Source organism: Bellilinea sp., assembly GCF_053501535.1.
In genome coordinates, this window is sequence record NZ_JBRCOK010000109.1 from 1 (window position 1) to 56393 (window position 56393).

General features: G+C 52.4%; 60 protein-coding genes and 1 tRNA gene (1 of these 61 running past the window's edge). 35 read left to right on the forward strand and 26 right to left on the reverse strand.

Annotated elements, in window-relative coordinates:
- Positions 1 to 183: 183 nt before the first annotated feature.
- Both ACWIZX_RS10545 and ACWIZX_RS10550 read left to right on the forward strand, forming a co-directional pair.
- Positions 184 to 277, forward strand: a tRNA-Sec gene (locus tag ACWIZX_RS10545).
- Positions 278 to 318: 41 nt separating this feature from the next.
- The gene (locus ACWIZX_RS10550; protein ID WP_448335737.1) at positions 319 to 1530 is read left to right on the forward strand and encodes a site-2 protease family protein; all 1212 of its coding nucleotides are present in this window, start codon (positions 319 to 321) and stop codon (positions 1528 to 1530) included.
- Here the strand turns inward: ACWIZX_RS10550 and ACWIZX_RS10555 are convergent.
- Entirely contained in the window at positions 1520 to 2635 is a 1116-nt protein-coding gene (locus ACWIZX_RS10555) for an alanine racemase (RefSeq protein WP_448335738.1), read from the reverse strand. The genes ACWIZX_RS10550 and ACWIZX_RS10555 overlap by 11 nt on opposite strands.
- A gap of 23 nt (positions 2636 to 2658) precedes the next feature.
- Here ACWIZX_RS10555 and polX point away from each other — a divergent pair, with 23 nt between their 5' ends.
- The 8 genes from polX to ACWIZX_RS10595 all read left to right on the forward strand — a co-directional run bounded on the left by polX (position 2659) and on the right by ACWIZX_RS10595 (position 7377).
- On the forward strand, positions 2659 to 4392 hold the full coding sequence (polX, locus tag ACWIZX_RS10560; RefSeq protein ID WP_322791444.1) for a DNA polymerase/3'-5' exonuclease PolX: 1734 nt from the start codon (positions 2659 to 2661) through the stop codon (positions 4390 to 4392).
- A 393-nt stretch (positions 4393 to 4785) separates the two neighbouring features.
- The gene (locus ACWIZX_RS10565; protein ID WP_448335739.1) at positions 4786 to 5304 is read left to right on the forward strand and encodes a DUF1684 domain-containing protein; all 519 of its coding nucleotides are present in this window, start codon (positions 4786 to 4788) and stop codon (positions 5302 to 5304) included.
- Between the two features lie 14 nt (positions 5305 to 5318).
- Positions 5319 to 5603, forward strand: a complete 285-nt coding sequence (locus ACWIZX_RS10570) for a DUF427 domain-containing protein (protein WP_322791446.1) — start codon at positions 5319 to 5321, stop codon at positions 5601 to 5603.
- Between the two features lie 5 nt (positions 5604 to 5608).
- On the forward strand, positions 5609 to 5743 hold the full coding sequence (locus ACWIZX_RS10575; RefSeq protein WP_322791447.1) for a hypothetical protein: 135 nt from the start codon (positions 5609 to 5611) through the stop codon (positions 5741 to 5743).
- Positions 5744 to 6154, forward strand: coding sequence for an AhpC/TSA family protein (locus ACWIZX_RS10580; RefSeq protein ID WP_448335778.1), 411 nt, complete (start codon positions 5744 to 5746; stop codon positions 6152 to 6154).
- A gap of 63 nt (positions 6155 to 6217) precedes the next feature.
- Positions 6218 to 6478: a hypothetical protein gene (locus ACWIZX_RS10585; RefSeq protein ID WP_322791448.1), complete on the forward strand. Its 261-nt coding sequence runs from the start codon at positions 6218 to 6220 to the stop codon at positions 6476 to 6478.
- 3 nt (positions 6479 to 6481) lie between these two features.
- Positions 6482 to 6910 carry a spore germination protein GerW family protein gene (locus tag ACWIZX_RS10590; protein ID WP_448335740.1) on the forward strand — a complete coding sequence of 143 codons (429 nt, stop codon included), beginning with the start codon at positions 6482 to 6484 and terminating at the stop codon, positions 6908 to 6910.
- A 23-nt stretch (positions 6911 to 6933) separates the two neighbouring features.
- Complete coding sequence (locus ACWIZX_RS10595; RefSeq protein WP_322791450.1) at positions 6934 to 7377, forward strand: dUTP diphosphatase; 444 nt, start codon at positions 6934 to 6936, stop codon at positions 7375 to 7377.
- Here ACWIZX_RS10595 and ACWIZX_RS10600 read toward each other — a convergent pair.
- Entirely contained in the window at positions 7374 to 8378 is a 1005-nt protein-coding gene (locus ACWIZX_RS10600) for a uroporphyrinogen decarboxylase family protein (RefSeq protein WP_448335741.1), read from the reverse strand. The genes ACWIZX_RS10595 and ACWIZX_RS10600 overlap by 4 nt on opposite strands.
- A gap of 311 nt (positions 8379 to 8689) precedes the next feature.
- On the opposite strand from ACWIZX_RS10600, the gene ACWIZX_RS10605 reads away from it, so the two are divergent.
- Entirely contained in the window at positions 8690 to 9376 is a 687-nt protein-coding gene (locus tag ACWIZX_RS10605; protein ID WP_448335742.1) for a TetR/AcrR family transcriptional regulator, read from the forward strand.
- A 79-nt stretch (positions 9377 to 9455) separates the two neighbouring features.
- On the forward strand, positions 9456 to 10400 hold the full coding sequence (locus ACWIZX_RS10610) for an SDR family oxidoreductase (RefSeq protein ID WP_448335743.1): 945 nt from the start codon (positions 9456 to 9458) through the stop codon (positions 10398 to 10400).
- A 29-nt stretch (positions 10401 to 10429) separates the two neighbouring features.
- Here ACWIZX_RS10610 and gndA read toward each other — a convergent pair whose 3' ends face one another.
- A complete protein-coding gene (gene gndA / locus ACWIZX_RS10615) occupies positions 10430 to 11842 on the reverse strand; it encodes an NADP-dependent phosphogluconate dehydrogenase (protein WP_448335744.1) in 1413 nt (470 codons plus the stop codon).
- Entirely contained in the window at positions 11839 to 13299 is a 1461-nt protein-coding gene (gene purB / locus ACWIZX_RS10620; RefSeq protein WP_448335745.1) for an adenylosuccinate lyase, read from the reverse strand. The genes gndA and purB overlap by 4 nt, the downstream gene beginning before the upstream one ends.
- A gap of 45 nt (positions 13300 to 13344) precedes the next feature.
- Here purB and rfbD point away from each other — a divergent pair, with 45 nt between their 5' ends.
- Complete coding sequence (rfbD, locus tag ACWIZX_RS10625) at positions 13345 to 14235, forward strand: dTDP-4-dehydrorhamnose reductase (RefSeq protein ID WP_448335746.1); 891 nt, start codon at positions 13345 to 13347, stop codon at positions 14233 to 14235.
- A gap of 5 nt (positions 14236 to 14240) precedes the next feature.
- Here the strand turns inward: rfbD and rfbA are convergent, their stop codons facing one another.
- The 3 genes from rfbA to rfbC are packed head-to-tail and all read right to left on the reverse strand — an operon-like array spanning position 14241 to position 16759.
- Entirely contained in the window at positions 14241 to 15113 is an 873-nt protein-coding gene (rfbA, locus tag ACWIZX_RS10630; protein WP_448335747.1) for a glucose-1-phosphate thymidylyltransferase RfbA, read from the reverse strand.
- Complete coding sequence (gene rfbB, locus ACWIZX_RS10635) at positions 15110 to 16195, reverse strand: dTDP-glucose 4,6-dehydratase (RefSeq protein WP_322791523.1); 1086 nt, start codon at positions 16193 to 16195, stop codon at positions 15110 to 15112. Before rfbB ends, rfbA begins: the two co-directional genes overlap by 4 nt.
- A gap of 15 nt (positions 16196 to 16210) precedes the next feature.
- A complete protein-coding gene (gene rfbC / locus ACWIZX_RS10640) occupies positions 16211 to 16759 on the reverse strand; it encodes a dTDP-4-dehydrorhamnose 3,5-epimerase (RefSeq protein ID WP_448335748.1) in 549 nt (182 codons plus the stop codon).
- A 280-nt stretch (positions 16760 to 17039) separates the two neighbouring features.
- Between rfbC and ACWIZX_RS10645 the strand changes: the two genes are divergently transcribed.
- On the forward strand, positions 17040 to 17996 hold the full coding sequence (locus ACWIZX_RS10645; RefSeq protein WP_448335749.1) for a LamG domain-containing protein: 957 nt from the start codon (positions 17040 to 17042) through the stop codon (positions 17994 to 17996).
- 83 nt (positions 17997 to 18079) lie between these two features.
- Positions 18080 to 18721, forward strand: coding sequence for an NBR1-Ig-like domain-containing protein (locus tag ACWIZX_RS10650; protein WP_448335750.1), 642 nt, complete (start codon positions 18080 to 18082; stop codon positions 18719 to 18721).
- A gap of 22 nt (positions 18722 to 18743) precedes the next feature.
- Here ACWIZX_RS10650 and ACWIZX_RS10655 read toward each other — a convergent pair whose 3' ends face one another.
- The 3 genes from ACWIZX_RS10655 to ACWIZX_RS10665 all read right to left on the reverse strand — a co-directional run bounded on the left by ACWIZX_RS10655 (position 18744) and on the right by ACWIZX_RS10665 (position 23527).
- Positions 18744 to 19961, reverse strand: coding sequence for a LamG domain-containing protein (locus tag ACWIZX_RS10655; protein WP_448335751.1), 1218 nt, complete (start codon positions 19959 to 19961; stop codon positions 18744 to 18746).
- Between the two features lie 344 nt (positions 19962 to 20305).
- Complete coding sequence (locus ACWIZX_RS10660; protein ID WP_448335752.1) at positions 20306 to 21577, reverse strand: hypothetical protein; 1272 nt, start codon at positions 21575 to 21577, stop codon at positions 20306 to 20308.
- A 141-nt stretch (positions 21578 to 21718) separates the two neighbouring features.
- On the reverse strand, positions 21719 to 23527 hold the full coding sequence (locus tag ACWIZX_RS10665) for a bifunctional metallophosphatase/5'-nucleotidase (protein ID WP_448335753.1): 1809 nt from the start codon (positions 23525 to 23527) through the stop codon (positions 21719 to 21721).
- A 307-nt stretch (positions 23528 to 23834) separates the two neighbouring features.
- On the opposite strand from ACWIZX_RS10665, the gene ACWIZX_RS10670 reads away from it, so the two are divergent.
- Entirely contained in the window at positions 23835 to 25085 is a 1251-nt protein-coding gene (locus ACWIZX_RS10670) for a SpoIIE family protein phosphatase (protein ID WP_322792080.1), read from the forward strand.
- Positions 25086 to 25102: 17 nt separating this feature from the next.
- Here the strand turns inward: ACWIZX_RS10670 and ACWIZX_RS10675 are convergent, their stop codons facing one another.
- The 7 genes from ACWIZX_RS10675 to ACWIZX_RS10705 all read right to left on the reverse strand — a co-directional run bounded on the left by ACWIZX_RS10675 (position 25103) and on the right by ACWIZX_RS10705 (position 30997).
- Entirely contained in the window at positions 25103 to 25978 is an 876-nt protein-coding gene (locus ACWIZX_RS10675; protein ID WP_448335754.1) for an HpcH/HpaI aldolase/citrate lyase family protein, read from the reverse strand.
- 112 nt (positions 25979 to 26090) lie between these two features.
- Positions 26091 to 26375 carry a ferredoxin family protein gene (locus ACWIZX_RS10680; RefSeq protein WP_448335755.1) on the reverse strand — a complete coding sequence of 95 codons (285 nt, stop codon included), beginning with the start codon at positions 26373 to 26375 and terminating at the stop codon, positions 26091 to 26093.
- Positions 26372 to 27667, reverse strand: coding sequence for an FAD-dependent oxidoreductase (locus ACWIZX_RS10685; RefSeq protein ID WP_448335756.1), 1296 nt, complete (start codon positions 27665 to 27667; stop codon positions 26372 to 26374). The genes ACWIZX_RS10680 and ACWIZX_RS10685 overlap by 4 nt, the downstream gene beginning before the upstream one ends.
- 8 nt (positions 27668 to 27675) lie before the next feature.
- Positions 27676 to 28632 (reverse strand): electron transfer flavoprotein subunit alpha/FixB family protein, encoded by a 957-nt coding sequence (locus ACWIZX_RS10690; protein ID WP_448335757.1) that lies wholly within the window; start codon positions 28630 to 28632, stop codon positions 27676 to 27678.
- Positions 28633 to 28642: 10 nt separating this feature from the next.
- Entirely contained in the window at positions 28643 to 29419 is a 777-nt protein-coding gene (locus ACWIZX_RS10695) for an electron transfer flavoprotein (RefSeq protein WP_448335758.1), read from the reverse strand.
- 173 nt (positions 29420 to 29592) lie between these two features.
- Positions 29593 to 30459, reverse strand: a complete 867-nt coding sequence (locus ACWIZX_RS10700; RefSeq protein WP_448335759.1) for a DegV family protein — start codon at positions 30457 to 30459, stop codon at positions 29593 to 29595.
- Positions 30460 to 30601: 142 nt separating this feature from the next.
- On the reverse strand, positions 30602 to 30997 hold the full coding sequence (locus tag ACWIZX_RS10705) for an SRPBCC domain-containing protein (protein ID WP_322792073.1): 396 nt from the start codon (positions 30995 to 30997) through the stop codon (positions 30602 to 30604).
- A 154-nt stretch (positions 30998 to 31151) separates the two neighbouring features.
- Here ACWIZX_RS10705 and ACWIZX_RS10710 point away from each other — a divergent pair, with 154 nt between their 5' ends.
- Together ACWIZX_RS10710 and ACWIZX_RS10715 are read left to right on the forward strand one after the other, a co-directional pair.
- Entirely contained in the window at positions 31152 to 31619 is a 468-nt protein-coding gene (locus ACWIZX_RS10710; protein ID WP_448335760.1) for a hypothetical protein, read from the forward strand.
- 213 nt (positions 31620 to 31832) lie between these two features.
- Positions 31833 to 32951: a hypothetical protein gene (locus tag ACWIZX_RS10715; RefSeq protein WP_448335761.1), complete on the forward strand. Its 1119-nt coding sequence runs from the start codon at positions 31833 to 31835 to the stop codon at positions 32949 to 32951.
- Here ACWIZX_RS10715 and ACWIZX_RS10720 read toward each other — a convergent pair.
- Complete coding sequence (locus tag ACWIZX_RS10720; RefSeq protein ID WP_322792070.1) at positions 32901 to 33671, reverse strand: type III pantothenate kinase; 771 nt, start codon at positions 33669 to 33671, stop codon at positions 32901 to 32903. The genes ACWIZX_RS10715 and ACWIZX_RS10720 overlap by 51 nt on opposite strands.
- 159 nt (positions 33672 to 33830) lie before the next feature.
- On the opposite strand from ACWIZX_RS10720, the gene glmS reads away from it, so the two are divergent.
- From glmS to ACWIZX_RS10775, 11 genes are all read left to right on the forward strand, one after another.
- A complete protein-coding gene (glmS, locus tag ACWIZX_RS10725) occupies positions 33831 to 35618 on the forward strand; it encodes a glutamine--fructose-6-phosphate transaminase (isomerizing) (RefSeq protein WP_448335762.1) in 1788 nt (595 codons plus the stop codon).
- Positions 35619 to 35716: 98 nt separating this feature from the next.
- Positions 35717 to 36133 carry an ArsR/SmtB family transcription factor gene (locus ACWIZX_RS10730; protein WP_448335763.1) on the forward strand — a complete coding sequence of 139 codons (417 nt, stop codon included), beginning with the start codon at positions 35717 to 35719 and terminating at the stop codon, positions 36131 to 36133.
- 97 nt (positions 36134 to 36230) lie between these two features.
- Positions 36231 to 37562 (forward strand): permease, encoded by a 1332-nt coding sequence (locus ACWIZX_RS10735; RefSeq protein WP_322792067.1) that lies wholly within the window; start codon positions 36231 to 36233, stop codon positions 37560 to 37562.
- A 114-nt stretch (positions 37563 to 37676) separates the two neighbouring features.
- Entirely contained in the window at positions 37677 to 38132 is a 456-nt protein-coding gene (locus ACWIZX_RS10740; protein WP_322792066.1) for a CBS domain-containing protein, read from the forward strand.
- Between the two features lie 11 nt (positions 38133 to 38143).
- Positions 38144 to 39439 (forward strand): ArsB/NhaD family transporter, encoded by a 1296-nt coding sequence (locus tag ACWIZX_RS10745; RefSeq protein WP_448335764.1) that lies wholly within the window; start codon positions 38144 to 38146, stop codon positions 39437 to 39439.
- 267 nt (positions 39440 to 39706) lie between these two features.
- Entirely contained in the window at positions 39707 to 40726 is a 1020-nt protein-coding gene (locus ACWIZX_RS10750; RefSeq protein WP_448335765.1) for an ABC transporter ATP-binding protein, read from the forward strand.
- On the forward strand, positions 40704 to 41549 hold the full coding sequence (locus ACWIZX_RS10755) for an ABC transporter permease (RefSeq protein WP_448335766.1): 846 nt from the start codon (positions 40704 to 40706) through the stop codon (positions 41547 to 41549). The genes ACWIZX_RS10750 and ACWIZX_RS10755 overlap by 23 nt, the downstream gene beginning before the upstream one ends.
- A 13-nt stretch (positions 41550 to 41562) precedes the next feature.
- Positions 41563 to 42417 (forward strand): ABC transporter permease, encoded by an 855-nt coding sequence (locus tag ACWIZX_RS10760; protein WP_322792062.1) that lies wholly within the window; start codon positions 41563 to 41565, stop codon positions 42415 to 42417.
- A gap of 12 nt (positions 42418 to 42429) precedes the next feature.
- A complete protein-coding gene (locus tag ACWIZX_RS10765; protein ID WP_322792061.1) occupies positions 42430 to 43335 on the forward strand; it encodes a DMT family transporter in 906 nt (301 codons plus the stop codon).
- Positions 43328 to 44248 carry a GTPase Era gene (gene era, locus ACWIZX_RS10770; protein WP_448335767.1) on the forward strand — a complete coding sequence of 307 codons (921 nt, stop codon included), beginning with the start codon at positions 43328 to 43330 and terminating at the stop codon, positions 44246 to 44248. The genes ACWIZX_RS10765 and era overlap by 8 nt, the downstream gene beginning before the upstream one ends.
- Positions 44249 to 44250: 2 nt before the next feature.
- The gene (locus ACWIZX_RS10775) at positions 44251 to 44913 is read left to right on the forward strand and encodes a lysoplasmalogenase (protein WP_448335768.1); all 663 of its coding nucleotides are present in this window, start codon (positions 44251 to 44253) and stop codon (positions 44911 to 44913) included.
- Positions 44914 to 44916: 3 nt separating this feature from the next.
- On the opposite strand, the gene ACWIZX_RS10780 is transcribed toward ACWIZX_RS10775, so the two are convergent.
- On the reverse strand, positions 44917 to 45840 hold the full coding sequence (locus ACWIZX_RS10780) for a YitT family protein (RefSeq protein ID WP_322792058.1): 924 nt from the start codon (positions 45838 to 45840) through the stop codon (positions 44917 to 44919).
- A gap of 220 nt (positions 45841 to 46060) precedes the next feature.
- Between ACWIZX_RS10780 and ACWIZX_RS10785 the strand changes: the two genes are divergently transcribed.
- Positions 46061 to 46561 (forward strand): ferritin-like domain-containing protein, encoded by a 501-nt coding sequence (locus ACWIZX_RS10785; protein ID WP_448335769.1) that lies wholly within the window; start codon positions 46061 to 46063, stop codon positions 46559 to 46561.
- Between the two features lie 78 nt (positions 46562 to 46639).
- On the opposite strand, the gene ACWIZX_RS10790 is transcribed toward ACWIZX_RS10785, so the two are convergent.
- The 6 genes from ACWIZX_RS10790 to ACWIZX_RS10815 form a co-directional block, all read right to left on the reverse strand.
- Entirely contained in the window at positions 46640 to 48517 is a 1878-nt protein-coding gene (locus tag ACWIZX_RS10790; RefSeq protein WP_448335779.1) for an ABC transporter ATP-binding protein, read from the reverse strand.
- Between the two features lie 59 nt (positions 48518 to 48576).
- Positions 48577 to 50823: an ABC transporter ATP-binding protein gene (locus ACWIZX_RS10795; RefSeq protein ID WP_448335770.1), complete on the reverse strand. Its 2247-nt coding sequence runs from the start codon at positions 50821 to 50823 to the stop codon at positions 48577 to 48579.
- A gap of 39 nt (positions 50824 to 50862) precedes the next feature.
- On the reverse strand, positions 50863 to 51312 hold the full coding sequence (locus tag ACWIZX_RS10800) for a MarR family winged helix-turn-helix transcriptional regulator (RefSeq protein ID WP_322793819.1): 450 nt from the start codon (positions 51310 to 51312) through the stop codon (positions 50863 to 50865).
- A gap of 136 nt (positions 51313 to 51448) precedes the next feature.
- On the reverse strand, positions 51449 to 52609 hold the full coding sequence (locus ACWIZX_RS10805; protein WP_448335771.1) for an ATP-binding protein: 1161 nt from the start codon (positions 52607 to 52609) through the stop codon (positions 51449 to 51451).
- A 10-nt stretch (positions 52610 to 52619) separates the two neighbouring features.
- Positions 52620 to 53399 (reverse strand): XdhC family protein, encoded by a 780-nt coding sequence (locus ACWIZX_RS10810; protein WP_322793821.1) that lies wholly within the window; start codon positions 53397 to 53399, stop codon positions 52620 to 52622.
- A gap of 10 nt (positions 53400 to 53409) precedes the next feature.
- On the reverse strand, positions 53410 to 53661 hold the full coding sequence (locus ACWIZX_RS10815) for a thioredoxin family protein (protein ID WP_322793822.1): 252 nt from the start codon (positions 53659 to 53661) through the stop codon (positions 53410 to 53412).
- Between the two features lie 202 nt (positions 53662 to 53863).
- Here ACWIZX_RS10815 and rpiB point away from each other — a divergent pair, with 202 nt between their 5' ends.
- The 5 genes from rpiB (at position 53864) to ACWIZX_RS10840 (ending at position 56308) form a co-directional block, all read left to right on the forward strand.
- A complete protein-coding gene (gene rpiB, locus ACWIZX_RS10820) occupies positions 53864 to 54445 on the forward strand; it encodes a ribose 5-phosphate isomerase B (protein WP_448335772.1) in 582 nt (193 codons plus the stop codon).
- Between the two features lie 231 nt (positions 54446 to 54676).
- Positions 54677 to 55381 (forward strand): deoxyribose-phosphate aldolase, encoded by a 705-nt coding sequence (deoC, locus tag ACWIZX_RS10825; protein WP_416181050.1) that lies wholly within the window; start codon positions 54677 to 54679, stop codon positions 55379 to 55381.
- A 14-nt stretch (positions 55382 to 55395) separates the two neighbouring features.
- Positions 55396 to 55689 carry a EutN/CcmL family microcompartment protein gene (locus ACWIZX_RS10830; RefSeq protein ID WP_322793825.1) on the forward strand — a complete coding sequence of 98 codons (294 nt, stop codon included), beginning with the start codon at positions 55396 to 55398 and terminating at the stop codon, positions 55687 to 55689.
- 16 nt (positions 55690 to 55705) lie between these two features.
- Positions 55706 to 56026, forward strand: a complete 321-nt coding sequence (locus ACWIZX_RS10835; protein ID WP_448335773.1) for a EutN/CcmL family microcompartment protein — start codon at positions 55706 to 55708, stop codon at positions 56024 to 56026.
- Between the two features lie 9 nt (positions 56027 to 56035).
- On the forward strand, positions 56036 to 56308 hold the full coding sequence (locus tag ACWIZX_RS10840; protein WP_322793827.1) for a EutN/CcmL family microcompartment protein: 273 nt from the start codon (positions 56036 to 56038) through the stop codon (positions 56306 to 56308).
- Between the two features lie 6 nt (positions 56309 to 56314).
- On the opposite strand, the gene ACWIZX_RS10845 is transcribed toward ACWIZX_RS10840, so the two are convergent.
- Positions 56315 to 56393: the 3' portion of an RNHCP domain-containing protein gene (locus ACWIZX_RS10845; RefSeq protein ID WP_322793828.1), read on the reverse strand. Its footprint extends 404 nt past the window's final position; the window shows 79 of its 483 coding nt (coding positions 405-483); the start codon falls outside the window, past its right edge; it ends in the stop codon at positions 56315 to 56317.

Below are 56393 nucleotides of genomic sequence, written 5' to 3' on the forward strand. Positions count from 1 at the left end.
GCGATATTGGGGGAGGCGCAGGAGGGGGCAAAATCGCTCGATTGGACGCATCAGTGGATTATTCCGAATAGACATCGGTTAGCACCCGCCGGCTGCTGTTTGACCGTTTTCGACTTTGAGAAAGCCATCTCACCCTGATCAGAAGGTTTGACGAATAAGCCGCGCTGGAGTATGCTTAAATGCGGGAGTGGTAGGGTCCCGGTGGGCTCCCCGGTCTTCAAAACCGGTGGCGGGTCGCGTTGCGGGCCGCGGTGGGTTCGACTCCCATCCATTCCCGCCTTGAACATTATCTGTATTTACACGAGGAATATCCTGTCCATGGAAGACCAACCCTTGCTTTTTGAACGAATTGAACTGGCAGTCCGCCGTATCTTCTTCATTGAAGACACAACCTTTGGCGACGAACGCAAAGGGTATGTCATCAAGTACCACGGGCGCATCCTGCTACCGGATACCGCCGAAGCCTATGATCGGCTGGCAGAGGCCGTTGCACCGCTTGGCTTGACCCCCCTCTTTCGTTATGAAAACAACCGTCAGACGGTTATCCTGGTCACCAGCCGTCAGGCGCCGCGCTCGTCCAACCCACGCACAAACCTGATTTTCTTTATATTAACCCTGATCAGTGTCTGGTTTACCGGTGGAATGCTCAGCCTGAAAGAAATGCCCGGCAACGCTGTGGAATTTATCTGGGCCATGATCAGCGGAGGCTGGCCGTTTGCCATCAGTCTACTGGCAATTCTCAGCGCACATGAATTTGGGCATTATCTGGTTGGCAGACGGCACGGAGCAGCCGTCAGTCTGCCTTATTTTTTGCCGCTGCCCTTCCCGCTAAGCCCGTTTGGAACGCTGGGCGCTTTTATCAATATGAAAGAATTGCCCAAAAACCGGCGTGTGCTGATGGATATCGGCATTGCCGGGCCGCTGGCCGGGCTGGTTGTGGCCATTCCGGTTGTGCTGATCGGGTTGTCGCTTTCCGAGCTCTCTCCGTTGCCAGCCGCACCGCTGGGCAGCGGTTTGGGACAGACTCAACTGGAAGGCAATTCCATCCTCTACCTGCTGCTCAAATTTGTGGTATTCGGTCAGTTTTTACCTGCCCCAGCCGATTACAGCGGACTTTCACCCCTCCTTTTCTGGGTGCGTTATTTCTTCACCGGTCAACCGCTGCCCTACGGTGGAATGGATGTTTTGCTGCATCCAGTGGCATGGGCCGGCTGGGGTGGTATTCTGATCACTTCCCTGAATCTGATTCCTGCCGGTCAACTGGATGGCGGACATCTGCTGTATGTGCTCTTCGGGCGCGAACGTGCCCGCCGCATCTACCCGCTGGTGCTTCTGGCGTTGGGATTGCTGGGTTTCGTCTGGGCTGGCTGGTGGCTGTGGGCCGTGTTGATTTTTCTTTTTGGGCGGGTTTATGCCGAACCGCTTGACCAGATCACCGAACTGGATGCGCGTCGAAAACGCCTGGGACTGCTCACTCTGATCGTCTTTGTACTGGTATTCACCCCTGTGCCGCTGGTGCTTATGCCCTGACCAGAGTCTCAATCCATTCGCCCTGCAAGGTGCGATAAACCCCCAGCGCCGAAACGGTCAGGCAGACGTGCGCCGGAATCACCCCGATTAAATCTCCCACCGAGAGGGTTGCCAGCACATCCGCAGGCAGGTGTACAATGCCATGCTCCTGAGAAAGGCGCACCAGAGCGCCTTGCTTTACCCGCGGCGACCAGCTTTCCTCAGTGAGCAGTACCGCCCAGCCGTACAGGGTTTGCCCGTTTTCTTGCAGGCCGTCTTTGGAAAAGTGAATTGCCCCGCCGTAAATTACCGCCTCACCCCGTTCGGGGTGTGTGGCCACCACCGGACAGGCGACCACCGCGGCGATGTCCGTTTCCCGGCAGGCTCCCAGCCGAGCCATCTGAGCATCGTAAAAGACGAAATTCCCCGGGCGGATTTCATCCACCCCCTCAAAATCATTGCTCAGGCTGCAGCCGGGCGTATCACCCACCGATATTTCCAAACCGTCAATGCCGTTCTGCTCCAAAAATTGGCGCACTTCGTTCATGCGCAGGTTGCTGCGCTGAAAGCGCTGCACCACTTCAGCAGGATGCCGGCTGTGATACGTCTCACCGGCATGGGTCAGTAATCCCCGCAGGTGTAAAACCGGGTAGTTGCGGATTTTGCAGGCCAAATCAACAATCTGCTGAGGGTCATCCCATGCCAGCCCGGTGCGGCGGCTTCCGCTGTCAATCTTAATCCATACATCCACAGTATGATCCACTGCGGCGGCTAAGGCTTCCACATGCGCGGCGCATTCCACCAGCACGCCGAGCCGGATCGATTCGCTCAACCGCCGCACCAATTCGATTTGACGCAGATTGAGCGGGAACGCCACCAGAATATCCCTCCAGCCATGATCGGCAAAATAGGCCGCCATATCCAGCGAGGAAACGGTAATCGCCTGTACACCATCAGCGCGAAACCACTCCCCCACCTGAGCTGACTGGTGTGTTTTGAAATGGGGGCGAAGACGCACCCCTGCGCGGCGGGCTTTTTCGATCATGCGCTGGATGTTGGCATGTACCCTATGCGGGTCAATCAGTAAAGTTGGACGGGTAATATCAAGGTATTGGATTGTGTTCATAGCTCTATTGTATAATAACTGGCATGAACAATCAGCAACTGGCGGAAATCTTCGAGCGCATCGCCAACCTGTTGGAAATCAACGGCGAGGTGGTTTATAAAACCCTGGCCTACCGGCGCGCGGCAGAAAGTCTGCGCACATTTCCGCGCGAAGCCAGCGATTTGTACCGCGAGGGCAAGCTGACCGAAATTCCCGGCGTTGGCAAAGCCATTGCCGAAAAAATTGAGGAACTGCTCACCACCGGCAGATTGGGTTTTCTGGAAAGGCTGGAAGAGGAAGTCCCCCCTACCCTGTTGGAATTACTCGAAATACCGGATGTTGGCCCGAAAAAAGTGGCGCTGTTCTGGAAACAGGCCGATATTACTTCGCTGATGGATCTTGAATCAGCTGCGCGTGATGGTCACTTGCGCCGCCTGCCGGGGATAGGCGAAAAGTCCGAGCAGCGCATCCTGGCCGGCATCGAGGCGTTGCGCCGGCGCAGCAAACGCATGCTGCTTGGCACAGTACGCCCAATCGGCTTGCGCTGGCTGAAATGGCTGCGTGCGCTTCCCGGCATACGGCAGGCTGAACTGGCTGGCAGTTTGCGTCGCTGGAAGCCCACCATCGGCGATCTCGACCTCGTGGCAGCCGCCGACAATCCAGCTGCAATCATGGACGCTTTTGTCCATCATCCCGAGGTCGTCCGTGTTCTGGCACACGGTGAAAATAAATCCAGCATTGAATTGAGCAACGGTCTCAATATCCAGTTGTGGCTGCAGCCAGAAGAAAAATTTGGTTCTTTGCTGCAATTTGTGACCGGCTCCAAAGAACACAACGTGCACCTGCGCGAACTGGCGCAGCACAGAGGACTGTCGCTTTCTGAACATGGGATTACCACACCCGACGGACAGGAGCAGCTTTTTTCCAGCGAAACTGAACTGTATCAGGCCCTGGGATTGGAGTGGATTCCCCCTGAACTGCGCGAAGACCGCGGTGAGATTCAGGCGGCGCTGAATCACCGTCTGCCTGAGCTGATCACCCCGGCGGATCTGTGCGCTGACCTGCACAGCCATTCCACCTGGAGCGACGGAGCTTTAAGTATCCGTGAAATGGCCAAAGCCGCTCAGGCACGCGGCCTGAAGGTACTGGCCGTCACCGACCATACCCACTCCTTGGGAATTGCCAACGGATTGGATGCCGACCGCCTGCGCCAGCAGCGGAAAGAAATTGACGCCGTGCAGGCCGAATTGGGCGATGAATTCACCCTCTTGCAGGGTGCGGAAGTGGAAATTAAAGCCGATGGCAGTCTGGATTTGCCGGATGACGTGCTGGCCGAACTGGATATTGTCATTGCGTCCCTGCATGTCAGCCTGCGCCAGCCACGCGAGGAAATTACTGCCCGCTTGCTGCGTGCCATTCGCAACCCGCACGTGGATATCATCGGTCACCCCAGCGGACGGCTGTTGCCCAACCGCGAAGGAGCCGACCTGGATTGGGAAGTCATCCTGACTGCTGCCCGAGAAGAAAACGTTGCCTTCGAAATCAACGCCAATCCTTCTCGTCTGGATCTGGACGAGGTTCACGCACGGCGGGCTATCGAACTGGGTATTTTGTTGAGCATCAACACCGATGCGCACAGTCCAGCGGATCTGGAACTGGCGGAATACGGTGTATCGGTTGCACGGCGGGCATGGGTGAGTGCGTCGCAGGTGCTGAATACATGGCAGCCGGCCGAAATCCGCCGCTGGTTGGCTGAACATCGCCAAAAATCTGGTTAACGTGAGTTCGGGATAAGATCAAAACCTGGCAAGCAGTGATCATTACCCCCACCTGCACCTCCCCCAAAATCGCAAGGGCGATTTTGGGGGAGGCGGGAGGGGGACGAAAATTCGAAAGTTGATGTAAAAATGATTTATCCCAAATTGACGTTGCTTAAGAAAACATCGGTTTTTTACCCATTAATGGAGAGGCTTTTATCTCACGCATCTTCAGGATGAGGTAAGATATTGCCCATCTGCCATGTCTGAAAAGACAGAACAACGTGGACTCTGCTCTGTCTACTTCGAAAAAAGTCGGAAAAAATTTACTGTGCGAAACCAGTGTATAAGGTTTTGAAGCCCGGAATCCTGCAAACAAGACCCGTTTCGGTTAAAAATAAGATGGAGATTGTTATGGATTATCAAGCCACTCGCCGGGAAAAGGATGAATTTTTCGCCGCTCACCCGCAAAGCCCCCTGCGGGAAGATCAAAAGGCTGTCTTTCAGGGGTTAAACTACTTTCCACCCAACCCCGCCCTGCGTTTCACGCTGACCCTGACACCATTCGCAGAGCGGAAAAATGTGGAAATTCTCACCAATACCGGCGATGTGCAGGTGTATGCCCGCCTGGGACGTTTTTCGTTTGAAGTGGAGGGGCAAAAGGTCGAATTAACGCTGTACGGTAATCAATACGGCTACTTTCTGCCGTTTGTGGATAGCCTGGCAGGCGTAGAAACCTACCCCGCCGGACGCTATCTGGAGCCGGAAGGGCTTGGACAAAACCGGTTTATTGTGGACTTCAACCTGGCCTACAACCCCTACTGCGCCTATAACGATGACTGGTCTTGTCCGCTGACACCCCCAGAAAATCGGTTGTCCGTACCCATTCGCGCTGGGGAAAAACTATTCCATTCACCATCCAATCACAAGTAAGAGGTTAAAACAGCATGGCAAAAGCAATCTGGAACAATACCGTTTTGGCGGAAAGCGACCAAACCATCATCATTGAAGGCAACCATTACTTCCCCCCGTCTACCGTCAACTGGGATTATTTTGTAAAGAGCGAAACCCATACCACCTGCCCGTGGAAGGGTGAAGCCAGTTATTACACCATTGTGGTCAACGGACAAAGTAACCCGGATGCTGCCTGGTATTACCCCAACCCCAAAGAGGCTGCCCGCCAGATTAAGGATTACGTGGCTTTCTGGCGTGGCGTTCGCGTGGAAGCCTGAAAAACATGAAGTTGCTGCAGCCGGGGGATCGGATTGTGCCGTTCACTTTGCCGGCAGCAGACGGCAAAATCTACTCGTTTTCCGACTTACTGCACGGAAACACCTATCTGCTGCTGGTCTTTCTGCGCCATCTGGGTTGAATTCCCTGCCGCGAACATGCTTTGCAGTTGCAAAGCGCTCAGCCCGAATTTGAACAAAACGGTATATCTATTGCCCTTGTTACCTTTGAAGAGGGTTACTGGCTGGAACGCTGGAGGGAAACAACCCAGATTCATTTTACAATCCTGCTCGACCCGCAAAAAAACCTGTATCAGGCTTTTGGCCTGCAGCGTTCCATCCGACGCACCTGGAATTTGCCGACCCTGTGGTTTTATGCCCAAAAATTATTGCGCGGTGAAAAATTGATCGCCACCGGCGGTGATCTTCATCAATTGGGGGGTGATTTTATCCTCGATCAGAACGGTCAGATCGTGCTGGCTTATTACAGCCACGACCCCACCGACCGCCCGCAGCCCAATACATTGCTGCAATCCATTCAATTGAAGGGATAGAAATTCGCCAAATTCCCCCCTCTGCCGGTATAATGATGAATATATCCACTAAAGGAGACGAAAATGACTCTCCAAAACACAAACCGTCCACCGGTCAAATGGCGCGGTTACCAGATCAGCCCGGTTGCACAGGCCTTCCGCTTTGTACCTTCCGCCCAATTCGGCATCATCTGGAACCGACCGGTCGGGGTTCAGGTTCAAACCCCGCAGGGGGAAACCCAATTTTTGCCTGTACATGATTTGACCCGCATCATTCAAGTAATCATCATTCTGAGCGGGTTATTCCTGCTCTTCTTGCTGAAATTGATTTATAAAAGGAGTTAACCAATGAGCGCTTCTGAAACTGAAAACACATCCGAAGCCACCCTCCCCGAAAACGAAAACGCGCTGGCATCTGCAGCCCTGGAAACCATTCAGGATACCATGGATCAATTCATGGCAACCGCGGATGTGAACGCCGTTTTTGGTGAAACCATCAAACATCAGGGCAACCTCATCCTGCCGGCAGCCGAAGTAGTCAGCATTATGGGCTTTGGAATTGGCAGCGGTGCTGGCGTTAGCGAGGAAAACAAGGGTAGTGGTTCAGGCGGCGGCGGTGGCGGTAAGACCTTTGCCCGGCCGGTAGCGGTGATTGTCGCCAATGAGCAGGGTGTTCAGGTCAAACCGGTGGTGGATTTCACCAAGATTTACCTGACCGCCTTTACCACGTTGGCATTTATCACCAGCGCGTGGCTGCGCATGCGGCGCGGTAAATAATCCGCCTGCTTCGGTTTAGAAAAATGGAGCGAATCCGGATTGCCCGCCTGCGGGCGGACGCCCATTTGCCCACTCGCAAACATGCCGAAGATGCCGGCATGGACTTGTATGCCGCAGAGAGGGTCGAGATACCCCCGCATCAGTTCGGCATCATACCAACCGGCATCGGCGTACAAATTCCCGCCGGATTTGTCGGTTTACTGAAACCGAAAGGCCGCAGCAATCATCTGCTGGGCGCAGGCGTGGTTGATGCCGGCTACCAGGGTGAAATTCTCGTCAAGGTCGCAAATCCGACCGATGAACCGCTCGTGTTTGAAGCCGGGGATGCAGTCGGGCAACTGTTGATTCTGCCCATCCTGACACCGCAAATTGAGGAAATCAGTACGGCTGAGTTTCTGAAGAACACAACGGACCGCGGTGCCAGCGGGGGAATTGTGGAACAGAAACGCCGTCAGTCCAGCGGCTAAACGCCGCTGTTGTACTCATTCAACGCATCCATCAACGCCTGCAGATTTGCCAGAGGAGTGTGGGGCGGTAAATCATCCTCCGGTGCAAGGATGAAATTGGGGAAGTCTCGCATCGCATTCAACAAATTCAGGGTTTCCTGATGAACCGCCTGCGGCGAGGACTCTGTCATCTGGTTTATGGACAGATTACCGATCAGAAGCGCCTGTTCAGGCAGCCGGTGTGCAGCAGCCGCCAAATCCGCCCGGCTGCCAAACCAGTACCCCGCTGCACCGCTCGTCGTCAACTGGCTGATCTGTTCCAAATCCGCCAGTGAATTATGAAGAATAAAAGCAAAACGCGGATTCTGCACCTCCCCAACCAGCCGCTGAATATGGCGCAGTGAAAAGCGCTCGCGCTGTTCGGCGGTCAGGCTTTCATCCAGCGGCTCACTGAGAATGACCCCATCGGCTTCGTTGAAAGAAAAGGCATGGGCATAATCCGGTAAGAACCGCATGATTTTATCCAACAGCGCATCCAGCACCGGCGGCTGCTCATTCAATATTTCATCCCAGGCGTCCTCCCCAATCAGCTGGCGGGCAACTGCCAGCGGGCCGTTCATGATCCCCAGAACAAACGGCTTTGGTTCAGGTAAGCGTTCTTTGAGCAGGCGGGGCACTGCCAGCGTTACCGTAGTCCGTTTATGACCCGGCCGGGGAATAATCAACGCGTCCACATCCCGCTGAGAAACAACTGTTGCAGCCGCCGCGCCGAGAGGGGTATTGGCATCCATATTAAGCGGCGAACCGAACGCCTCGGCCTCAATCATCCGATCCCAAACCGGCAGAAGAAATGCTCCTCCAAAGCGCTGAGCCGCCTCTTCAAGAACCTGAATTTGCGTATCGGTATCGGTGGCGAATTCGGAGATGGCTTTGTTCATCTCGAAACCGAGGGGATAAGCCGCTGGCAGGATGCACTCCCGCCGTTTTTGTGAAAGTATCCTATCAGCAATATGGGTTTTCAAGGTTGCCTCCGCTGATGAGTATTGAAGGGACGGTCTAATTTCCGTCCCACTCCTGCCACGCCTGAAATCGCTGCGATGTTTTTGGGGATGTGCAAGCAGGGATTTGACATACCGCCGGCCAGTTTTTTCCTGTAAGCCCAATCAGCCACTATTTTACCCCCGTTGTGAACTCTTTAGCCGATGAAATATGTACCTTTAACACATTTTCCAACATTGACCAGCCGGTTTTCCCAATTCCGCCCCAATATCCCTTGACAAATTACGCAATATATAATAACATAAGTTATATATTATAACAAAGATGAAACACTATGACCAGAAGAGAAAAATTCCGCCAAATCACGATGGACGAAATCAAAAGCCTTGCCCGCCTTCAAATGGCGGAAGGCGGAACTGCCAGCCTTTCACTGAACGCAATTGCCAGACAAATGGGCATGAGCGGGCCGGCATTGTACCGCTATTTTGAAAGCCGGGATGCCCTGATCACTGCGCTGATTGTGGATGCCTATCAGGCTTTAGCCGCAGCGCTGGAAGAAACCGCCGCCCGTTTTGGCGATCAGCCGGCGCGGGAAGGTTTGCTGCAGGTTTTGCTCAGTTACCGGCGCTGGGCGCTGGATCACCCGGTGGATTTTCAGTTAATCTTTGGCAATCCCATCCCCGGTTATCAGGCCGAGGAAGCGGTCACCGCCCCAACGGCCGGCAAAGTCTTTGCCCCCATCCTGCGCATTCTCGAGCGCGCCTACCGTCATGAAAACCGCCCATACCCGAACTTTCTGGAAAACCTTCCGCCCCAGGTACAGATTCGCTTTTCACAGTCCATGCAGGATTTTCAACCCTTCCTGCCCGAAAAGGTGGTGTATATCGGCATCGTTGGCTGGTATCACATTCATGGGATGATTATGCTGGAACTTTTCAATCATATTCAACCGCTGGTCAGCGATCCAGCCGCATTTTACCGCTTTGAAATCGAACGCTTGATGGACTTGATGAATCTGTAAAGAACCCCTGCGGTGAACTGCCAGCATTGTTTCGTGAACTTGTTCATATTTTGTAATCATTTTCTTCAGGAGTTAAGTCATGTCAAAAAATTCTAGCCTTCATGTTGTTTTCGGTAGCGGACCGCTGGGGCTTTCGGTTGTGGATGAACTGCTCCAACAAGGTGCTGAGGTACGGGTGGTTAACCGCAGCGGTAAAGCCGAAGTACCTGATCAGGTTGAGGTTGTGCAAGCCGATATTTACGACCGGGCACAGGCAATTCGAGCCTGCAATGCTGCCGGCTATGTTTATCAATGCGCCCAGCCGCCCTATCACCAGTGGGTGGAAAAATTTCCATCTCTACAGCAAAACATTCTGGAAGGCAGCGCCGCGGCTGGCGCACGTCTGATCATCGGGGAAAACCTGTATATGTACGGTGAGGTTGATGGACCTATCCATGAAAATTTGCCCTACGCTGCCACCACCCGCAAAGGTCAACTGCGGGCCAGGATGGCACAGGCCGCGCTGGATGCCCACCAGAAAGGCATACTGCCGGTCGTGATTGGGCGCGCTTCGGACTTTTTCGGCCCCCGTGTGCTGGCTTCCACCCTGGGTGAACGAGTGTTCGTCCCTGCCTTGCGGGGTAAAACCACCAGTTTTGTCGGAAATCTCGATCTGCCCCACAGTTATACTTATATCAAAGACTTTGGCAAAGCGCTGGTCAGGCTGGCACAAGAAGATCGAGCCTACGGACAGGCCTGGCATGTCCCTACCGCCCCGGCTGTAACTCAACGCGAATTGGGTGAGATGATTTTTGAAATTCTGGGTAAGCCTCCAAAAATCAGTGGGATGGGAAGATTCATGATGGCAATTGGCGGTTTGTTAATTCCCGAAGCACGCGAATCAGTGGAAATGATGTATGAATTTGAAAAACCTTTTGTGGTGGACTGCAGCAAATACACCAACGCCTTCGGTCAAACGGCAACCCCTCTGCAAGAGGCATTAACCGCAACAATTGACTGGTACCGCCAGCACGTATTGCAATAAACTGACCGGCCAGCGCCACAAATGGGGATTCAATCTTCCCAGCGGGTGTGAAAAACACCCGCTTTGTCAACCCGACGGTAAGTGTGCGCTCCAAAGAAATCCCGCTGGGCTTGAATCAAATTCGCCGGAAGCCGTTCACTGCGGTAGGCATCAAAGTAGGCCAGCGAAGCGGACATGCCCGGTACGGCAATGCCCTGTTCAATCGCAACCATGACAACCCTGCGCAAGGATTGCTGACGGCGGTTAACTGCCTCGCTGAAGTAGGGCGAAAGCAGCAGGTTTTGCAGGCTGGCATTTTCCTGATAGGCAGCAGTAATGTCATTCAACAGGCTGGCACGGATGATACAGCCCGCCCGCCAGATGCGCGCCAGTTCTGCCAGATTGAAAGCGTAATCGTACTCAGCTGAAGCCAGACGCAGCATCGCCATACCCTGCGCGTAGGAAAGGATTTTGCTGGCATATAACGCCTCGCGCACGGCTTGAATGAGATCCTCGCTGCTGCCCGTATAGGATGGCGCGGCATGGCTGAAAATTGTGCTGGCATGAACGCGCTCCGCCTTCATTGCAGAAAGGATGCGGCTGTAAACGGCTGCGTCAATGGTCGGCACTGCCGCCCCTATATCGAACGCGTTCTGGGCAGTCCATTTTCCGGTGCCTTTCTGCTCAGCCTCATCCAATATCAGGTCCACCAGCGGTTGTCCGGTTTCCTCATCCACCTTTGCCAGCACTTTGGCAGTGATTTCGATCAAAAAAGATTTCAATTCACCTTCATTCCACCGGTTGAAAATCCCACTTAACTGACTTGCGGTCAGACCCAACACCCGCCGCAGCACCTCATAGGCTTCGGCGATCAACTGCATATCGCCGTATTCAATGCCGTTATGAACCATTTTGACATAATGACCGGCCCCGCGCGGGCCAATGTAACTGACACAGGCAGCCCCATCCTCGGCTTTGGCAGCCACTGCCATCAACATGGGCTGTAATACCTGCCAGGCCGCCGGCGAACCACCCGGCATCAGGCTCGGACCCCAAAGCGCACCCTCCTCCCCGCCGGAAACGCCCATCCCAATAAAGTGAATCCCTTTCTCAGCCAGATTCAGACTGCGCCGATCGCTGTCCAGAAAATACGAATTACCGCCGTCAATCAGAATATCGCCCGGTTCCAGATAAGGCAACACATCCTCAATCGCCTGGTCTACCGTCTTGCCGGCCGGCAGCATCAGCAGCAGCCGACGGGGTCTTTCCAGCATAGCGGTTAATTCGGCTAAACTGGCAGCGCCCAACGGGGTCGCACCGGGGGCGGGCTGCTCAACAAATAAACGCACTTTTTCCGGCGAACGGTTGTACACGGCTACGCGAAAACCATTGCGTTGAAAATTGCGCCCCAGATTAAAGCCCATCACCCCTAATCCATATATCCCAATTTCTGCCTGTTTCATGCTTCTTGCTCCTCTGCTTTCTCCTCGATTTCTTCGCGAATTTGCTCTGCCAAACGGCGTGCCTGCTGCCCGGCAATTCCCAGATAAGCCTCTACGTTCATCAGCTGTCTAACTTGGTCGCTGCCGAGAATAGCACCAATCTGCTCATCCTCACATAAAAATGCCAGCAGCGGGTTTTCCTGTCCGTTCTGAACCGCCTGCCACGCGGCGAGTGAAAGACCGCGCAGGCGCTCGTGCATTGCCTGCCGGTCTGCGCCCCGCTTGACCAGCGCCATGAGCACCCTTTCGGTTGCCGCAAAGGGCGCATAGCGGTACAAATTGCGTTGAATGGCTGCCTCGTCAAACCGCAAGCCCTTCAAAATGCGCCGGGTGGTGATCAGCATTTCCTCTGCAATCAGGAAACTCTCCGGCAGCAGCGAGCGGCGGTTGGCAGAATCATCCAGCGTCCGCTCTAGCAACGAAAAGGCGGCATTACCCCATGCCACTTGCGGCATCAACGCCAGCGAACGCGCCAGTGAATTCACTTTTTCCGCCAGAATCGGATTTCGCTTAAAGGGCATCGCCGAAGAACCGACTTGCCGCTCACCAAATGGCTCCTGCCACTCCCCCAACGGCGGTGATTGTAAAAAGCGCAGGTCGAAAGAAAATTTATTCAACACCGCTGCCACTCCGGCCAGCTGGCTGATCAGGCGGTATTCCTGCATGCGCGGCGCAACCTGCGAAGTCACTGCGTAAAAGGGTAAATCCAGTTTATGGCTCAGGATTTCCTCGAATGCCGGCAGATTTTCCAGGCCGATCAAATCCGCATAGGCGGCCGCCGTACCAACCGCGCCTTTGAATCCCTTGCCGCGCAGCTGATTTCTCAACTGGCGCAGAGAACACCACTCCGTGAGCAGGTCCTGTGCGTAAAATGCCAGCCGGTAGCCCAGGGTGGTCGGCTCAGCCGGCTGCAGATGGGTGAAGCCCATCACCGGCAGTTCAGCCGTCTGGGCAATCCGTTCGGCAAACAGGGAAAGAACCCCTTTCAAATGTTTCAAAAGCAAATCCAGGGCCACGCGCAAACGCAAAACCTCGGCATTATCCTCGATATCCATCGAAGTAGCACCCAGGTGCAATATTGCGCCACCCAGTGGTGATTGCTCGGCAAAGGTTTTCAATTCCGCCATCAAATCGTGTTGAATTTGGGCTTCGATTTCCTGCGCACGCGCCAGATCAATCCTCTCCACGTTACGGCGCAAGTCGTTTACCTGCTCCTCACCAACCAGCCCAAAGTGGGCCTGCGTTTCTGCCAGCGCCAGCCAGATACGCCGCCAGAGACGGCGTTTTTCTTCCTCCCCCCAAATTTGCCGCATTTCCGGGGAGCCGTACCGCCAGCTGAACGGAGATTGATACCCATCACCTTTGCTCATTGTCATGATTTTACTACGAACCACATCAAAACGTTCTGACAGGCGCAATGTTATAATTTCCTCAATTAATCTCGCTGCAAAAAGGTGATTTTCATGGCCGCACAATCAAACATCGTTCTGTTGGGTAAAATCGGACAGCTCGGTTGGGAATTAAACCGCGATTTACAACCGCTCGGTAAAGTAACCGCGCTCGATTATCCACAAATTGACTTTACCCGTCCGGCCGAACTGATTTCACTGCTCGAGTCCCTGCAACCCGAACTGATTGTCAACGCTGTCGCCTACACCAATGTGGACAAAGCCGAAAGCGAACCCGAATTGTGCGATCAAATCAATTTTCATGCGGTGGAACAACTGGCACGGCTGGCTTCACACCTCGGCTGCGGGCTGATTCATGTATCCACAGACTACGTATTTGACGGCAGCCAGAGCCGCCCATACACCGAAGAAGACCCCACCAATCCGGTCAATCACTATGGCCGCTCCAAACTGGCCGGAGAGCAGGAGGTGCTCACCAAGGCCCCTGCCTGCTGGGTGCTGCGAACCGCATGGTTATACAGCCGGCGGGCAAATGATTTTGTTCACCGCGTGCTGACCTGGAGTCGTCAACAGGAAACCCTGAAAATTGTGGAGGATCAGGTCGGATCGCCCACCTGGGCGCGGTTGCTTTCTCAAATGATCAGCCTGGCGCTGGCAAAGTCCAACGGCCGTTTCTTCGATTATCTGGAAAAGACGCGCGGCGTATATCACCTGGCCGGAGATGGATCTGCCAGTCGGTTGGAATGGGTGCAAAAAATCCTTGAACTGGATCCAGAACGAGAGGAACAAAAAACCCGCCAGGTGCTGCCCGCCAGCACTGCCGATTTTCCCACCCCGGCGCAGCGGCCGCTCTTTACTGCGCTGGATTGCTCCAGGTTTTACCGGACTTTTGGCTTGCGCCTGCCCCGCTGGGATGAAGCCCTGAAACTGGCAATGGAAAGGTAAAGCCGTTATTTCAAAAGCGTTTCCAACCGGGAGCGGTAGGTACTGTTGCCCAATTCATCCAGCAGCCGGCGCAGCTGCTCACGGTCAATGAAGCCCATTCGGTATGCAATTTCCTCCGGGCTGGAAATCATCATCCCCTGCCGCTCCTCAACCGTCTGAATGAATGCCGCCGCTTGCAGCAGGGATTCATGCGTACCGGCATCCAGCCAGGCCACCCCGCGCCCCAGTTCCTGGACATATAACTGCCCCATCTGCATATAAGTCAAATTCACATCCGTGATTTCCAGTTCACCGCGCGGGGATGGTTTCAATTCAGCCGCAATCCGAATCACTTGATTATCATAGAAATACATGCCCGGCACGGCATAGTTCGAACGGGGCTTAGCCGGTTTTTCCTCCAAACTGAGGGCTTTTCCATCCGCATCAAATTCAATCACACCATAACGCCATGGATCCTGCACCGGATAGGCGAAAATTGCCGCACCGCCGCCGTTGCTCACCCGCGCCGCCATGGATCTCAGCACCGCCGGCAAGCCATGACCGAAGAAGATGTTATCCCCCAAAATCAGACAGACCGAATCACTGCCGACAAAATCCCTTCCAACCCGGAAAGCATCTGCAAGCCCGCGCGGCTGATCCTGTTCGGCGTAGCTGAACTTCATTCCCCACTGATCGCCATCGCGCAGCAGACGCCGGAAGGAAGGTAAATCTTCGGGTGTGCTGATCACCAGCACCTCACGGATTCCGGCCAGCATCAACATTGAAAGAGGATAGTACACCATCGGCTTGTCATAGACCGGCAGCAATTGTTTGCTGGTTACAATGGTCAGTGGGTGAAGACGGGTTCCTTTTCCCCCAGCAAGAATAATTCCCTTCATTTTGCTTCTCCTCGTTCAGCGTAATTTTTCATCAGCCAGGCCTGATATTCCTGCTGTTGACGAATAGCAGCAACCCACTGGCTGTTATCCAAATACCACTCAACCGTTTGACGCAAGCCGCTGGCCAGCTCAAAGCGGGGCTTCCAGCCCAACTCACCTTCGATTTTTCGGATGTCCATTGCATAGCGCCGGTCGTGACCGGGGCGGTCGGTAACATGCTGTTTTAATTGAAAGTGCGGGCGGTAGGGTGATTCAGGGCGCAGTTCATCCAGAATGGCGCAGATCTGCTGGATGATTTCAAGGTTGGTGGGTTGATTGTTGCCGCCAATATTGTAGGTTTCACCGACCTTACCCTCTTCCAGGATGCGGTAGATCGCTTCACAGTGATCCTGCACATGCAGCCAATCGCGGATTTGTTTGCCATCCCCGTAAACCGGCAGCGGCTTGCCTTCCAGCGCATTGAGAATCATCAGCGGGATCAACTTTTCCGGAAATTGACGGGGGCCGTAATTATTGGAACAGTTGGAGATGGTGACCGGCAATCCGTAGGTGTGAAAATAAGCCCGTACCAGATGATCACTGGCCGCTTTGGAAGCGGAATAGGGTGAATTGGGGGCATAAGGGGTATCCTCGCGGAAGGGTGGATCATCCGGCTTGAGCGAGCCAAATACTTCATCGGTCGAAACGTGGTGGAAACGCACCGTATGCGAATTAGCAAAGCCCTCTTTCAGCCAGTATTGACGGCAGGCTTCCAGCAAGGTGTAGGTGCCGACAATATTGGTCTGAACAAACTGACCGGGACCATGAATGGAGCGGTCCACATGTGATTCGGCCGCAAAATGCACCAGCGTATCAATCTCATGTTCATGCAGCAGTCGCTCCACCAGAGAGCGGTCACAAATATCCCCTTGGACAAACAGGTGACGGCTTTCATCCGCCAATCCTTTCAGGTTTTCCAGACTGCCGGCATAGGTCAATGCATCCAGATTGACAATCCGGACGCTTGAATTAACCTTCAGCAGGTAATGAACGAAATTAGAACCGATGAAGCCCGCACCGCCGGTTACCAGAATATTTTGCATCGCTCCTCCATCAAATCATGGGTAGGTTTCGGCCTGCGCCAGAGGTAAACCAGCGCGGTCTTTTTCAGAAATGAGCAGCTCTGCGCTGCCTTCCAGCGGCCATTCAATTCCCACCGCCGGGTCGTTCCATAAAAGGGTACGCTCCCACTGGGGGGCGTAAAAATCACTGGCTTTATACACCACTTCAGCCCATTCACTCAACACATAAAAACCGTGTGCAAAACCCGGGGGAATCCACAACTGGCGTTTATTCTCGGCTGAGAGGACTTGCCCCACCCACTGACCGAAGGTTGGTGAACTGCGCCGCAAATCAACCGCGACATCGAAAATTTGCCCGGCCACCACCCGCACCAGTTTACCCTGTGCCTGCTGAATCTGGTAGTGCAATCCGCGCAACGTGCCGCGGCGCGAACCGGAATGATTATCCTGCACAAACTGAGCAGTGATACCCTGTTCGGCAAATACTTTTTGCTGGTAGGTTTCCATGAAGAAACCGCGCTGATCCCCAAACAGACGCGGCTCAATCAGAATTACATCCGGAATGCGGCAGGCGGTGAACTTCATCCCGCTAATTTTACTTGAAAGTGGCAGGCTTGAGAACATTCTTTGAAAAGATTAAGGATCAGGGATGGAAAACATCACAATTCTCAAACTTTTCTAAAACTTATTAGTTGACAAACCTGATAAAATTAATTAAAGATTTATCAACTCCTTTTCACGGTAATCATCGGTGTTTGTGGGGGTAAGTTGGGGTAGCGGGAGGAATTTAACGATGTTAATATCCAAAAATCACCACCAAAAAAGAGTTTTGTTTCTCACAATTTTGATCTTGATGGTTCTGGGCATGCTGTTCCAAAAGCCCTCTCCCGGTTATGCTGACCCGGTAAATTATGCTCTGGAATTTGACGGCTGGTCTAATTATGTGGCTACGAAAAAGGAAGTGATAATCTTTGGTGATTCGAGCTGGCAGTCCAAGAAAAGCATCAGCGTTTGGGTAAAACCGCTTGAGCCGTCCCCAGTATGTACCGGGCCAGACCCGGGTAGTTGTCAATTAATTGTGGGTGACCGCCCGCGTTTTTGGGGCATTTATCGCGGAATTTTAAACGGTGAGGATCGCATTTGGGTCTGGAATTTCGATAACAGTCCCACCAGCGGCTTTGACGTAATCCCAATCATTTACGAAAACAACCAATGGATTCACATCACCCTGGTTCATCATAATAATCGCTTAGACGCCTACCGCTTTGGCTTTCTGGCGGGAAGCCGCGAGAGTGGAAATAGTATTGGTTTCGATGGCGGACCCGCCGATCAGACCGTACTGCATATTGGCGGTGGATTTACCCCTCCCGATAGGAAATATCTCTTCAAAGGACTGATTGACGAGGTGCGGGTTTACAACCGGGCATTATCCGGTGAAGAAATCCGAGCCAATATCTACAATGAGTTATCATCTCCTTTCGAGTCTGCCTTGAAGGCCTACTATAAAATGAGCGATGGCAGCGGGCTGACATTAAGTGACGACAGCGGCAACGGTAATCACGGCACTTTTGTTCACATAGCAGGTCAAGACCCGCCGGGAACTTACCCGCTCTGGGTTACGTCCGAGTTGTTTGGGAGCGGCCCTACACCCACCCTGCCACCCACCTTTACGGTCACCGCTACCTTCACAAGTACGCCCTCACCCACCGCAACTCCAACCCGTCTACCGCCGGGTTTTACCCCTCAGCCGAGCATCACCCCAACCCGCACTCTCGACCCCAACATGAACAACTTCCTGTTTCTCCCCATGGTCAGAAAATAAAAACCAGCCCTCACAAGTCTGTCTGCCGCCCGTGCTCGCTTGACGGGCGGCGTTTTTATGGCTATGCTTAAACCAGCAACCCAATGAAAAGTTCAACCCCAAACCTCCACCCTCAAATCATTATAGGGTTAGCAGCTGTCCTGACCTTGATTTTCACGGGCGGCTGTAACTTACCCAAAGCCGGGCAGGCGCTCACCCCTACCGGCAATTTTGCCAGTACCGCCGCGGCCCAAACCGTCGCGGCATTAACCACCCAGTTTGCCCAGATGATACCTTCCTCCCCCCCTTCAGGGGGAGAAACACCTCCATCTGACAGAATGACCACAACCCCTTCACCTGCCGAAAATCCAGCGCCCTGCGAACAGGCTGAATTTGTCAGCGATGTTACGGTACCAGATGGCAGCGAATTTGCCCCCGGGCAGACTTTCATTAAAACCTGGCGTTTGAAAAATACCGGTTCCTGTACCTGGACGACCAGTTATCGAGTGGTTTTTGATTCCGGGAATGTGCTGGGAGCGCCTCCAAGTTTCAACCTGCCGGTGAATGTTCCGCCGGATGGATTGGTGGATATTTCTGTAAACATGAAAGCCCCCGAACAACCGCGCGAATACGAAAGTTACTGGAAATTGCAGAACCCGCAGGGGGTCGTCTTTGGTCTGGGCAGCCGGGGTGATAAGGCCTTTTGGGTAAAGATTAAGGTGGTTACACAAAGCCCAACACCTTGAGATTCGATTCAACAAATCAAAACTACTTTCTCACCAACGGAAGAAATATAAAATTATCCATGTTCGGATCAATCGTACGCGTTGGTGTGATGTCGGATTGAGTCGGTGCTACGCGCGTTGGCCGTGGCGTCCAGGTATTGGTCACCGTTGGAGGAAATGGAGAAGGTGACGGTGTAAATGTTGGACGGGGCGTTCGAGTATTGGCTATGGTAGCCGTTGGGATTTCGGGTGTCCAGGTAAATGTTGGAGTCGCTGTTCGGGTTGTAGTAATGGTCGGCGGAACAGGTGAAGGGGAAGAGGTGAAGGTTGGATTCACACCAGGGGTGAATGTTGCCGTTCTGGTTGGCGTTATTGTTGGCGGTAAAGGTGATGGTGAAGGTGTAAAAGTCCACGTGCTGGTTGGCGACGGCACCACGGTGGGGGGTATATTGTCAAAGGCACCGGAAACCACCCATAATGGCGGTGTCCCATTACCCGCTACAATTGTCGTTCCGTCCATCAATTGACCGTCTTTTCCATTGCCGCTATCATCACTGACCATTAAACCGCTGTCATTAGACATTTTGTAATACGCCACCAGTCCGGCTTCGTTGCCGTTCAGCTCAGTCATCATTGTGTTCTGAATTTCCTGCTGGCTCAGCGCAGTCGAGTAGATGCGCAATTCATCAATTTGTCCTTGAAATCCCCAAAAACTATGATTTTGATTCTGACTGTCGGCTTTGATCATACCGCCAAAAAATAACACCGGTTGAGCGGGCGGCTGGGCAGTTGCGATGCAGTTCACCGAACCAATCAGAGAGCCGTTTTTATAGGCCGAAAGGAAACCATTGCCATGCACCAGAGCAATGTGCATCCATTCATTCAGATTGTATCCGAATTGAATCAGGCGAATTGGCGAAGAAGGAGGATAGGTACTGGGATCAGCCGGATCATAACAGGCCATCCACACCCAAATTTGAGTCGGTCCGCGGCTGATGCCCCACCAGCGTGCAAAATCTCCAAAGATATTATCACACTGTGCCGGTTCAATGCGCAGGATGCCATTGATGACCGAACAATCGGCTGTTCCTTCCGGTTTTACCCATAAACTGACCGTTTTGGTTTCCTTCCACCCCTCGTCTGGAAAAAGATCAACCGTCCTGCCAAGGTTGACCATGTCATCAGTACCATCAAACGATAATGCAAAACCCGCCAGACCATCCGCCCGAACAGCCAGATCAGGAGCAAAACCAACCGTCATTCCCCCCACAACGAATACAAAAATGAGCACTGATACGATAAACCGAACACCTGAGCGATCAAACACGGCAATCACACGCCATCCTTTTCAAAAATTGAGCGCTTTTCGTGCACTTCAAAATTGGGCATATCTCCCCCTGTTTCGACAGCGGTTCAGAAGTTCACCCAGTGAATCGAAAGTGCACGTCAACCTGCCAGAATCCAATTCTTCAAAACCGATGAAGTGAAGATTGGAAATCAATACGCATATCAAATTGTCAATATTTTTTATCTAAATAATTGAATTCATCATACCTGAAAATCAGTAAAAAGTTCTTTATAATTTTTTTATAGTTTTTAGCGGGTTTATTTTCTTTTTCTACCCCGCAACCATCCCAACACCATACTCGCGCCAACCAGCCCCGCCAGAAGGAAAAGTCCCATTTCAAAAGAAAAGGAATCAGCAGGGCGACTTTCTTCGATCTTGCCAGCCTGCTGCGGCGTGGGTGGTGCGGCGGTCGTAGAAGGAGTAATGGCTGGCAGTGTCGAGGATAGTTCTACTTTCCTCTGTTCAGGCGTTTTTGAGGGAGTAGCCCGGATAATGCCAGGTGTATCGGTCAAATCGCCTGTTTTTATGGGCGAAGCAACCATACCCGAGGATAGAAACCAATCCCGGCTGATCGTATCGGTGCTGAAAAATTCCCACAATTGTTGGGCTATCTTCTCCGCCCCCTGAGTGGATGGATGCGTACAGTCCGCTGTCAAATCGCTTGCCAGCCATGTGAACCCATCCTTTCGGGGATTCTCCCCATCCGCCCAAAGATAAGGTCCCCATGAAAGATAAGATGCTTTGACCTCCCCATTTGACGGGTTAAAATTCAACTGTGGATCCCCTTGGATTTGCTTCTCAATCAACCACTTGACCGCAAAACCGGTTTCATAGGCCAGCGGCTCCGGGCTTAACCCCCGCCAGTAAGTATAAGAACGTGTTCGGCTGGAAAGGAACACCAGTTTCAAATTGGGGAATTTCGTCTTCAAATGCTGGACAATCACCTGCAAGTCCGATTGTAAGGCTAACGCCTTCTGCGGAAAATCTCCCCCGCCGGTATTGGTCAGCTTAACCCATGCAACCTGCACCTGTTGGGAGGAAAACCCATAGCCGGTTATTCGCCTATCCAGTTCCTGCCAGGCTATCCCTTCAGGGTTGCTCCAGCGCTCTGCAATCTGGTTGGGCAAAGCCCCATTCAACAACACCACCTTCGGATTGAGTTCCGCTTTTTGCTCAGCCAGCCGACTGAAAGCCCCGAACTCGGTTGCAGTGTTGGACATGCCAATCGAAATGAACAAAATCCGCCCATTTTGATCATCCACCCGCCCGTCGGTGGCCAGCGGTTGAATCTGGCGGGATAAATCCAAACCGGCGGCTTCGTGCTGCGCCGGGCGCTTGTTGCTTCCGTTCGGATACAATCCGCCCCTAAAACCGGTTGCCTGACCTTCCATCCGTACATACGCATCCCCCCCCAGTTCCGTCAGGGGTAACGCCACCGGTTGAAACGGCATGGAACAAATTTCCGCCGGCTGTTGAGACTGTCCCCGCACGGGATGAAACACAAACGCCAGCAGAACAGGCAAGACCATCCATGTCCATGACAAAATACTTGGAGGCTTATTGAGAAATTTCACATCGATCATCCGATTAGCGGCTCACTCCTGTTTCATTTTACCCAACGGGAGTGAGCCGGTTAAGTGGCCTCAAAAAAATTAGGGGGAAATCACGCTTTAAGGCAGACGGGTAATCCGCCCCTGGCCGCCTTCAGGATACTGGGCAGCGGTAATTACGCCGCCCAAACCAGATTGAATGTAATTCCGAAGGGATTGCTGGTAAGTGACACCCACAGTAGTAAAGGCAGCCCCCCGGAAGGGATACTGATCACCACCCCGCGCCAGAAAATCAATCGTCGCTACCGTCAAATCCGGCCCGGGGATGACACTGCCATCTCCAACAACCTGGGTGCCGTCATCCAGGAATACATCCCTGACCCTCGAACCAACCGTGACGATATTTCCATTTGAATCCAGTATTTGAGCGGTACCGGCCGGATCCCAGGTGAAGCGGAAACCGGAAATCTGGGCAAAACGCCCATCCCCAAACTCCACCCGCGAAACGGCATTCTCCAAAATTTGCTTGAACTGATCTCTGGATATTCCTTCCACAATTGAAACAAAGTTGGGGAAGGGCAAAATCGAGAAAGTGGTCAATTCGGTAATGTTGCCTGCCGGAATAACGGAGGCATTCCGAATACCGCCGCCATTTTGGAGAGCCACCTGCGGCACACTCACCCCGTATAAGCCCGCCAGTTGAGCAGCCTGCCACCGCAAGGCATCGGCAGTCAAATTGCCTAAATTCGTTTCCCGGCTGCGAATGTTGGTTCTTGTGCCGTCCAATGGCACTTCGGAGACCCCAATCACATTCATGCTCATTTCATTGAGTGCCTCAATCAGCGGCTCAACCACTCTGCTCTGCACTTCTGGATGGGGCGGAACTGCATCCGGTTGATTGCCGCCGGCAACCCGCACCGGGCCGCTTTGAGACTCATCAATCATGACCAGATTGCCGGCTTTGTCGAAGCCCGCTACCAACCGCCCCACATAGGAATAACTACCAGCGGTTGTCACCACCGGCACCTGAACACCGATGGAATCGGTTGCCCATAAGGGGTAGGAGCCAAAAATACGGGTTTCGTCACCCGGTACCAGCACTTGCCCGGGATTGGCCAGCACCTCATCGCCACCGCCAGCGATGATGATATCAATTCCGGACAGGTAAGGCACCATTGAAAGGTCTTCGGTAATGCTTTGCAGGTGGCTGATCAGGATGATTTTGTTGATTTTCATTGCTTCCAGCCTGCGAACTTCTGCCATGATTGCTTCGGCAACCATATCATTGACACGCACGTTGCGCGGGCTGGAGATGTATGGAAGCATTGGAGTAGTTGCTCCAATAATGCCAACCCGTCCGGCGGGAGTCTTTACAGTTGTGCTGGCTGCAATCCTTTTCTGATTTTTCAATTCCTGCAGGCGCGGCTCAGCCGAGAAGTCCAGATTGACGCTCAGGAAAGGCGGTTTCGATACCGAAAAACCTTGAATGAAGTCTGCCAGAACATCCGGGCCAAAATCAAAATCGTGATTGCCCAGCGCAATCGCATCATATCCGATTAAGTCCATAGCGATGCTGTCATAAAATGGCACGCCTTTTTCAAGGCTGGCATTGAATTCCGGCCCAGCCAAAAAATTATCGCCAGAGGAGACCATCACCACACTGCGCGGGGCAGAAGGAACCGGCGGCTTACCGTGGACGGCATCCCACTTCAATCTATCCACCATTGTTTTGAAACGCGCCGCACCGCCAAAATCTTCTAACCCCCTTCCAAGATTGATTAAGTCCGACTCTCCGTCATTGTTATGTAAAACAGTCAGCCAAAAAGCAACTTTTGGCTGACTGGCTTGAACGGTTGAGTTGGGCAATAGACCAACCCCAAGGGAGAGAATTATCAAAAAAGTCAAAATATAAGAGGCTGTTTTTTTCATTTTTTCTCCAAATCTGATCAAATAACGGGAAAGGAACAGTAATCAATAACCCGACCGGCATAATTAAGCATGATGTTTTTAAGTGATTCACCTCCTCTGGAAATAATTATTGACTAATACAATTTATTATATCAATTTTTGCTTTCCTTTCATTAAAAATTGTTCGTTACGGACAGGATACCCCCCTTTTGGAGAGGACAAAATTGGCAATTGACCGTTATAATGAACCTGTACAGCACGGCATACAAGCCATCCTCTGGGACATTATGTTTCTTCGGTGTTGGCGTTTTTTTGAAGGCAGGAATGAATGAACCCTCTGAAATCTGCTACCCGTGTTGCTCTGGCTTCTGATCAGGCAATTTACCGTAAGGGTCTCTCTTCTTTGATCATGAGCATCAAAGATTTCCAGCTGGTCGGCGAGGCTCAGAGTGTGGTTGAAATTGTCGAATTATGCAAATTAACTCAGCCTACCCTTGTCCTGCTCGACTTCAAAAGCTCAGCCGAACAGGCCCATTTTCTGGTCAACGAAATTCACTCCCTGTGGCCAGCCATGAAGATCGTCCTGCTGCTCGACTGTCCCGAAGAAACCTTGCCCCTTGAAGAATTTGGCTCGGTGCCGCTTTATCTCTTTTCGCGGGATGTCAACGAAGAAGAATTCAAAGCGGCTTTGATGCAGGTCGAACGCGACCCTTCTCCTCCAATCGAAAAAGAAGAAATGCCGCATCCAGTTTTCAGCCACACCAACTTCACTGTTTTTGAAAAAGATTTGGAGGAAGCCTTCACCGCTGCCCGATCCGCTGCAGCCGACAACGAAGAATTCACCAACCGGGAATTAGCCATGGCCGGTAAAATTCAGGCTGATATTCTGCCGGAAGAATCACCCCATCTCGATGGCTGGGAAATTGTAACTGCCTTACAGCCAGCCAGAGAAACTTCCGGCGACTTTTACGACTTCATCCCACTTTCCAATCACAAAATAGGCTTTGTAGTGGCAGATGTTTCTGACAAAGGGATGGGGGCGGCTCTGTTCATGGCTTTGAGCAGTACACTCTTTCGAACATACGCGGTACGTTTTCCCACCCTTCCAGCAATTACGATGAGTGCGGTCAGTGAGCGCATCCTTTCGGATACCCGCGGGAATATGTTTGTTACCGCCTTCTTTGGTATTTTAGAACCCGTGACGGGCAGGTTGACTTACGCGAACGCCGGACATCCACCCGGTTTCCTGATCGGCGTTTCCGGCAAAGGTAAGATCTCACTGAGCGAATTGAAAACTACCGGCATGGCCCTGGGGGTATCCGAACAGGCACGCTGGACCCAAAAAACAATCCGGATTTCTCCCGGTGATTTGCTGATCCTGTATACTGACGGAATCACCGAAGCGCAAAATGAAAAAGGCGACTTTTTCGGTGAAGATCGCCTTTTGGATGTAGCCCTGGCCTACGCCAGCCACTCTGCTGCGGAAGTCCACCGCGCCATTCTGAACGAAGTACAGCATTTTGTCGGTGCTGCCCGCCGCTCAGATGATATTGCCCTCATTGTTGTGCGCAGGCTGTAAACGCACACGATACCGGGTTACACTGCTTTTCCTGCAGCCCTGGCACGTTCAAGGATGCGCTCAGCAGCCTTGATGACCGGGGCATCCACCATTTTTCCGTTCAGGGCAAATGCCCCTTTGCCTGCCTGCTGATAGGCTTCAGCTGCTTCGACAACCCGCTTTGCAAACTCTATGGCCTCTGCCGAAGGAGTAAACGCCTCCTGAACCACCTGAACCTGATTTGGGTGAATGATCTGCTTGCCGGTAAATCCCATCGCCGCACCCGACAGCGCTTCCTGCCGCAGCCCTTCCAAATCCTGCAGGTCTAACCAGACCATATCCATCGCCTGCAAATTATAGGCGGCGGCATGCAAAACCACCGCACTGCGCGCATATAACAATTCGGTTGCAGCCAGACTGCGCACAGCACCGATACTCCCCGCAAAATCCTCTGCCCCAAAGATCAAACCTTGCAGGCGTGCATCTATCGTACAAATTTCTCTCAAATTCAAGACCGCCTGAGGCGTTTCAATCAAAACCAGTAAGGCAATTGATCCGTGTCCCCACCCATTGGCCTGCTCAACGGCGGCAATGCGCTGGCAGACCCATTTCACCTCATCAGCCCCTTCAATTTTCGGGATTACAATCCCATCCGGGTGAGCATTCAGCACAGCGTGCAAGTCCTCTTCTGCCAATCCCGACCCTAAAGAATTAATCCGCACCAGCCGCTCGGAGCGGCCAAAATGGACCGTTTTCAGGGCTGAGGCAATGTTCTGCCGGGCAGCCGATTTGCGATTGACCGCCACACCGTCTTCGATATCCAGACAGATACTATCCACATCCAGGCTGGCGGCTTTGTGAATTTTTCGTTCATCATCGGCTGGCACGTACAGCATGGCTCTTCTGGCGGGCATACTTCCTCCTTGCATCTGGTAATTGCTGCTGGTTTGCTTTCCGTGACCAGTTTACCAGAAAAAAAGCAAGACCATCCCCCAGATGCTTAACTATCCAGGTTTCATTCCACGCTTAGCCGTAGCGATAAATAATGCCAAAACCGCCACGTGGATATTCCCAATGCAGCGCCTGCGGGGGACAGGCAACCGTACATGTGCCACATTCCAGACAGCCGGCCCAATCCGCTACAATTTTGCCATTCTGCTCACTGTAGACTTCTGCCGGGCAGACGAACAAACACGCTCGAATTTTACACTCCGCTTCACAAACCTCATTGTGGACAACAATGTGCGGATGTCCATCATCCAGTTCATATTTATTTTGGGCTAGTTTTTCTGTAACCGTTAAACGCTTCATAAAGCCCGACCTCCGTTCCAAATATCTCTCAGCAGGTCCAGTATAGAAAGGTTACCCCGCCGCACCGCTTCGCGCGCAATCTGTCTCAGTGGTTGATGCGGAAGGGCGTCTTGTTGATAAATCTGCCGGAAAACCTCACTCAACAGTTGAGGATAGGCTGTGTATAAACGATCATTTTGCATAAAATGGGGTGCGCGGGAGAAGGTTTTTAAATCCGCCATGACAAAACTTTCTTCCAGTTTTTGGCGATAGAACGCCAGGCTTGCCGCGCTGAAATCCTTGTTGCGAAACGCTTGAGCCGCCGCTTCGGCGGCTGCCATCGCCGATCCAATCGCCAGATCCATACCGCGCACCCAAAAACCGTTATTGACGGTCAAACCGGCTGCGTCGCCAATCACCAGCATGCCGTCCGTGAACAGACGCGGCATCATCTTCAATCCGGCTTCCGGCACCAGATGCGCCCCGTACTCCACCACTTTACCGTCCTTCACCAATGTGGCAACCCAGGGGTGGCCTAAGTATTGGTCAAAGATCTCGCTGGCTTTTTTCTGATGCTCAATCAGGTGCGCCAGTTGAATAACCAGTCCAATCGAAAGGCTTTCTTTGTTCGTATAAAGAAAACCGCCGCCAGCAATTCCCTGTGTGGCAGAACCGACGATATTAAAGGCACTGCCTTCATTGCCATCCAGGCGAAAGCGATTTTCGATCACCGACTGCGGCAGGGCAATCACTGCTTTGATTCCAACCGCAACATGCTCTTGTGGGATTTGTGGGCGTAATCCTGCCTCCTGCGCCAGAAAGGAATTCGCCCCATCGGCGGCAATGACCAGATCGGCGAACATCTCATCCTCCCCGGCAGCAATTCCCACAATTCGTTCGCCATCCCGCAAAAGGCGCTCCACCTTGATGCCCGGCACCAAGATGGCACCGGCTGCTTCTGCCTGCTCCCCCAGCCAGCGATCAAATTTGGAACGCAGCACACTCACAGCATTGTATGGAGACTGGTTGAATGCCTGTGTCTTGTGATCCAGAAGGAACGAATCTTCATCCGTAAGAAACGCAACGACATTATTGGTGATCCACCGCTCGACCGGCGCTTCTTCCCAAAAATTGGGAATGACTTGATGAAGAACCCGCCCATACAATACCCCACCCGATAAATTCTTGCTGCCCGGAGAAGGACCCCGTTCAATCAGCGCCACTTCCAATCCCTGACGGGCCAGTAAGAGGGCGGCCGTACAACCAGCCACACCAGCCCCCACCACAATCACATCCAGTTTATCACCGCTCATTCAAGACCTCAGGCTTCGTGTAACCCCTGAATCAGGGCTGGCACGACCTCGTATAAATCGGCAACAATGCCATAGTCGGCCTGTTTGAAGATGGGGGCATCGGGGTCTCGGTTGACCGCCACGACCACTCTGGCATTCGTAATTCCAATCGTATGCTGCACCTGACCCGAAACCCCCAAACCGAGATACAAATCAGATTTTATGTAAGCCCCGGAAATGCCAATATAGCGTTCACGCGGCAGCCAGCCCAGCCCTTCAGAGAGGGGACGGGTGCAGGCAATTTCTGCACCCAATACCTGCGCCAGCTGCTCTACCTGAGCCACATCTTCCTGGTGAGCAATTCCCCTTCCGAGGCAAATAACGCGTTTGGCTTCAGCCAGGTTGACGGAAATAGGCGGCAGGTCTTTGCGTTCGCGCAGAATTGCCCGTTTTTCGGGCAATCGGAATGGCACAGGAATCACCTGTGGGGCTGTGTGCGATTGAACAATGTCCGCTTCAAATTGCCCTTTGGCAATGGTAAACAGCACCGGCAGCCTTCGTGGACGTTCGAGTCGCTCCGCTCCACCGGCGAATATCATATGGCGCGCAGCCAACCCATCCTTCACCTGTTCAAAAGAGCGCACGTCGGTTATGGCGCTGACGTCCAAACGCGCAGCCAGCCTGCCGCAAATTAACCGCCCGCTGGTCGTTGCTCCAATCAAAACAACAGTTGGTTTATGTTGATTTACCAATTCCCATAAAGTCAGAAAGACATCTTCAACAAGGTAACCTTCTGGCACCTGTTCGATCCAGTAAATCTGGTCAACCGCAAACGAACCAACCCGCTGGACATCGGATTGATCACCGATCACAACTGCCGCAATGGTCGAAAAGCCATCGTTGTTCAACTGGCGTGCCGCGCTGACCAATTCACCAATCAGGCTCACCTCTTCACTGATGACAAAAATTTGATTTTGATCGCTCATCGGCCCTCTCCTAAAGCACGCCTTCTTTTTTCAAGTTATTCAGCAATGACCTGACTGCTTCCTCGACCGAACCACCCAATACGACTCCCTTTCTGGCAGTGCGCGGAGGCGCTTGAACGGCCAGAATTTCAACCGAGGCAGCCAGATTTTCAATGCCTATATCGGCCAATGACCATTCAATCACCGGCTTTCTGGATGCTTGCAAGATTGCGCGCATCGAGGCCAGACGCGGCTCACAGATATCCGAGGTTACCGATAGAGCCGCCGGCAATGGCACATCCAGCACCTGCATTTCCACATCCAGGGTTCGCTGGATTTCAAGCATTCCATGCTCGATCAACCGTACATCCTGCACAGCATTCAGGCAGAGCCAGCCCAATCGTTCTCCAACCTGCGCACCGGTCTGCTGGAAATACAGGTCGGCCGACCCCTCACCGAAGAATGCCAGTTGGACATCTTCCAATTTACGGATAGCGGCTGCCAGAACACGAGCAGTTTCGGCGGTGGAAGCATCCTGCAATGTTTCATCCACAACCAGCACCAGTTCATCGGCACCGCGTGAGAGAATGTCTTTCTTAATTTTGGATTGGTTGATGGGGGACGGACCGGCCGAAAGAGCAATCACCTTGCCGCCGTGCATTTCAGCCAGGCGCACCCCTGCTTCAAGAGCTGGTAAATCAAAACCACCGATGCTCCACTCTGCATGGGCGGTGGAAACCGACCCGTCGCTGCCAATTTCCAAATCTTCAGGGTCAGGCGCAATTTTCACACACACAACAATGTTCATCACGGCTCCGATCTTTATTTTGATAAGTTTATCAACAAAGTGGTATTTTATGAAACCGCTTTTTGTCCGAAAATTTTATAAATCCATTAGAAAATGAAAACCGGCCTGTAATTGACCACTTCAGGCCGGATATCAAACAACAGACTTTTGCGAATGGTTGTCGTAAGGCAGTATCAGGGAAGCAGATCCGTCAATTCTGCCGGGGCAGCGCTAATTCCCACCAAAGTAGTGCCGGTATGCGCGCCTAAAATTGGCCCAACCGTAACCGGCGGCAGCCAATCACAAGCCACCAGGTTTTCCATGGCTTCGCGCAGCATCTCGATTCCATCCGGGTTATGGGCGTGAATCAATTGCAGGCGCAGTTTTGGAACATTCGGATACATCTTGACCACTTCCTGTGCCATGCGCTGGATGGCACGGCGGAATGTCCGCTCCTGCGCCACTGTCACATACCGTCCGTCCTCCTTTGAAACCGAAATCACCGGACGGATATTCAATAACGAGGCGAGCAGTCCTTTCAGGTGACTGATCCGCCCGCCATGAATCAGGTATTTCATCGTGTCCAGCGTAAAAAAGCCGGTCGTCAGGCTGCGCACCTTTTCCATAAGGGCAAGAATTTCTTTCAACTCCCAACCCGCTTTTAGCGCCCGGGCTGCCGCTTCAACCTGCCAGGCCTCTGGGGCCGAAAGCGTCATGGTATCCCAAAGGGTGATCTGCGCTTCCGGTACCATTCCGGCTGCCACCTGAGCTGAGTTTAATGTACCGCTCAAACCCGAAGAAATGTGAATGGAAAGAATTTGAGGATCTTCCTGAGCCAGCCGGCGGTAAAGTTCAACAAAATCCCCTGCCCCAGGTTGAGAGGTGGTCGGATACTCTCCGGTTTCTTCCAGCAAGCGGTAAAATTCTTCGGATGTCAGGTCTTCCCCGCTGGAGTAGGTTTTGCCGGCCAGGGTTAATTTCATCGGAACATAGTAAAGCGGAGGCAACCCCTCCAGTTGCTGAGGTGAAAGATCGCAGCCTCGATCGGTGACAATTTTCATGAAAAAAAACCTCCACTTGAGAAATGTGAGTTATTTCCATATTATCACCGGATTTCCCCCGGTAAAATAGCCGCCAGTGAATTGTGACCCAAAATAGGAAACAGGTCAGCCGTGATTCCTATTTTTCACCTCTTGAAAAGGTTTACCCATCCCCCATATCTGCCACATAATCCCCCACGATTGCCTCAAAATAGGTTCTCATTGGCCGAAAGTACTGTTCCTCCCACCAGGATAAGAGGACTTTATTCAGCGTCACTGGCACGCCGCTATGGCGAAGCCGCACTTCACAACCCATACAGGTGGGCTGAATCGTTAATGAAATGCGGGAATCTTCATCCAGCGGCAAACCTTCCACTTTCCAGCTCTGCTCGATTAAGGAATGGGCAACCAGCAGCCTAATACGGCTTTCTACTTTGCCATTGAGAGTAGAAAAAACTCCCCCCGTCTGGGCTTGGATTTTAGCCGGTTGACCGGTAAATTGGGCATGTTCAAAAGAATCCAGCCAGGCGCGGTAGAAACGCTCAGGATAGACCGGCATATCAACGGTAAACTCAATAGTGGATTTCAGGATCATCGCTGGTTTGTATTTATACTAATTTTGTCCAGTATATCATAAAAAATTTCTGGAGGGGAACTTTTGAATGAATTTCAGCGTCATAATACCATCACAGAACAATGAAATGGAGGACAAAATGTTTAGATTACTTTTACTGAGTGTTGGGATGATGTTCATGCTAAGTGCATGCGCTACACCTGTTGAAGCAGATCCAAATTCACCCGTAGTCAGCCCAACCGAAGGCGCAGGCGAAACCCCCGCCCAGGTTAACCCCTATCAACCGCTGGAAAGCGATGCAGCCTTACAACGCGGCGAAGCGTTTCTTGACTCAACCGATGTGTTGATTTTGGAAAGCTACCCTGTCCAAATCAATCTGGTGTTGACCGGCAATCTCCCCACGCCCTGCCACCAATTGCGCATCGCAGTCAACCAACCGGATGAAGCCAATCGAATACTTGTTGAAGTGTATTCAGTAGTTGACCCGGAGCAAGTCTGCATTCAAATGCTGCAGCCCTTTGAAGCAACCTACTCTTTGGGTTCATTCCCCAGCGGCAGCTATACGATACTGGTCAATGGTGAAGAAGTTGGTCAATTCGACTCGTGAAACATTGAGAAGTTCCCTATCATAGCCCCCTCTCTTTTGAGGGGGTTTTTTCTTAAGAATTTTTGACCGCTGCATCTGGCTTAACTTTTTTATAGAAGTAAGATAAAATTATTCGGGCAGGTTGTGGAATCGCCAAAAAGCGAATGCCCCAGACCTGCTTTTTTATAAATTGATCCAGCCGGGCTGTCAGGCACGGATTTTTGGAGGTGTTTTATGAGCGATTTTATCTTGCCATTTGACTTTTCGGAGGATGATCCCGGTCGCTCCAGAGGGCAATTACTGCTGAACGAGCCGCTTCCCTACCCCATCGGTAATCAGGGAAGCGGCTTTTACCGTCCCGGTCGGATGATTCTGGATCATCAAACATCCATTGACATGGTACTCTATCACAACCCGGCCACAGCACAATTCATCTACACCCACACCACCAAACCCAATCCTCATTTACTGGCCTTGACCGGCCTCAAACCCGAAGAAATCCAACCTATCCAAACCCTGACCCTGCCCGGTCAGTTGATCATGGGGTCGCAGCGCTCATTTCTCATCAGTCAGGCTATTCAAACCATGCTGGCTTCTCCCATCTTTCAAAACCTGTTTACCAGCCAGCAGCAAACCCAGATTGCCGTCTTTCCCATTGCTCGCGAGGGACTGAAGTATCAGGTCACCGAAGCCATTTACGCCAACTCCGGCTATCTTTGCGATGAGGTAATTCTGGATGCCCACCACGTGTTTGACAGCAATGTGCCGGTTTTCAGCCGTAAAGTCGAGATGACTTTATTCAAGGATAAAGACCTGAACAAAATCCAGCACGAAAACATCACGGTAGCCTTCATTGCCGACAGCATTGCCAGCGGCCTGGTGATGCGCGAGGTGATCAACAAAATCAAGGAACGTTTTCCGCGCATTCAATGGGTTGAAGTGATTGCGCCATTTGCCACCCTGCGCGGGCTTTGCCGCATCACCGAATGCGACGGCAGCGAAAATATCCACATTCGGGTGCACAGCTTTGAAACCTTACTCAATGCTCTGCCTCCCGACTACTATTACTCTGCTCACTTCAACATTCCCGAATTGCACATTCGCCCCGAGCTGGAACAGGCTTACCGTGAGTGGTGGGGGCAAGATGATGCCGGTAACTGGATTGCCGATACGGCCTGCGCCGGCTACGGATGGAGTGAGGTTTTCTACTCGCCCCGCAAACAGATTGAGATGATTAACGAACAATTGACAGCCCGCCACAATTTGACCATTACGGATATTCTGCGCCGCAACCTGGTTGCTTCAGAGCGGGCAGTTGCGCTCGTAGAGCAGGCGCAGGCCGATCAAGGCTAGATTCGGTTCAACCACCTCAATGGACTGACTTTCCGGCGCAATCAGTTCCGCCAAACCGCCAGTTGCCACCACGCGTGCAACACCGCCCAGCTCCCGGCGGATGCGTTTAACCATGCCGTCCACCAGTTCCGCAAAACCGAACACAATTCCAGAACGCATGGATTGCAGCGTGTTTTTGCCAATGGCTGCCGGCGGGTGGGCCAGCGCCACCTGCGGCAGGGTTGCCGTTGCGCGGAACAGGGAATCGCTGCTGGTAAGAATGCCCGGTGCAATGGAAACCCCCTCAAAATCACCCTCCGCCGAAACAGCCGAAAAGGTCGTTGCGGTACCAAACCCTACGACAATCACCGGCGTGCCATATAAATGGCGGGCAGCCAGCGCATTGACAATTAGGTCAGTGCCGACCTCCGAGGGATAATCGGTATTGATGCGCATCCCGAGATCAACCCCATCTCCAATCATCAACGCTTCCTGTTTCAAATAGCGATGAGCAATCTCCTCAAAGACCTGCGTCAGGGCAGGTACAACCGAAGAGACCGCACATCCCTTTACATCCGTGACGCTCACACCGGAAGTTGCCAGCAAATTGAGCAGCAAAACGGCATATTCATCGGCCAGCCGATTGCGGTCCGTAGCAACCCGCCAATGGCAGCACATCTGATCGCCGTTGAACAGACCCATCTTGATGTTGGTATTGCCGATATCCACACACAACAGCATGAGGACGCTCCTGAAAATGGGATGGAATATGGAAGTTGAATTTAGTTTAACATGAAATTCCTCTTTGAAAGAAAGATCATCTTCACTGCGCTTTGGCAGGTTTATGATAAACTTGGCGGGGTGTAATCTCAAAACCATCTTTCAACCAAAAGGATTGTTATGTGCGGTATTTTTGGCATTGTCACCGAAAAAGAGCAAAACCTCGGCCCTGTTTTGATTGAAGCCGCCCGCCGTCTGACCTACCGCGGTTACGATTCGGTGGGTGCGGCAACCATTTCCGGCAGCCGCATTGACCTGCGCAAAGACGTTGGCAAAGTGGATGAAGTTGCCGAACGCTACAATTTTGCTGAAATGACCGGCAGCCGCGGCATTACCCAACTGCGTTGGGCTACCTTTGGCGCGCCTTCGCAGGTCAATGCCCAGCCGCATCTCGATTCGGATGGAGATCTGGTCGGCGCTCACAATGGTAATGTGGTCAATAATGTGGAATTGCGTCAGCAATTCATGGCAGAGGGAATGACGGTTCGCTCTCACAATGATGGGGAGTCCTGTGTTCATGCAGTAGAACGCTACATTGACCGTGGATTTGATTTCATCGAAGCCATCCGCCGCGCCTATCAGGATTTGCAAGGTGATTATGCCTACGTGGTTGGACAAATCAACGATGACAAACTCTACGCCATTAAAAAGGGCTCCGGTTTGGTGGTTGGAATTGGGGAAGGGTTTACTTGCGTTTCTTCCGATCTGCCTTCCATCCTGCCGCTCACCCGTAAAATCCTGCGGATTCAGGATGGCGAGATCATCACCCTTTGGGCCGACCGGGTTGAACTGCGCTCGGTCAGCGATGGCAGCCCGATCGAACGTGAACCAGAACTGGTAACCGAAACCATGGAAGACGTCCAAAAAGGCGGCTATCCCCATTTCATGCTCAAAGAAATTCACGAACAACCACAGGTTGCCCGCGAAGTATTGCACATGCTGACCGGCAGTGCTGAAGTGGAGAGCGTATTGGATGCCATACGCAACGCCCGGCAGGTATATTTCATCGGTTGCGGCACCAGTTACCACGCCTGTCTGGCAGGTTCGGTGTACTTTGCCCAACTGGCCGGCAGGGCGGTAATTCCGGTACTGGCGCCTCAATTCATCCCTCAGTACCTGCCAGCCGTTAACCAGCAGGATGTCGGCATTTTTGTCAGTCAATCCGGAGAAACCAAGGATGTACTGAATGCCCTGCAAGCCGCTGATTCTCGTGGAATGACCTGTTTGGGTTTGGCAAACGTGATTGGCTCAACCCTTACCAAAGCCACTGCCAGCTGGCTGCCGCTGTGCTGCGGTTATGAAATCAGTGTTCCGGCTACCAAAACCTTCACCAATCAGGTGGTTACTTTTCTATACCTTGCCTGCCGATTGGGTGGAAAGGATACCGGCCTGCTCGAGCAAATCCCTGCCTTGATGGAAGAAACACTGGCAGTATGTGAACCCCAAATTCAAGCTATTACCACCGAAATCAACCGATGGAACGATCTTTACTGTCTGGGGTACGGGGCAACCTACCCCATGGCGCTGGAAGGCGCACTCAAGTTGAAGGAAATTACCTACGCTCACTGCGAAGGAATGCTTTCCACCGAATTTAAGCACGGTCCGCTTTCTGCGGTCAGTGAAGGCTATCCGGTGCTGTTCGTTGCCGGGCCGGATGACGTGCCGCTGATTGTCAGCGGCATCAACGAGGTTACCTGCCGCGGAGGGCGGGCTATTGCCGTTGGGCAGGAAGATCCCCGCCTGTGCGCAAACGCCAGCGATGTCATCACACTGCCAGCAGCCAGCCCAGAAATATCATCCCTGCTCAGCGTCTTGCCCTTGCAATTGCTGGCCTATCACATGTCCGTTGCACGCGGCTATGACCCCGACTTTCCACGCAACCTGAGCAAAACCCTGACGGTAGATTGATAAAACGACTATCCATCAAGCGATTTTTGTGACATTTGTCCGCTTGACAAAGTGGTTGCTTGGCTTACAATTACATTCAAGGAGTTGAATGTAATAGCATGACACCCGCTGCAATCAACCAGTTCGAATCAACTGCCCAAATTTTTAAGGCTTTATCTCACCCTGCGCGAATTGCCATCCTGGAAATTTTGCGCAATGGAGAAGAATGTGTCTGTCATCTGGAAGCCATTTTGGGTTACCGGCAGGCCTACCTCTCTCAGCAACTCGCCGTCTTAAGGGAAGCCGGCATTTTAGCAGACCGCCGCGAAGGTTGGAACATTTTTTACCGCATCGTCCATCCGCAAATCTTGCAAATTCTGGATTTATCGCGCCAGTGCCTCCCGCGGGAGAGTCAAGAAATACCTCTTTTGCAGGCCGAGGATTGCGAATGCCCAAAATGTAAGCGAAAGGACACTTCTTCTTCGGGTGTTATCCAAAACGCTGCCCTTAAGATAACGGGGAATCAACTCGATTAAGGTGGATTTTCAGGCAGAATTTAACCTCTACCTTTGCACGACTCAAAGACATTCGATAGATTGAATATTATTAGAGAAGGGACGCAGCAAAATCAACATGGAACCAATTGGGAGCATTCTTCTTTCATTGTTCTGGTCCGGGTGGACCAGCTTACTGGATTATCTGGCAGCGCATGTGCTGTTGTGCCTTGTTCCGGCATTTGTCATTGCCGGTTACATGAGTTCAATGATTCCCAAGGAAACCATCACACGTTACCTTGGCCCCAAAGCCTCCAGATGGATCAGTTACCCGGCCTCTGCGATTGGCGGCTTTATTCTGGCGGTTTGCTCCTGCACCATCCTGCCGCTTTTTGCTGGCATCTGGCGTCGGGGCGCAGGTTTAGGGCCGGCGATTACTTTTCTTTTCGTTGGTCCCGCAATAAACATCCTCGCCATTACCTACACCGGCGCAGCCATCGGATTTGATATTGCCTTATCACGCCTGATCCTTTCGATTACTTTTGGCATCGTCATCGGTCTGATTATGGCGTGGGTCTTCCGGAAAGAGGAAAGCGCCCGCTCGCTGCAAATGGAAGAAGCGGGAATGTTCGATCAAAAGGCTGATGTCAAACCTGCGGTCTGGGTGGTCTTTTTGCTGCTGGTTGCCGTGCTCATTATCGGCACTCTGCAAGTTGACCTGCTGACCAATGTTTACGCTCAGGTTAAGCTTCCTTTTAACGTCACGCAAGGAACACGCGATGCCCTCAACGCCGTCAATCTGAGCCTCCAGGGATTCGTATTAATCCTCCTGCTGGTTTTCATTGGCATTACAGCCTGGAAGGGATTCGAAAATATCTTCTCCGGCTTCAACCGCTGGACTTATACAGCCATTGGCTTGATCGCAGTGACAATTCTGGTAGCAGCCCCTAAAGAGGAAGTTGGCTCAATCATCATAGGAATCAACGGCCGTTTGATCGGCGAAGCGCTGGTGTTGACCGCCCTGGGTGCGGTGGTCAGCCGTTCATTCACAAAAGATGAATTGAGCGGCTGGATTTGGGAAACCTGGAAGTTTGTCAAGCAGATTTTTCCCCTGCTGATTGTGGGTGTCTTTCTGGCGGGTATTGCCAAAGAAATCATCCCGGCGGCATGGGTACAGGCAATTGCCGGTCAAAACACCTTGATGGCCAATTTCGTAGGCGTCTTATTCGGTGTGTTCATGTACTTCCCCACGCTGGTGGAGGTACCGGTTGCCAGAATGTTCCTTGATTTAGGAATGGCTCGCGGCCCGCTGCTGGCGTATCTGCTGTCCGATCCGGAACTTTCTTTGCAGTCCATTCTGGTCTTAAGTGGTGTGATGGGGAAGAAAAAGACCGCCGTCTATGTTTCGCTGGTAGCAATCATGAGTATGACCGCAGGATACTTGTTCGGATTGCTGCTGGCAGCCAGTTAACCCTCGCACCTCAAAAGTGATACACTATTCTCGAAAGGAATGGGCAATCTCCCCAATGGGATTGCCCTCTCCCCTTTCCTGAGCTTGGCACCACCAGCCAGAAAGCGAGGCAACATGCTTCATATATCCCGCTGGATGAAAAAAGAAGTTATCTCTATCCCGGTCAATTCCAGCATTCGTCAGGCAATTCAACTTTTTCTGGATCACCACATTGGCACCCTGCCGGTGGTAGATGAGAGTAATCATCTGGTCGGAATCTTACGCCTGCAGGATGTCATTGACCTGGGCATGCCGGATTTCATTCATCTGGTCACCGATTTTGACTTTTTGCACGGTTTTGGCGCTGTCGAAAACCAGCGTCCCGACCCGGCAATTTTTGAAAAGGACATCAAAGAATTGATGATTGAAGCCGTATCAGTCCACGAAGATGCCGGTTTGTTTCGCACGGCTGCGTTGCTGCACAAACACGCCTTGCGTGATCTTCCTGTTGTAGATAATGAAGGTCGTCTGGTCGGAATTGCATCTCATGTTGATGTTGGAGTTGCCCTGCTTTCTTTCTGGATTTCTTGAGGTTGCTGCCAATGACCCTAACCCTATCGTCCGCGGTATCCGCTTTGCTGTTTGCAATTTGTCTGGCTCTGATCTTTAGCGAGAAAGTTCACCGAACAATTGTCGCAGTCTTTGGAGCCGTATTGATGGTGGCTTTTGGTTTAATGTTCGGTTTTTACAACGAAGAACAGGCTGTCGCTTCAGTTGATTTCAACACCCTGGGGCTGCTTTTTGGCATGATGCTGCTGGTTGCCATGCTGGAACCAACCGGCTTTTTTGAATTCCTTGCAGTCTGGGTTGGCAAAAAATCCAAAGGAAGAGCAGCCTCGCTCCTCTTCTTGCTGTCACTGGTTACATCGCTGGTTTCAATGTTCCTCGACAACGTCACGACCGTTGTGTTGATTGCACCGGTCACGATTTTAATTTGTGAAATTCTCGGTTTTTCACCTCAACCCTTTCTCATTTCGGAAGCCATCCTTTCCAACATCGGCGGCATTTCCACACTGGTGGGCGATCCGCCTAATGTACTGATCGCCTCCGCAGCCGGTTTTACCTTCGTGGACTTCATCATCCACAGTTTGCCGTTGATTATTTTCGTCTGGTTATCTGCATTTGCAATGTTGAGCTGGATGTTTCGGGGGGATCTGCGCCAGCCTTCTCCCAACGCCGAGGCGATTCAATCCCTCAATCCTCAGGAAGCCTATACCGACCAGCCGACTTCCCGTAAAGTGATTGCGGTCATTGTGCTGGCGATTGTTTTCTTTTTCCTCGAAGAACTGCTGAAAATTCGGCCAGCGTTGGTTGCCCTTGCAGCAGCATCGCTTGCCTTAATGTGGATTCGCCCAAATATCAGCGATCTATTGAAGCGAATTCAATGGGAGATTCTCTTATTCTTTGCCGGTTTGTTCGTCATGATTGGCGGCATTCAGCAGGCCGGAGTACTGGATATTTTCACCAACCTCATTGTTCAACTGGTTTCGCTCTCACCCGCTCTGGCGGGGCTGATCCTCTTATGGTCAGTAGCGCTCCTCTCCGCCATTGTAGACAACATCCCCATCACCATCACGCTCATCCCGATCATTCAGCATCTGATTTTACCCGGTTCAAACCCATCCTTTTTATGGTGGGCACTGGTATTCGGTGCCGGCCTGGGAGGCAACGGCACTATCATCGGTTCAACTGCCAATGTGGTGGTCGTCGGTCTTTCCGAAAGAACCCGTCTGCCGATCACCAGTCAAACCTGGAGCAAACGCGGCCTTCCGGTAATGCTGCTTTCATTGGTGGTAATTTCGATTCTGTATCTGTTGGTCTTCCAGAGCTTTTCTTGAACGTCTGAAAAGACTGATCAAATGCTTGACAAAATAGAATTTATATTCTATATTCCGGGAACGTCCCCTGCTCGGTTATGTTAGAATCACAGCGTGCCGGGGACGCCGACCCCGGCACGCTTTTTAAGGAGGAGAAGAAGAGAAGTCGCCCTTTTCGATTACAATAATACAGGAAACTTTGTTCCACTGCTTGACGCAAACCCTACGCTTGACCTACGCTAGCCTTACAAGCACTTAACGAAACAGGTCTGATTTGGAGAAAATCCCATGAGCCTAACCCCCGCCGTCAAAACTGAAAATCTGGGACGCATCTATAAAATCCGTAACAACCGAAAAGAAAAACAGCGCGAACTGGTCGCCCTCACCGATGTCAATCTGGAAATCCATGAAGGTGAATTGTTTGGGCTGCTTGGCCCGAACGGCGCCGGTAAAACCACCTTAATCAAAATTCTGACCACCCTGCTCTCGCCCACCAGCGGAAAGGCATGGGTAGCCGGTTTTGATGTGACCAGACACCCCGCCGAGGTACGCAAACGCATCAACATGGTTTCGGGTGGAGAAACTTCCGGTTATGGTCTGCTGACCGTGCGCGAGAACCTGTGGATGTTTGCCCAATTTTACGGTATTCCCAGCCAGGAAGCCAACCGGCGCATTAAGATGCTGGCGGAAATTGTGGGCATTGCCGATCGCTTGAATACCAAATCCTCGGATCTTTCCACCGGCTTACGCCAGAAGATGAATATCATCCGCGGATTCCTGACCGACCCGCAAGTACTCTTTCTAGATGAACCCACTCTTGGGCTGGATGTCGGTGCTTCGCGAGATGTGCGCTCCTTCATCCGCCGCTGGATGGACGAGAATCCGCATCGCACCTTGCTGCTGACCACCCACTACATGGTGGAAGCTGAAGAACTCTGCGACCGGGTTGCCATCATCAATCAAGGGCGGGTACTGGCCTGTGATACTCCTGCAAGATTGAAACAAAACCTGCGCCATGAGGTTTTCTTTCAGATGTGGGTGGCTGCCTCGCGCTTACTCGATGAATATCCCTTCCTGCAAATCGCCGGGATTAAGCATTTTCATCAATTCCCGGAGGAGGACTCTTTGCGGCTGGAGATCACGCTGGAAGAGGAATCCGTCCTGTCTGAAGTCATCGGAGAATTGACAGCCCAAAATGCCCGCATTTCGCGCCTGGAAAAACGCGAGCCCACCCTGGAGGATGTCTTCGTCCAGCTGGTCGGTCAGCGCATGGAGGAGGTGGAAAATGTCGCTGTTCCCGCCGATTGAACATAAACGCAGTGGCTGGCAGCTTTTCATGATGACCGTGATTGGACGCTCATACCCACGAGTAGTCGGCATGCAGCGCGAGCGTTCCTGGATGTTTTTCGATGTCTTCCTCCCCCTACTCAGCGTAGCGGCTTATGTATTCGTCTACCGCGCCATCGGTGCTCCGGAAGATTATGTCGGTTTTGTGGTCGTCGGCGGTGCAATGACCGCCTTCTGGATGAACGTTTTGTGGAGTATGTCAAGTCAGCTGTACTGGGAAAAAGAACAGGGCAATCTGGCACTCTACATCATTTCTCCGGCACCGATGATGGCAATTTTGCTTGGCATGGCTGTAGGTGGCTTGTTTGCCACACTATTGCGGGCAACTGCCATCATTGCCGTAGGCAGCCTGATCTTCAATGTTACCTACGCCGTTTCCTCTTTCTGGCAGTTGATTGCCGTCTTTTCGCTGAGTATGATTGCCCTGTATGGGTTGGGAATGATGACCGCTTCCATCTTTCTGCTGCTCAGCCGCGAGGCGTGGCACCTCGCCAATCTGGCAATGGAACCGGTCTATCTGGTTTCCGGCATGTATTTTCCGGTCAAGAATTTGGGATTTTGGGCTGCCGCCGCAGCCTCGGTCATCCCCCTCACGCTGGGGCTGGACGCCATGCGGCAACTGGTTTTTGCCAGTGGCCCCTCTTTGGGTTTTTTGAGCGTGGAAACCGAGATCATTGTATTAATCCTCCTTTCGGTGGTTTTTGTGACGGCTGCCCGTTTTCTGCTGGCTTACATTGAGCGATTAGCCGTACGCGAAGGCCGCCTGACCGAAAACCGCCGATGAAAGGGTTCCCCCCATGCGAAAATCCGTTAACCTGCGCTCTTTTCTGACTGCTTCATGGCTTGGCTGGCAGATTGAATCCAACTGGACCGATCCATTTTTATTTGCCACCTATTCCATCATTAAACCCGTTGCCGGGGCCGCGATTCTGGTCTTGATGTATTCCATCGTCACTCAGGGAAACTTCGCCTCCCCGGTTTTCGCATACCTGTACCTTGGCAACGCCTTTTACCAGTATGTGCCGGCTGTGCTGACCGGCGTTTCCTGGACGATTATTGACGACCGCGAACATTACCGCACCTTGAAGTATATTTACACTGCCCCGGTGAATATCCCCTTTTACTTGTTTGGAAGAGCGGTTGCCAAATTCATCGTCGGCACATTTAGTGTGGTCATCACCATCGCCGCCGGGGTACTTTTCCTGAATGTTCCGCTGGACTGGTCGCGTGTGGATTGGCCGCTCTTTCTGATAGCGCTGTTTTTGGGCATTCTCATGCTGGCATTGGGCGGGTTGATTCTGGCAGGTATTACTCTGATGACCGCCCGCCATTCCTATTACATTGGCGATGTCGTCGCAGGTGGGTTGTTCTTGTTTACCGGAGCAATTTTCCCGCTGGAAGTGCTGCCGGCCTGGCTGCGTCCGGTTGGCTATCTGTTACCAATTACCTACTGGCTGGAACTGATCCGCCGCTCATTGGTTGGCGCCGTTGCGGAAGCCTTTCCCACCTTTACTTCTCTGAGTAACGCCGACCTGTTGATCATTTTGTTGATTTCCTCACTCGTTTTTGGGGTTGCCAGCATTTTCATCTTCCGTTATTGTGACCATCAAGCCCGCGAAAGGGGGCTCATTGACCAGACCACCAACTACTAGGCAGAAACGTATTTGACCATCCAATCGTGGCTCAAATTTATTTACCTTGGGGTGGTGTGGGGCGCCACTTTTTTGTGGATAAAAATCGGTCTGGAAGAACTTACCCCCATCACCTTCACCGCCTTGCGGCTGAGCGTGGCGTTAACCGGTCTGCTCATTTTGCTTCTGATCACCCGCCCGCGCTTACCCAGACTTGCCAACGGTTGGGATTTTCTGGTGTTAGGGGTTTTTAATATCGCGCTGCCTTTCCTGCTGATCACATGGAGCGAACAGCACGTCACATCCGGCATGGCGGCCATTCTCAATTCGACCGCACCGCTTTTTACCATGCTTTTGGCGCAAATTTTCGTACAGGATGACCGCATCACCCTGCCCAAAGTACTTGGATTGCTGGCAGGTTTTAGCGGGGTGGTTGTGCTGGTTTCCGACGAACTGGGCGCTGCCATGACCGGCGAACGATGGGGGCAACTGGGCGTTCTGGCAGCCTCTCTTTCGTATGCGGTTGCAATCATCTTTGCCCGCCGGCGCACCTTTGACCTTGCCCCTGTGGTTCAGGCACTCGGTCAAAATTTCTTTGCCAACCTGACCGTTTGGGGACTTGCCATTGGACTGGAGGGCAGCCTGACCTTACCACGCCTGCCGATGACCTGGCTGGCGATCCTCTGGCTTGGGATCATGGCAACCTGCATCGGCACTGTGCTATACTATGGATTGTTGAAAGAAGTTGGGCCAACCCGTACCACGCTGGTCACCTATCTCTTCCCATTGGTTGGGGTAATTTTAGGGGTCGTCTTTTTACAGGAAACACTGGATTGGCGCGTTCTGCTGGGCGGTGGGTTAATCATCAGCGGGGTGGCCATTGTCAATTCACGCATTCATCTGAGAAGGATTCCAACGGAGGCTGGTCAAAATGAGTGATGCCCCACCCTCTCCCTATCGGGCTGGTTACATTGCACTGATTGGGCGCCCCAATGTCGGAAAATCAACCCTGATGAACGCACTGATGGGACAGAAAATTGCTGCCGTTTCTCCCCGTCCACAGACAACCCGGCAGCGCCAGTTGGGCATTTTGACCCTGCCGGAGGCCCAATTAATTTTCATGGATACCCCCGGTATGCATAAACCGGTCCACAAACTGGGTGAGTACATGAATCAGGTTGCAGAAGACGCGCTGAAAGATGCAGACGTTATCCTCTGGCTGGTGGATGCTTCAGTTGCACCCACCCCTGAAGATAACCGCATCTCAGAGCGGTTGAAATCCATGAACGGTTTACCCGCAGTTTTGCTTGGTTTGAATAAAATTGACCTGCTCAATAAAGACTCGCTGAGCGAGCGCACCAGTCAATATCAGGCTCTGTATTCTTTTGAGCAAATCATTCCGTTCTCGGCAACCCGCGGAGATGGGCGCGATGAACTCATGCAGGCCTTAATCAGCCGTCTGCCGGTCAGCGAAGCGCTGTTTGACCCCGATCAGATCACCGATTTGTATGAGCGGGAAATCGCCGCCGATTTGATTCGCGAAGCGGCATTGCTTCACCTGCGCGAGGAAGTTCCTCACGCCATAGCCGTGCGAATTGACGAATACGCCGAGCGCGGCGAAGAAGGCGCGTACATCCATGCCACGTTGTTCGTGGAACGCGAATCCCACAAGGGAATCGTGATCGGCAAAGGCGGCGAAATGCTCAAAAAAATTGGCAGCAGCGCCCGGCAGGAAATTGAAGCGATGAGCGGCAGGCGGGTTTTCCTTGAATTAAAGGTCAAGGTTAACCCCAACTGGCGCAACAAGCCGGATGCTCTGCGCTGGTTGGGGTACGTCCGTAAAAAAGAGTGAACATGAACACCATCTGGCTGGCTGTTGCTGCAATCCTCGCCGGATTCGACTGGCTGGCTGTATTCATTGCAAAGAACCACTGGCGGTGGCTGACCAAAACTGGGACCATGCTCTGTTTGATCGCCGCCTACACCCTATCTGGAGGATGGCAAATTTCCGGCTGGTTTGGAGTGGGGTTAATCTTTTCGCTGGCAGGTGACACCTTTCTGCTCCTGCCGCCTCGTTTCTTCCTCGCCGGGTTGGCTGCCTTTTTACTGGCCCAATTGACTTATATCGTCGCTTTCAACGATCCCGCCGGACCGGTGCTTGCGTATAACTTCCTTTCCGCTGCGATCTTGCTGACCATTGCGTATTCGGCCATCCGCCGCTTTTCGGCTACGCTGCCGGCTGAAAACCGCAGGAAAACCTTGCGCCGGGCAATAGCGTTTTACATCCTTGCAATCAGCGCGATGGTGTACTCCGCTTCTACCACTCTCTGGAATCCGGCATGGCAATTCCCCGCCAACGGGCTGGCAGTGTTGGGGGCGTTGTTCTTCTACATTTCAGACTGGACGCTGGCAAATCAGCGCTTCATCCACTCCACACGTTCCGGCCGCGTCATGATTATGGTCACTTATCACCTGGCCCAATTTCTGCTCGTTCTGGCATTCCTCTTACGGCAATAAACCTCAGTCCTTTACCAGCGGACGGAAACCTTCTCCCAGCGCTTCATGCGCCTGACCGATCACCATAAACGCGCGCGGGTCAATTTCACGCACCAGCTCCTTTAGCGGGTTGACTTCCGAGCGGGTGACGACGCAATAAAGCACCGGCCGTTCGGCACCCGTATATGCTCCGGTTCCGGGCAGAATGGTAACGCCCCGTTCCAGTACCGTCATAATTGAGCTGGTTACTTTATCCGGGTATTGCGTGATGATCAAAGCGGTGCGGAATACCCCGGAGCCTTCCGAAACCGCCTCGGCCGCCAGCCCGGAGACGTAAATTACCAGCAAACCGTACAGCGCCTTCTCCCACGAGAAAGCAAAACCACCGGCCAGTACCACCACGGTGTCGGTGATCAGATAGGCCTGAGAGATGGAAATTCCCAAGCGGTGATTCAGGATGCGCCCCAAAATATCACTGCCGCCGCTGGTACCCTGTCCGCGGTACACCAGCCCCAGTCCGACCCCCAGCAAAATCCCACCGTATAGACAATCCAACACCAGATCGCTGGTCACCCCTTCCGCCGGAATAAACCAGACCAGTCCATCCGTGAACAGAGAGAACAGTACAATTGCCAGCGCGGTGCGTTTGGCAAAACGTGCTCCGCCAAGATACTGCCAGCCCAGAATGAACAGGGGAACATTGCCAATGAAGACCATCAAACCAATCGGCCAACCAGTGAAGAAATTGATGATCTGCGATGCACCGCTCACCCCGCCACTGACCAGCTGAGCCGGCACCAGAAACAAACGCATGGAAAGCGCTTGAATGAATGCCCCAAGCGCCACCAGCAGATATTCCTGTAAGGTTTTGCGGGAAAATTTGGCAGGCGTAAACAAGGCCCGCAGCATCTGCCCCGCAGAAATTTTTGTTGGAGTCGAATATTGCATAGGAAAACCTCTTATCCGGTATCAAAACATTCTCGAAGGCGGGCTTATTATATGGAATCTCCACCGTTCTGGAAAGCGCTGGATATCCATTTAATCCGGATATTCTTCCTGATTTTTGCAAACATTTCCAAAGTGACTTTTGACACTAATCCCCCTGTTTTGATCCGTCCTATAATGAAATATAAAATCCAAGTTCAAGTACCGTATTCAGGAGGTTATCATGGGAACCAAAGGGCGTGAAATCGTTGGGATGAATGTAGACGAGCTGCTCACCCTGCTCAACAAAGCGTATGCGGACGAATGGCTGGCTTATTATCAGTACTGGTTGGGAGCAAAAATCGTTCGGGGGCCGATGAAAGACGCCGTTGCAGCCGAGCTGTTGCTGCACGCTGGCGAAGAACTGGCCCACGCCGACATGCTGGCGTTGCGCATTATCCAGCTGGGCGGCACGCCGCTGGTCAGCCCGGAAAACTGGTTCAAGGAAAGCAATTGCGGGTATGATGCGCCCACCGATCCATTCGTCAAGAAAATTTTGGCGCAAAACATCCACGGCGAGCAGTGCGCGATTGGGGTTTACACCAAACTGCTGGAAATCGTGAAGGACAAAGATCCGGTCACCTACAACATGGTGTTGACCATTCTTTCTCAGGAAGTTGAACACGAGGAAGACCTGCAAGCGCTGGATGAAGATCTGGAAGCCCTGATGATGCGTTATCAATAGGAAAAATTTACCTGTATAAAAAGAACTGCACGCCGCGGCTGATGGCGTGCAGTTCTTTTCTTAATGGTCTAATCCTTCCTACAAGGCAAGGGCAGTTTCCGCTTCCAGCGGCTCAAACTGACTGTTGTACAGGTCAGCATAAAAACCGCCTTTGGCCATCAGTTCCTCGTGCGTCCCCTGCTCGACAATGTTGCCATCGCGCATCACCAGAATCAGATCCGCGTTGCGGATGGTGGAAAGCCGGTGAGCGATGATGAAGCTGGTGCGCCCCTGCATCAGGGTATCCATCGCCTTTTGAATCAGCAATTCCGTATGGGTATCTACTGAGCTGGTGGCTTCATCCAAAATCAGCATCGGCGGGTTGGCCAGAATGGCGCGGGCAATGGTGAGCAATTGCTTTTGGCCCTGAGAGATGTTGGTTACTTCTTCGTTGATGACCATCTGATAACTTTCCGGCAGGGTCCGCACAAAGTGGTCCACATGAGCGGCTTTGGCAGCCCGAATCACTTCTTCTTCGGTGGCATCCTCGCGCCCATAGCGAATATTATCGAGGATCGTACCGTTGAAAAGCCAGGTATCCTGCAGCACCATCCCGAACATGCGGCGCAAGTCCTCCCGGCTGAAGCGGCGGATATCCACCCCGTCAATCCGAATTTCACCCTCCTGAACATCATAAAAACGCATCAGCAGTTTGACAATGGTGGTTTTGCCTGCACCGGTTGGTCCAACGATGGCAACTTTCTGTCCCGGCTGAATGTGTGCCGAGAAACCGCGAATGACCGGCTTTTCGGGTAGATATCCAAAGTGGACATCCCGGAACTCAACCTCGCCGCGCACTTTTTCAAGGTGCACGGGAGAGGTGGTTTCAGCAACTTCCTCTTCCTCTTCCAGAAATTCAAATACCCGCTCGGCAGCCGCCACGGTTTGCTGCAAGACATTGGAGATGTTCGCCAGCTGGGTAATCGGCTGGGTGAACGAGCGGACATACTGAATGAAGGCCTGAATATCGCCCACCGTGATTGAGCCGCGAATCACCAGCCAGCCGCCCAGGATGGTTACACCAACGTACCCCAGATTTCCGATGAAGGACATGATCGGCATCATAATGCCGGAGAAAAACTGCGCCTTCCACGCCGCCCCATACAGGCGGTTGTTGTACTCAGCCATCTTGCGGATGCTTTTTTCTTCCCCATTGAAGGCTTTGACCACCACATGCCCGCCAAACATTTCCTCTACATGACTGTTCACATTTCCCAAATACTCCTGTTGTTGAGTAAAGAAACGCTGGGAATTTCGGACAATCATCATTACGACCACAAACGAAAGCGGCACAATCAGCAAGGCTACCAGGGTCATCTGCCATGAAATGGTCAACATCATCACCAGCACGCCCACTACACTGACAAACGATGTGATGATTTGGGTCAAGCTCTGATTGAGGGTCTGATTGACGGTATCCACATCATTGGTCAGACGGGAAAGTACCTCACCATGCGTGGTGCCGTCGAAATAACGGAACGGCATGCGGTTGATTTTTGACATAATCTGCTTGCGCAGCTGATAGGTTACCGTAATGGCCACATCGGTCATCAGCCAGCCCTGCAGGTAACTGAGGACAGAGGAAAACAGGTACAACCCCAGCACGGTAAGCAGAATTTGCCCGATACCCGCAAAATCAATACTGCCGGTGCCGCTCAACTGCGCCAGCAAACCTTCAAACAACTTGGTGGTTGCGCCGCCGAGGATTTTTGGACCAAGGATCGCAAAGACGGTTGAGCCGGCTGCCAGCAGAATCACGATGATGATCGTGATTTTGAAAGGATCCAGATAATGCAGTAACTTGCGCAGGGTTCCTTTGAAGTCTCTCGCCTTTTCAACCTTTCCCATCATCATATGTCCGCCAAAAGGTCCGCGGCCGCCGCCCATGGGGCCGCGCCCTGCGGAAGGCGGACGCATCGCGCCGCCTTCCGATTGCCTGGGTTTTCCATTGCCCGATGTCAGATGATTGGGTTGAGTCATGCCAGCACCTCCTCCCTCTTCAATTGCGAGAGGGCAATTTCTCGATAAACTTCACACTTTTCCAGTAATTCCTGATGGGTACCCTGGCAGATGATTTCACCTTCATCCAGCACGATAATTTGATCGGCATCTTTGATAGTCGCCACCCGTTGAGAAACGATAATCACCGTGCTTTCTTTCAGGCTTTGTTTCAAAGCCCGACGCAAGCGGGCATCCGTGCGGTAATCCAGCGCCGAAAAACTATCATCGAAGATGTAAATCGGGGCACGTTTGACCAGGGCTCGGGCAATGCTCAAGCGTTGCTTTTGTCCGCCCGAAAAGTTAATACCGCCCTGAGAAACGGGCAATTCCAATCCATCCGGGTTGGTCAGCACAAAATCACTCGCCTGAGCAATTTCCAGCGCCTGTTTGAGAATTTCTTCAGCAGCCTCTTCATTGGCATAGCGCAAGTTGCTCTCAATCGTACCGCTGAACAGGTTGCTCTGTTGAGGAATGTAGCCAATCTTATCGCGCAGTTCGCTCAGGCGCACCTCGCGGATATCCACGCCATCAATCAGGATGGCTCCACCGGTAACATCGTAAAAGCGCGGGATCAGGTTGACGACTGTGGATTTTCCCGACCCGGTCGTCCCGATGATGGCGGTGGTTTTTCCAGCCTCCGCCACAAAATTCAAGTTACACAACACATTTTCCTCTGCATCCGGGTAACGGAAGGACACGTTCTTGAATTCAATTCGTCCTCGAAACGGTTGCGGGAAGGATTTTGGCTGGGGGGGATCCACAACCGTTATTTCCGTTTCCAGCACGTCCGCAACGCGGTTGGCAGAAACATCGGCACGCGGGAACAGGATGAACAGAAACGAGAGCATCATGAAGGCAAATACAATTTGCATCGCATATTGCATGAAGGCCATCATATCGCCGACCTGCATACTCGCCTGGGCCACCTGTTGCGCCCCAATCCACAGAATTAACACCGAAATTCCGTTGAGAATGATCATCATGAACGGCATAACCATGACAAAAACGCGGTTGACAAACAGGCTGGTGCGGGTCAAATCAAAGTTTGCTTCTTCAAAGCGTTGTTCTTCGTGCTTTTGACGGTTGAAAGCACGCACCACCATCATCCCGCTCAAATTTTCACGGGCAATCAGATTCAGGCGGTCAACCAGACTCTGGATAATCTTAAATTTTGGGGTAGCAATGGCAAACACCACGCTGATCAGGCCGATCAGTGAAATCACTGCCACAGCAATAATCCACCACATATCCGCGCTTTTGTTCACCGCCCGAATAATGCCGCCAATCCCGATGATGGGCGCGTAAAAGACCATCCGAATCAGAATCATCATGACCATTTGAATCTGGGTAATGTCATTGGTCGAACGGGTAATTAACGAGGCGGTGGAGAATTTTTCAATCTCAGCCCCGGAAAAGCGCATGACTCGTTCAAACAGCAAGTGGCGCAGGTTACGCGCCAGCCCGGCGGCTACCCGCGAAGCCAGAAAACCCACCAGTACTATAGCCGCCGCGGAAAGAAGCGAGATGAGCAGCATTTGCCCGCCTACCCGCAGAATGTAATTGGTTTGTAACTGCCCGGTGTCCATTCCCAGCGCATCATACTCCGCTTTAACCGACCGCGCGGCGGCCTGTACCAGGGCTTTTTCTCCACCAATGGTTTCAAATCGCTGGCTGACCGCCTGGCGGATCTGATTGCGCTGTGCCTCCGGCAGGTTCGCCATCAATGTAAACAGGTCCATGCCGGCCGGCAGACGAGAAAGGTCAAAAGACATGCCCGGCATAAGGGTTTGAGCCTGCTGGGGATCTTTCAGCACCTGCTCAATTCCCGAAATGATCAGCAAACCCTCTGCTACCGGCAATTCCAGATTTTTGAGAACCTCTGCATCGGTCTGACTAAGCACATAGACCGGTTCTTTTTCCAGCAGCGGATAGGTTTTGACAAGAGACGCAAAATCGGCGTCGGTCTGATCCACCAGCCGGTAAGATTTCAGCACCTGCTCCTTCTCATCCGGCGTTAAAAACAGCCCAAGATGCTGCATGGTCGTCTGACGCATTGCCTGCGGCAGACCATTTTCCACCCCGCCCTGCTGAATGCCAACATTAACAATTCTGGAAAGATAATCCGGCAATGCCAGATCGGCATTTGCCTGCACAAACAATAATAGAATTGCCAGAATCAACGGCAGTGCAAAGGGTTTCAAGTACTTAAGAATCCGAAACATTAATGTACCTCCTGATCAATCCCTTTTTATAAACAGGCCTTAAACCGGCTCAATCTCTTTCATCCGCTCGGTCATCAATTCCAATGCCTGGATGATCTGTTCCATTTCCTCAGCAGTCAGATGATCCACCAGCTGATACAACCATTGCTGGCGGGCAAGTGTGCTTTCGGCAAGGATTTGCCGGCCTTTTTCGGTCAAGACCAGCTGCTTGTGTCGGCGGTCATTGGGATTTTCGCGGCGGGCAATCAAGCCCTGCTGCACCAGCCGATCCAGCAGCTGGCTGGAAGCGGCGGCAGTCACCCCCAATTCCTCGCTAATTTGCGAGATATTGCAATCCTGATTGTAGTGAATATGGCGCAGGGCTACCATTTGGGTCATCGAGAGACCCTGCTCCTTGGTATATTGCCAGAAAGAGCGCATGGAACGCTGCATAATCTGTCCCATGGCTCGTTCAAATACTTCCAGGTATTTTTGGCGAATTTGATCCATAAAATCCAATCCCTGTAAATAGTTAAGCGATGTTGAATATTAACTTATTTTGACAAATTGTCAAGAGGCAAAAGATTATACATCAGCCGTCTCCCGGTTCGAGGAAACGGCTGATTGATTGCCTGAATAAGGGTTGTCAGCGCAGACCGGTATCCACAAAATCCTTCAAAGGATTATCCGGGTCAGCGTATTCTTTCAGGACTTCCTCGTAGGTTTTCAAACCCATTGGACGGCGCTCCTCCCCCTGCTGATTGGGTTTAAGTCCTAAGAGGGTCTCGATTTCATCCCGTAATTGGCTGGCATGAGCAGCCTGTTGTTCAAAGGGTGAATGGCGCAAGCGGTGCGGCAGGGCTAATTCGGCGGCAATGGCAACATCTTCCAGGGTAATTCTATTCCGCCCCTCAAAGGCTGCCTGCGCCCGCGCTGTCTTTAAAATCACCATATCCGGACGATGACCATCCACCTGAAAGTGAGCCGTCAGCTGGGTGATCACCAGCAGGTCATCACGGGTATATTCCACCTGTTGAACCAGCCGGCGCGCCTGTTGGATCTGAAAACCCAACTCCCGTTCGCTCGCCTGCCACTCGCGGCAAAATGCCTCCGGGTTTTCTTCATACGCCAGGCGGCGCTTCATGATGGCTACCCGTTCCAGCGCGCTGCTTAATCCGCGCACCTGTACCGAAAGTCCAAACCGATCCAGTAATTGCGGGCGCAGATCGCCTTCCTCCGGATTCATTGTCCCAACCAGGATGAACCTTGCCGGATGGCTGAACGATACGCCCTCCCGCTCGATGATATTGACCCCCATGGCTGCCGAGTCGAGCAGCACATCCACCACATGATCATCCAGCAGATTGACTTCATCAATATAGAGCAGCCCGCGATTGGCTGCCGCCAGCACCCCCGGCTCAAAAGCCTTTTCCCCCTTTTGAATGGCTTTTTCAATGTCCAGCGTACCCACCACGCGGTCTTCGGTTGCCGAAATGGGTAAATTCACAAAGGGGGTTGCACGGCTAATTACGGGCGGTCTCACCCCCTCTGGAAAGCGCTGGCGGCATTCCGTACACCATTCTGTCGGGCGTTCAGGATCACACCCAAAACGGCAGCCTTCAATGACTTTGAGTTCCGGCAGCAAGGCTGCCAGGGCTCGCGCTGCGGTGGATTTGGCAGTTCCCCGTTCACCGCGGATGAGAACGCCGCCAATCCGCGAATCGATGGCATTCAGGATCAAAGCACGCTGCATGCGCTCCTGACCGACAATGGCGGTAAAGGGAAAATTGAATGTAAAGTGCTGCATGATTTCTATGCTACACCTGAATCATCTCCAAACGGCGCAGTTTGACACTATCCGTAGCGCGGGTTTTCTGGTGACGGCAAGCGATCACCTCTGCCAGAATAGCCACTGCAATTTCCTGCGGGGTGACTCCGCCCAAATCCAGCCCAATCGGAGCATACACCCGTTCTAATGAACGGGAATCATAGCCATCCTTCAGCAAATGTTCGCGGATGGTTCGGCATTTTGCCAGACTGCCAATCATGCCAATGTATGGAGCAGGGGTGGTCAGCGCATAGCGCAGGGCTGCTTCATCAGAAACATGATCGGTGGTGATTAACACCACATAGGAATCTTCGCCGAGTTTAACCTGTTCCAATTCCGGCACAGTAGCCAGACCAGCCTGAACATCTACAACCACCACATCAAAACCAGCGGCTTCTCCCATGATTTTGAGCGGTCTTCCAATATGTCCGCCGCCGACGATGACTAACTGGGGAGCAGGAAGAAAGGGTTGGATGAAAACAGTCACCTCCCCGCCGCACAGTGTGCCAATCGCGTCTTCCCCTTCCTCTGCCAGCTTATAGTGGAACAGACCGGCGCGGTGTTCCATTAAGGCCTTTGTGGCATCTGTGAGGATGGCCGACTCCAGCTTACCACCACCCACTGTCCCGGCGGTTTTCCCATCGGAGAGAAGCACAATTTGCGCTCCGACTTTCGCGGGTGATGCCCCGTGGACTTCCACCACCGTGGCCAGCACCGCCGGTTGACGGTTCTCAATGGCCTGCGCAAGTTGCTGAATGGCTTTGGACATTTTTACTTCCTCAATGGGATTGAACAGCCTCTTTCAGCCAGTTTTCAATTTCGGTTTTGGATGGAATTCTGCCATAGGAGACCACTTTACCTTCAATCACCAGCCCCGGCGTTGCCAGAATCGGGTACTGCATGATATCCGCATGATTGGTCACCTTTTCAAACTCGGCTTCTATTCCAAGCAAAGCAACCACCTCACGGGTTACGGCCTCAAGCCGCTTGCAATTTGCACAACCGACACCCAAAATCTTAATATTTAACATCTCCATCACCTCAGTAAAAATATATTCGTACGAATGAATATCATTATAATCCCTAATTATCTCAATACCAGTGACAAGTGTAAGAGATTTTTAGGAGAGGTCTCACAGAAAAGATACCCCAAATGGTTTTCCTGCTTTTAATCTATAAGCAGCTATTCAGGTTATAATCTACATAACACATCCCACTTCACGGTGAATTTCCTTGTCTCCCCTATCCGAAGCAGAATTACGAGAAATTGTACTGCGGGTCATTCAACAAACTACCGGCCAAACCTCCACCGGAGTGGTCGGTAACCCTGCGCCTTTCTCCGATCCGGCTTCGATCAATAAGGTCATCGCCATTGGTGCAGATCACGGCGGCTTTGAACTCAAGGAAATCTTAAAAAAAGACCTTGTGGAAGCAGGGTATTCCATCATTGACGTTGGAACGAACAGCAAAGATTCTGTGGACTACCCGGACTTTGCCCACGCGGTTGCTATTCAAGTTGCCAGCGGTAAAGCATGGCGCGGTGTGATGATTGACGGTGCTGGAATCGGCTCCTGCATGGTTGCCAACAAAGTCCCCGGTATTCGGGCTGCCATGGCCTATGACATTTCCTCGGCAATTAACAGCCGTGAACACAACGACAGCAATATACTCACCCTGGGTGCTGGTCTGATCGGCGTCAATTTAGCCCGACAAATTCTCAAAACCTGGCTGGAAACCGCCTTTGCGGGCGGCCGTCACAGCCGGAGGATTGAAAAAATCATCGCTATTGAAAAGGAATACCTCAAGGGAGGTTGAACCCGCATGAATAACGATGCCAAAACAATTGCCTCACTGGTTGAAATCATCACTCGCGAAGTTTTGACGGTTCTGATGGAACGTCAAAACCCTAGCGGAGATAATGGAGAGCACTGCGAATTTTCCTGCGCTGAAGGGATTTGTGTTCAAGCCTGTTTTGACAAAGTTGGGCAGGTCATTCATGCCGGCGCAGAGCGGGTTTCGAACGGACTGGGCGGTGTTCCGCAAGACATGAAAATTGCCAGCATGATTGATCACACCCTGTTAAAACCCGATGCCACCCAGGAACAAATTGCCCAACTGTGCTTCGAAGCCAAACGATTTGGTTTTGCTTCCGTCTGCGTTAATCCAACCTGGATTGAATTGTGCGCCAAACTGCTCCAGGGTACGCCGGTAAAAGTTTGCACAGTGATTGGTTTTCCGCTGGGTGCCAACACCCCGGAAGTCAAGGCTTACGAAACGGGGCAGGCCATCCAACTCGGCGCCCAGGAAGTGGACATGGTGATCAACATCGGCGCGCTTAAATCCCGTGACTTGCAGCTGGTTGCCCGCGATATTCGCGGTGTGGTCAAGACCGCCCATGAAAAAGGTGTGCTGGTCAAAGTCATCATTGAAACCGCTTTGCTGACCGATGAGGAAAAAGTCATTGCCTGCTTAATTGCCAAAGAAGTGGGCGCCGATTTCGTCAAAACCTCTACCGGTTTTTCTGGCGGAGGTGCCACCGCTAATGATGTCGCCCTCATGCGCCGGGTGGTTGGCCCGCAACTGGGTGTCAAAGCCTCCGGCGGGGTGCGCACCTATGAAGATGCCGAACAAATGATTAAAGCCGGTGCAAACCGCATTGGTGCCAGCGCCAGTGTTAAAATCATCTCTGGCGCACAACCCGCCGACTCACCAGCCAAAACGCCCGAAGCGGTTCTGCAAAAAAGTTATTGAGGGGAGAAGAAATCATGCTGATCGCCAAAGTAATCGGCACAACCGTGGCAACCATCAAGGATGAAAAACTGGCCGGACGCAAACTTTTGGTCGTCCGCCCGACCGATGAGTTTGGAAACCCCAGCGGCAAACCTTACGTGGCAATTGACACGGTAGATGCCGGCATCGGGGATCTGGTGCTGACCTGTGCCGGCTCCTCGGCCCGCCAGACCGCCCTGACCAAAGACACCCCCGTGGATGCGGTCATCATGGCAATCATCGATACCTTGGAAGTTGAGGGGCAAATTACTTTTCAGAAATCCCCCTGATACCCCTTAAACCAACATGTTGCTTGGCATTGTCAAAGGTAATGCGGTATGTACCATGAAATACCCCGGCACACAGGGGTTGAAATTGCTGGTTGTTCAGCCGGTCAATAAACACCTGCAACCGCTGGGAGGGTTGCAAGTCGCAGCCGATACCGTCCAGGCCGGCGAGGGTGACCTATGCGTGATGGTGCGCGCCCGCGAAGCCGCTTTAGCCTTGCCGGATGAGAAATTTGTCCCGATTGATCTGGCGCTGGTTGGTATTGTAGATGAACTGGAAGTCAGAAGTGACGAATCCTTTAAACTCACCCTCCAAAGGGGTTGGAACCCATACTCATAAGGCCAAAACATGATACTCGCCAAGGTTGTCGGCACAGTGGTTACCACCATCAGTCATCCCGATTATAAAAATCGGAGGTTGCTGGTCGTACAGCCGCTTGGTTTGGAAGATGAAGCCCCCGATACCGACTTCATCGCTCTCGACAATACCCACGCAGGCATCGGGGATACTGTTCTGGTCAACCGTGAGGGGAACGGCGCCCGTCAGGTATTACAAAACCCCAATGCCTGCGTCATTTCGGTGATCGTTGGAATTGTCGATTCGGTCTACCTGCAAGAGTGAATTTCACTACCACGCCATTTCTGGTTCTTGGACAAGGCTGGTTCCAGCAATCCGCTGAGCTACCAGAAGCCGGTGTTCTTCCTCC

Coding starts and splice junctions, on each gene's coding strand:
- ACWIZX_RS10840 (WP_322793827.1), top strand. CDS start 56,036: ATGATACTCGCCAAGGTTGTCGGCACAGTGGTTACCACCATCAGTCAT.
- ACWIZX_RS10585 (WP_322791448.1), top strand. CDS start 6,218: ATGACTCTCCAAAACACAAACCGTCCACCGGTCAAATGGCGCGGTTAC.
- ACWIZX_RS10730 (WP_448335763.1), top strand. CDS start 35,717: ATGACACCCGCTGCAATCAACCAGTTCGAATCAACTGCCCAAATTTTT.
- ACWIZX_RS10710 (WP_448335760.1), top strand. CDS start 31,152: ATGTTTAGATTACTTTTACTGAGTGTTGGGATGATGTTCATGCTAAGT.
- ACWIZX_RS10795 (WP_448335770.1), bottom strand. CDS start 50,823: ATGTTTCGGATTCTTAAGTACTTGAAACCCTTTGCACTGCCGTTGATT.
- ACWIZX_RS10680 (WP_448335755.1), bottom strand. CDS start 26,375: ATGAAGCGTTTAACGGTTACAGAAAAACTAGCCCAAAATAAATATGAA.
- ACWIZX_RS10810 (WP_322793821.1), bottom strand. CDS start 53,399: ATGTCCAAAGCCATTCAGCAACTTGCGCAGGCCATTGAGAACCGTCAA.
- ACWIZX_RS10700 (WP_448335759.1), bottom strand. CDS start 30,459: ATGAAAATTGTCACCGATCGAGGCTGCGATCTTTCACCTCAGCAACTG.
- ACWIZX_RS10610 (WP_448335743.1), top strand. CDS start 9,456: ATGTCAAAAAATTCTAGCCTTCATGTTGTTTTCGGTAGCGGACCGCTG.
- ACWIZX_RS10830 (WP_322793825.1), top strand. CDS start 55,396: ATGCTGATCGCCAAAGTAATCGGCACAACCGTGGCAACCATCAAGGAT.
- era (WP_448335767.1), top strand. CDS start 43,328: ATGAGTGATGCCCCACCCTCTCCCTATCGGGCTGGTTACATTGCACTG.
- ACWIZX_RS10735 (WP_322792067.1), top strand. CDS start 36,231: ATGGAACCAATTGGGAGCATTCTTCTTTCATTGTTCTGGTCCGGGTGG.
- polX (WP_322791444.1), top strand. CDS start 2,659: ATGAACAATCAGCAACTGGCGGAAATCTTCGAGCGCATCGCCAACCTG.
- ACWIZX_RS10590 (WP_448335740.1), top strand. CDS start 6,482: ATGAGCGCTTCTGAAACTGAAAACACATCCGAAGCCACCCTCCCCGAA.
- ACWIZX_RS10555 (WP_448335738.1), bottom strand. CDS start 2,635: ATGAACACAATCCAATACCTTGATATTACCCGTCCAACTTTACTGATT.
- ACWIZX_RS10775 (WP_448335768.1), top strand. CDS start 44,251: ATGAACACCATCTGGCTGGCTGTTGCTGCAATCCTCGCCGGATTCGAC.
- ACWIZX_RS10665 (WP_448335753.1), bottom strand. CDS start 23,527: ATGAAAAAAACAGCCTCTTATATTTTGACTTTTTTGATAATTCTCTCC.
- ACWIZX_RS10785 (WP_448335769.1), top strand. CDS start 46,061: ATGGGAACCAAAGGGCGTGAAATCGTTGGGATGAATGTAGACGAGCTG.
- ACWIZX_RS10650 (WP_448335750.1), top strand. CDS start 18,080: ATGAAAAGTTCAACCCCAAACCTCCACCCTCAAATCATTATAGGGTTA.
- ACWIZX_RS10685 (WP_448335756.1), bottom strand. CDS start 27,667: ATGAGCGGTGATAAACTGGATGTGATTGTGGTGGGGGCTGGTGTGGCT.
- ACWIZX_RS10645 (WP_448335749.1), top strand. CDS start 17,040: ATGCTGTTCCAAAAGCCCTCTCCCGGTTATGCTGACCCGGTAAATTAT.
- ACWIZX_RS10790 (WP_448335779.1), bottom strand. CDS start 48,517: ATGCGTCCGCCTTCCGCAGGGCGCGGCCCCATGGGCGGCGGCCGCGGA.
- rfbA (WP_448335747.1), bottom strand. CDS start 15,113: ATGAAGGGAATTATTCTTGCTGGGGGAAAAGGAACCCGTCTTCACCCA.
- ACWIZX_RS10695 (WP_448335758.1), bottom strand. CDS start 29,419: ATGAACATTGTTGTGTGTGTGAAAATTGCGCCTGACCCTGAAGATTTG.
- ACWIZX_RS10720 (WP_322792070.1), bottom strand. CDS start 33,671: ATGCTGTTGTGTGTGGATATCGGCAATACCAACATCAAGATGGGTCTG.
- ACWIZX_RS10715 (WP_448335761.1), top strand. CDS start 31,833: ATGAGCGATTTTATCTTGCCATTTGACTTTTCGGAGGATGATCCCGGT.
- rfbD (WP_448335746.1), top strand. CDS start 13,345: ATGGCCGCACAATCAAACATCGTTCTGTTGGGTAAAATCGGACAGCTC.
- ACWIZX_RS10565 (WP_448335739.1), top strand. CDS start 4,786: ATGGATTATCAAGCCACTCGCCGGGAAAAGGATGAATTTTTCGCCGCT.
- ACWIZX_RS10660 (WP_448335752.1), bottom strand. CDS start 21,577: ATGGTCTTGCCTGTTCTGCTGGCGTTTGTGTTTCATCCCGTGCGGGGA.
- ACWIZX_RS10755 (WP_448335766.1), top strand. CDS start 40,704: ATGTCGCTGTTCCCGCCGATTGAACATAAACGCAGTGGCTGGCAGCTT.
- ACWIZX_RS10690 (WP_448335757.1), bottom strand. CDS start 28,632: ATGAGCGATCAAAATCAAATTTTTGTCATCAGTGAAGAGGTGAGCCTG.
- ACWIZX_RS10605 (WP_448335742.1), top strand. CDS start 8,690: ATGACCAGAAGAGAAAAATTCCGCCAAATCACGATGGACGAAATCAAA.
- ACWIZX_RS10570 (WP_322791446.1), top strand. CDS start 5,319: ATGGCAAAAGCAATCTGGAACAATACCGTTTTGGCGGAAAGCGACCAA.
- ACWIZX_RS10760 (WP_322792062.1), top strand. CDS start 41,563: ATGCGAAAATCCGTTAACCTGCGCTCTTTTCTGACTGCTTCATGGCTT.
- ACWIZX_RS10835 (WP_448335773.1), top strand. CDS start 55,706: ATGTTGCTTGGCATTGTCAAAGGTAATGCGGTATGTACCATGAAATAC.
- ACWIZX_RS10550 (WP_448335737.1), top strand. CDS start 319: ATGGAAGACCAACCCTTGCTTTTTGAACGAATTGAACTGGCAGTCCGC.
- ACWIZX_RS10705 (WP_322792073.1), bottom strand. CDS start 30,997: ATGCCGGTCTATCCTGAGCGTTTCTACCGCGCCTGGCTGGATTCTTTT.
- rfbC (WP_448335748.1), bottom strand. CDS start 16,759: ATGAAGTTCACCGCCTGCCGCATTCCGGATGTAATTCTGATTGAGCCG.
- ACWIZX_RS10595 (WP_322791450.1), top strand. CDS start 6,934: ATGGAGCGAATCCGGATTGCCCGCCTGCGGGCGGACGCCCATTTGCCC.
- ACWIZX_RS10780 (WP_322792058.1), bottom strand. CDS start 45,840: ATGCAATATTCGACTCCAACAAAAATTTCTGCGGGGCAGATGCTGCGG.
- rfbB (WP_322791523.1), bottom strand. CDS start 16,195: ATGCAAAATATTCTGGTAACCGGCGGTGCGGGCTTCATCGGTTCTAAT.
- ACWIZX_RS10655 (WP_448335751.1), bottom strand. CDS start 19,961: ATGACGGTTGGTTTTGCTCCTGATCTGGCTGTTCGGGCGGATGGTCTG.
- ACWIZX_RS10750 (WP_448335765.1), top strand. CDS start 39,707: ATGAGCCTAACCCCCGCCGTCAAAACTGAAAATCTGGGACGCATCTAT.
- glmS (WP_448335762.1), top strand. CDS start 33,831: ATGTGCGGTATTTTTGGCATTGTCACCGAAAAAGAGCAAAACCTCGGC.
- gndA (WP_448335744.1), bottom strand. CDS start 11,842: ATGAAACAGGCAGAAATTGGGATATATGGATTAGGGGTGATGGGCTTT.
- ACWIZX_RS10815 (WP_322793822.1), bottom strand. CDS start 53,661: ATGTTAAATATTAAGATTTTGGGTGTCGGTTGTGCAAATTGCAAGCGG.
- ACWIZX_RS10745 (WP_448335764.1), top strand. CDS start 38,144: ATGACCCTAACCCTATCGTCCGCGGTATCCGCTTTGCTGTTTGCAATT.
- ACWIZX_RS10740 (WP_322792066.1), top strand. CDS start 37,677: ATGCTTCATATATCCCGCTGGATGAAAAAAGAAGTTATCTCTATCCCG.
- ACWIZX_RS10670 (WP_322792080.1), top strand. CDS start 23,835: ATGAACCCTCTGAAATCTGCTACCCGTGTTGCTCTGGCTTCTGATCAG.
- ACWIZX_RS10575 (WP_322791447.1), top strand. CDS start 5,609: ATGAAGTTGCTGCAGCCGGGGGATCGGATTGTGCCGTTCACTTTGCCG.
- ACWIZX_RS10675 (WP_448335754.1), bottom strand. CDS start 25,978: ATGCCCGCCAGAAGAGCCATGCTGTACGTGCCAGCCGATGATGAACGA.
- ACWIZX_RS10805 (WP_448335771.1), bottom strand. CDS start 52,609: ATGCAGCACTTTACATTCAATTTTCCCTTTACCGCCATTGTCGGTCAG.
- deoC (WP_416181050.1), top strand. CDS start 54,677: ATGAAAATTGCCAGCATGATTGATCACACCCTGTTAAAACCCGATGCC.
- ACWIZX_RS10800 (WP_322793819.1), bottom strand. CDS start 51,312: ATGGATCAAATTCGCCAAAAATACCTGGAAGTATTTGAACGAGCCATG.